General features: G+C 67.9%; 54 protein-coding genes (2 of these 54 running past the window's edge). 24 read left to right on the plus strand and 30 right to left on the minus strand.

Annotated features, from left to right (window positions below; genetic code table 11):
* The 3 genes from AX750_RS17780 to AX750_RS17790 form a co-directional block, all read right to left on the minus strand.
* Positions 1-507, minus strand: partial view of a PAS domain S-box protein gene (locus AX750_RS17780; RefSeq protein ID WP_082735486.1) — the start only. 3036 nt of this gene lie to the left of the window's left edge; the window shows 507 of its 3543 coding nt (coding positions 1-507); the start codon lies at positions 505-507; its stop codon lies beyond the left edge, outside the window.
* A 191-nt stretch (positions 508-698) separates the two neighbouring features.
* Complete coding sequence (locus AX750_RS17785; protein WP_066725496.1) at positions 699-1427, minus strand: hypothetical protein; 729 nt, start codon at positions 1425-1427, stop codon at positions 699-701.
* A gap of 154 nt (positions 1428-1581) precedes the next feature.
* Positions 1582-3915: an EAL domain-containing protein gene (locus tag AX750_RS17790; RefSeq protein WP_197426714.1), complete on the minus strand. Its 2334-nt coding sequence runs from the start codon at positions 3913-3915 to the stop codon at positions 1582-1584.
* Between the two features lie 139 nt (positions 3916-4054).
* Between AX750_RS17790 and AX750_RS17795 the strand changes: the two genes are divergently transcribed.
* A complete protein-coding gene (locus AX750_RS17795) occupies positions 4055-4375 on the plus strand; it encodes a hypothetical protein (protein WP_066725500.1) in 321 nt (106 codons plus the stop codon).
* 9 nt (positions 4376-4384) lie between these two features.
* Here the strand turns inward: AX750_RS17795 and pepT are convergent, their stop codons facing one another.
* Positions 4385-5605, minus strand: a complete 1221-nt coding sequence (gene pepT / locus AX750_RS17800) for a peptidase T (protein WP_066725502.1) — start codon at positions 5603-5605, stop codon at positions 4385-4387.
* Between the two features lie 266 nt (positions 5606-5871).
* On the opposite strand from pepT, the gene AX750_RS17805 reads away from it, so the two are divergent.
* From AX750_RS17805 to AX750_RS17885, 17 genes are all read left to right on the plus strand, one after another.
* Positions 5872-6645, plus strand: a complete 774-nt coding sequence (locus tag AX750_RS17805; protein ID WP_066725504.1) for a ferredoxin--NADP reductase — start codon at positions 5872-5874, stop codon at positions 6643-6645.
* Positions 6646-6761: 116 nt separating this feature from the next.
* Entirely contained in the window at positions 6762-8261 is a 1500-nt protein-coding gene (locus AX750_RS17810) for a M81 family metallopeptidase (RefSeq protein ID WP_066725678.1), read from the plus strand.
* Between the two features lie 31 nt (positions 8262-8292).
* Positions 8293-9453 carry a M20 aminoacylase family protein gene (locus AX750_RS17815; protein ID WP_066725506.1) on the plus strand — a complete coding sequence of 387 codons (1161 nt, stop codon included), beginning with the start codon at positions 8293-8295 and terminating at the stop codon, positions 9451-9453.
* An 11-nt stretch (positions 9454-9464) separates the two neighbouring features.
* Positions 9465-10601, plus strand: a complete 1137-nt coding sequence (locus AX750_RS17820) for a M20/M25/M40 family metallo-hydrolase (RefSeq protein ID WP_066725508.1) — start codon at positions 9465-9467, stop codon at positions 10599-10601.
* 91 nt (positions 10602-10692) lie between these two features.
* Positions 10693-12258, plus strand: coding sequence for an ABC transporter substrate-binding protein (locus tag AX750_RS17825; RefSeq protein WP_066725511.1), 1566 nt, complete (start codon positions 10693-10695; stop codon positions 12256-12258).
* A gap of 33 nt (positions 12259-12291) precedes the next feature.
* On the plus strand, positions 12292-13233 hold the full coding sequence (locus AX750_RS17830) for an ABC transporter permease (protein ID WP_066725514.1): 942 nt from the start codon (positions 12292-12294) through the stop codon (positions 13231-13233).
* 17 nt (positions 13234-13250) lie between these two features.
* Positions 13251-14156 carry an ABC transporter permease gene (locus AX750_RS17835; RefSeq protein WP_066725680.1) on the plus strand — a complete coding sequence of 302 codons (906 nt, stop codon included), beginning with the start codon at positions 13251-13253 and terminating at the stop codon, positions 14154-14156.
* Entirely contained in the window at positions 14153-15793 is a 1641-nt protein-coding gene (locus tag AX750_RS17840; protein WP_066725517.1) for an ABC transporter ATP-binding protein, read from the plus strand. Before AX750_RS17835 ends, AX750_RS17840 begins: the two co-directional genes overlap by 4 nt.
* A 41-nt stretch (positions 15794-15834) precedes the next feature.
* Positions 15835-16617 (plus strand): enoyl-CoA hydratase/isomerase family protein, encoded by a 783-nt coding sequence (locus AX750_RS17845; RefSeq protein ID WP_066725520.1) that lies wholly within the window; start codon positions 15835-15837, stop codon positions 16615-16617.
* Between the two features lie 93 nt (positions 16618-16710).
* Positions 16711-17775 carry a dTDP-glucose 4,6-dehydratase gene (rfbB, locus tag AX750_RS17850; RefSeq protein WP_245282428.1) on the plus strand — a complete coding sequence of 355 codons (1065 nt, stop codon included), beginning with the start codon at positions 16711-16713 and terminating at the stop codon, positions 17773-17775.
* 2 nt (positions 17776-17777) lie between these two features.
* Positions 17778-18335 carry a dTDP-4-dehydrorhamnose 3,5-epimerase gene (gene rfbC / locus AX750_RS17855; protein ID WP_066725523.1) on the plus strand — a complete coding sequence of 186 codons (558 nt, stop codon included), beginning with the start codon at positions 17778-17780 and terminating at the stop codon, positions 18333-18335.
* Positions 18332-19237, plus strand: coding sequence for a dTDP-4-dehydrorhamnose reductase (gene rfbD / locus AX750_RS17860; RefSeq protein WP_066725525.1), 906 nt, complete (start codon positions 18332-18334; stop codon positions 19235-19237). Before rfbC ends, rfbD begins: the two co-directional genes overlap by 4 nt.
* Positions 19234-20133 (plus strand): glucose-1-phosphate thymidylyltransferase RfbA, encoded by a 900-nt coding sequence (gene rfbA / locus AX750_RS17865; RefSeq protein WP_066725528.1) that lies wholly within the window; start codon positions 19234-19236, stop codon positions 20131-20133. The genes rfbD and rfbA overlap by 4 nt, the downstream gene beginning before the upstream one ends.
* Positions 20134-20226: 93 nt before the next feature.
* Complete coding sequence (locus AX750_RS17870; RefSeq protein WP_066725530.1) at positions 20227-20499, plus strand: hypothetical protein; 273 nt, start codon at positions 20227-20229, stop codon at positions 20497-20499.
* Positions 20500-20591: 92 nt separating this feature from the next.
* Positions 20592-21938 carry a UDP-glucose/GDP-mannose dehydrogenase family protein gene (locus tag AX750_RS17875; RefSeq protein WP_066725533.1) on the plus strand — a complete coding sequence of 449 codons (1347 nt, stop codon included), beginning with the start codon at positions 20592-20594 and terminating at the stop codon, positions 21936-21938.
* A gap of 83 nt (positions 21939-22021) precedes the next feature.
* The gene (locus AX750_RS17880; protein ID WP_066725536.1) at positions 22022-22357 is read left to right on the plus strand and encodes a hypothetical protein; all 336 of its coding nucleotides are present in this window, start codon (positions 22022-22024) and stop codon (positions 22355-22357) included.
* A 2-nt stretch (positions 22358-22359) separates the two neighbouring features.
* Positions 22360-23466 (plus strand): hypothetical protein, encoded by a 1107-nt coding sequence (locus AX750_RS17885; RefSeq protein WP_066725539.1) that lies wholly within the window; start codon positions 22360-22362, stop codon positions 23464-23466.
* A 140-nt stretch (positions 23467-23606) separates the two neighbouring features.
* On the opposite strand, the gene AX750_RS26610 is transcribed toward AX750_RS17885, so the two are convergent.
* Complete coding sequence (locus AX750_RS26610) at positions 23607-23912, minus strand: type II toxin-antitoxin system Phd/YefM family antitoxin (RefSeq protein ID WP_066725542.1); 306 nt, start codon at positions 23910-23912, stop codon at positions 23607-23609.
* 106 nt (positions 23913-24018) lie between these two features.
* Positions 24019-25473 (minus strand): undecaprenyl-phosphate glucose phosphotransferase, encoded by a 1455-nt coding sequence (locus tag AX750_RS17895; protein WP_066725544.1) that lies wholly within the window; start codon positions 25471-25473, stop codon positions 24019-24021.
* A gap of 293 nt (positions 25474-25766) precedes the next feature.
* On the opposite strand from AX750_RS17895, the gene AX750_RS17900 reads away from it, so the two are divergent.
* Both AX750_RS17900 and AX750_RS17905 read left to right on the plus strand, forming a co-directional pair.
* Positions 25767-26513, plus strand: a complete 747-nt coding sequence (locus tag AX750_RS17900) for an aspartate/glutamate racemase family protein (RefSeq protein ID WP_066725547.1) — start codon at positions 25767-25769, stop codon at positions 26511-26513.
* A 116-nt stretch (positions 26514-26629) separates the two neighbouring features.
* On the plus strand, positions 26630-28024 hold the full coding sequence (locus AX750_RS17905; RefSeq protein WP_066725550.1) for a DUF2793 domain-containing protein: 1395 nt from the start codon (positions 26630-26632) through the stop codon (positions 28022-28024).
* An 11-nt stretch (positions 28025-28035) separates the two neighbouring features.
* Here the strand turns inward: AX750_RS17905 and AX750_RS17910 are convergent, their stop codons facing one another.
* The 4 genes from AX750_RS17910 to AX750_RS17925 all read right to left on the minus strand — a co-directional run bounded on the left by AX750_RS17910 (position 28036) and on the right by AX750_RS17925 (position 32431).
* Positions 28036-28782: an FkbM family methyltransferase gene (locus AX750_RS17910; RefSeq protein WP_066725553.1), complete on the minus strand. Its 747-nt coding sequence runs from the start codon at positions 28780-28782 to the stop codon at positions 28036-28038.
* A 162-nt stretch (positions 28783-28944) separates the two neighbouring features.
* Complete coding sequence (gene araD, locus AX750_RS17915) at positions 28945-30678, minus strand: L-arabinonate dehydratase (RefSeq protein ID WP_066725556.1); 1734 nt, start codon at positions 30676-30678, stop codon at positions 28945-28947.
* A gap of 141 nt (positions 30679-30819) precedes the next feature.
* A complete protein-coding gene (locus tag AX750_RS17920) occupies positions 30820-31737 on the minus strand; it encodes a dihydrodipicolinate synthase family protein (RefSeq protein WP_066725559.1) in 918 nt (305 codons plus the stop codon).
* Positions 31727-32431 carry a GntR family transcriptional regulator gene (locus tag AX750_RS17925; protein ID WP_245282429.1) on the minus strand — a complete coding sequence of 235 codons (705 nt, stop codon included), beginning with the start codon at positions 32429-32431 and terminating at the stop codon, positions 31727-31729. The genes AX750_RS17920 and AX750_RS17925 overlap by 11 nt, the downstream gene beginning before the upstream one ends.
* Before the next feature lie 219 nt (positions 32432-32650).
* On the opposite strand from AX750_RS17925, the gene AX750_RS17930 reads away from it, so the two are divergent.
* From AX750_RS17930 to AX750_RS17945, 4 genes are all read left to right on the plus strand, one after another.
* On the plus strand, positions 32651-33625 hold the full coding sequence (locus AX750_RS17930) for a tripartite tricarboxylate transporter substrate binding protein (RefSeq protein ID WP_066725562.1): 975 nt from the start codon (positions 32651-32653) through the stop codon (positions 33623-33625).
* 138 nt (positions 33626-33763) lie between these two features.
* Complete coding sequence (locus AX750_RS17935) at positions 33764-34483, plus strand: ribonuclease activity regulator RraA (protein WP_066725566.1); 720 nt, start codon at positions 33764-33766, stop codon at positions 34481-34483.
* 133 nt (positions 34484-34616) lie between these two features.
* Entirely contained in the window at positions 34617-35708 is a 1092-nt protein-coding gene (locus AX750_RS17940) for an SMP-30/gluconolactonase/LRE family protein (RefSeq protein WP_066725568.1), read from the plus strand.
* Positions 35709-35842: 134 nt separating this feature from the next.
* Entirely contained in the window at positions 35843-37396 is a 1554-nt protein-coding gene (locus tag AX750_RS17945) for a methyl-accepting chemotaxis protein (protein ID WP_197426716.1), read from the plus strand.
* Here the strand turns inward: AX750_RS17945 and AX750_RS17950 are convergent, their stop codons facing one another.
* From AX750_RS17950 to AX750_RS18045, 20 genes are all read right to left on the minus strand, one after another.
* Entirely contained in the window at positions 37397-38425 is a 1029-nt protein-coding gene (locus AX750_RS17950; protein ID WP_066725574.1) for an NAD-dependent epimerase, read from the minus strand.
* A 97-nt stretch (positions 38426-38522) separates the two neighbouring features.
* Positions 38523-38738, minus strand: a complete 216-nt coding sequence (gene ccoS, locus AX750_RS17955; RefSeq protein WP_066725577.1) for a cbb3-type cytochrome oxidase assembly protein CcoS — start codon at positions 38736-38738, stop codon at positions 38523-38525.
* Positions 38735-40942 carry a heavy metal translocating P-type ATPase gene (locus AX750_RS17960; protein WP_066725581.1) on the minus strand — a complete coding sequence of 736 codons (2208 nt, stop codon included), beginning with the start codon at positions 40940-40942 and terminating at the stop codon, positions 38735-38737. Before AX750_RS17960 ends, ccoS begins: the two co-directional genes overlap by 4 nt.
* Before the next feature lie 3 nt (positions 40943-40945).
* The gene (locus tag AX750_RS17965) at positions 40946-41470 is read right to left on the minus strand and encodes a FixH family protein (protein WP_066725582.1); all 525 of its coding nucleotides are present in this window, start codon (positions 41468-41470) and stop codon (positions 40946-40948) included.
* A 35-nt stretch (positions 41471-41505) separates the two neighbouring features.
* Positions 41506-42948, minus strand: a complete 1443-nt coding sequence (ccoG, locus tag AX750_RS17970) for a cytochrome c oxidase accessory protein CcoG (protein WP_066725585.1) — start codon at positions 42946-42948, stop codon at positions 41506-41508.
* 2 nt (positions 42949-42950) lie between these two features.
* On the minus strand, positions 42951-43835 hold the full coding sequence (gene ccoP, locus AX750_RS17975) for a cytochrome-c oxidase, cbb3-type subunit III (RefSeq protein WP_066725587.1): 885 nt from the start codon (positions 43833-43835) through the stop codon (positions 42951-42953).
* A 3-nt stretch (positions 43836-43838) separates the two neighbouring features.
* Positions 43839-43994: a cbb3-type cytochrome c oxidase subunit 3 gene (locus tag AX750_RS17980; protein WP_066725588.1), complete on the minus strand. Its 156-nt coding sequence runs from the start codon at positions 43992-43994 to the stop codon at positions 43839-43841.
* Positions 43995-44005: 11 nt separating this feature from the next.
* Positions 44006-44770, minus strand: coding sequence for a cytochrome-c oxidase, cbb3-type subunit II (ccoO, locus tag AX750_RS17985; RefSeq protein WP_066725589.1), 765 nt, complete (start codon positions 44768-44770; stop codon positions 44006-44008).
* Between the two features lie 11 nt (positions 44771-44781).
* Positions 44782-46404 carry a cytochrome-c oxidase, cbb3-type subunit I gene (ccoN, locus tag AX750_RS17990; RefSeq protein ID WP_245282431.1) on the minus strand — a complete coding sequence of 541 codons (1623 nt, stop codon included), beginning with the start codon at positions 46402-46404 and terminating at the stop codon, positions 44782-44784.
* 164 nt (positions 46405-46568) lie between these two features.
* Positions 46569-47534 (minus strand): 2-hydroxyacid dehydrogenase, encoded by a 966-nt coding sequence (locus AX750_RS17995; protein ID WP_066725594.1) that lies wholly within the window; start codon positions 47532-47534, stop codon positions 46569-46571.
* A 15-nt stretch (positions 47535-47549) separates the two neighbouring features.
* Positions 47550-49226: a gamma-glutamyltransferase gene (gene ggt / locus AX750_RS18000; protein ID WP_066725595.1), complete on the minus strand. Its 1677-nt coding sequence runs from the start codon at positions 49224-49226 to the stop codon at positions 47550-47552.
* Between the two features lie 13 nt (positions 49227-49239).
* A complete protein-coding gene (locus AX750_RS18005; protein WP_066725597.1) occupies positions 49240-49920 on the minus strand; it encodes a 4-hydroxy-4-methyl-2-oxoglutarate aldolase in 681 nt (226 codons plus the stop codon).
* A 9-nt stretch (positions 49921-49929) separates the two neighbouring features.
* Positions 49930-50718 carry an ABC transporter permease gene (locus AX750_RS18010; protein ID WP_066725599.1) on the minus strand — a complete coding sequence of 263 codons (789 nt, stop codon included), beginning with the start codon at positions 50716-50718 and terminating at the stop codon, positions 49930-49932.
* Positions 50715-51557 (minus strand): ABC transporter permease, encoded by an 843-nt coding sequence (locus tag AX750_RS18015; RefSeq protein WP_066725600.1) that lies wholly within the window; start codon positions 51555-51557, stop codon positions 50715-50717. Before AX750_RS18015 ends, AX750_RS18010 begins: the two co-directional genes overlap by 4 nt.
* The gene (locus AX750_RS18020; protein ID WP_066725688.1) at positions 51554-52609 is read right to left on the minus strand and encodes an ABC transporter ATP-binding protein; all 1056 of its coding nucleotides are present in this window, start codon (positions 52607-52609) and stop codon (positions 51554-51556) included. The genes AX750_RS18015 and AX750_RS18020 overlap by 4 nt, the downstream gene beginning before the upstream one ends.
* 129 nt (positions 52610-52738) lie before the next feature.
* A complete protein-coding gene (locus AX750_RS18025) occupies positions 52739-53797 on the minus strand; it encodes an extracellular solute-binding protein (protein WP_066725602.1) in 1059 nt (352 codons plus the stop codon).
* A 74-nt stretch (positions 53798-53871) separates the two neighbouring features.
* Complete coding sequence (locus AX750_RS18030; RefSeq protein ID WP_066725610.1) at positions 53872-54699, minus strand: creatininase family protein; 828 nt, start codon at positions 54697-54699, stop codon at positions 53872-53874.
* Positions 54700-54731: 32 nt separating this feature from the next.
* On the minus strand, positions 54732-55553 hold the full coding sequence (locus AX750_RS18035) for an ABC transporter permease (RefSeq protein WP_066725619.1): 822 nt from the start codon (positions 55551-55553) through the stop codon (positions 54732-54734).
* Complete coding sequence (locus AX750_RS18040; RefSeq protein ID WP_066725622.1) at positions 55550-56506, minus strand: ABC transporter permease; 957 nt, start codon at positions 56504-56506, stop codon at positions 55550-55552. Before AX750_RS18040 ends, AX750_RS18035 begins: the two co-directional genes overlap by 4 nt.
* On the minus strand, positions 56503-56883 hold the final stretch of the coding sequence (locus tag AX750_RS18045; protein WP_066725626.1) for an ABC transporter substrate-binding protein. It continues 1152 nt past the right edge of the window; the window shows 381 of its 1533 coding nt (coding positions 1153-1533); its start codon lies beyond the right edge, outside the window — the gene reads right to left on this strand; its stop codon occupies positions 56503-56505. Before AX750_RS18045 ends, AX750_RS18040 begins: the two co-directional genes overlap by 4 nt.

The following is a 56883-nucleotide window of genomic DNA, read 5'->3' on the forward strand; positions in this document are numbered from 1 at the left end:
GCGCAGCTGCCGGTCGGCCGTGACCTTCTCGGTGGTCTCGACGACGATCGCGATGACGCCGAGAGGCACCCCGTCGTCGCCGAGGATCGGCGAATAGTCCAGGTTCATCCAGACCTGGGCCGGGCCGGAGCCGCGGTTCAGGGTCAGCTCCTGATCCTTGTAGGAGAGCGTCCGGCCCTCGCGGAAAACGGTGCGGACGACGTTGTCGTTGAAATCGGCGACCTCGGGCCATCCCTTGCGAACCTCGGAGCCGAGCAGTTGCGGGTGGCGCGCTCCCGCGAAGACGGAATAGGCGTCATTGTAGATCATGATGCCCGGCTCGCCCCAGAGCGTCACGATAGGCAGCGGTGAATGCAGGATCATGCCGACGACGGAGCGGATGGTCGCCGGCCAGCTGTCGACGGGTCCGAGCGTCGTCGCGGACCAGTCGAACCGGGCGATCAGCCCGGCGAGTTCGCTGTCGCCTTTGAGGAAGTGGAAAACACGGGCAGGGTCGGCGTCGGACATGCGGATCCGCCATTCAGGGCCACCGCGCCGGGCGGAATCCGGCGCGAACCCCACCGCGGAAGCGATGTCGGGGCCTGAGACTTCTAGAGCATTGCCGGAACGGGAGGGAATTCGTTTTTTGCAAGCGACGGCAGGGGTTTCACGCCGCGACGCATGGAACCAAATTCGCCTTCAGCCGTTAGGGCGACCCCTCAGGCCCGCAGCGGCCCGGAGAGAGCGGGAGCGCCCAGCGGCAGCCACGGCAGGGCGCTGGTGCCGAAGATCGCCGTGCGCTCGTCGTCGCGGGCCCGGAAGAACGGGTAGAGCTTTTCGACGCGCGGCGCCGCCCGGGCATAGTCGAGCAGCGACAGCATGACCGGCTTCGACAGGCCGGGATAGAGCGTGGCCGGCGCAGCGACGGTGTTGCCCCAGAGGCGGCGATAGAAGGGATAATGTTCCGGCCGCACCGCAGCCAGCATGATGTCCGCGCCGAACTGCTCCATCGCCAGCCAAGGCAGCCGCAGCGTCAGATAGGCCAGTTCCGGCAGGGCCCGTGACCAGTGCGGATCGGCGACGAAACGGGTCGGATCGACCAGCACATGGCCGGCGTCGATCAGGGGCAGGACCGCCTCGGGGAAGACCTGCGCCGTCGGGATCTGCGGCAGGCCCGGCACGGTTATGCTGAGGCGGATGGCTCCCGCCAGATCGCCATCGGCATAGACGCCGAAAATCAGACAGTTCGGATGGTCGTCCACCGGGTCGGTGAAGCGCTCGTCCTCGCTCTCGGCGATCGCACCTTCGCGGAGATAGGCGCGGTAGCGCAGGTTGAAGATGCGTTCGCGGTCAGCGGTGTCGGTCGCGAGACGGTACTCGATGCGCTCCATCGCCCGCAGCACACGGTCGCTCAGGGAGGGCACCTGGAGTGCGGCGGTTTCGACCATGACGCGACCGATGATGGTTAACTGGAATTAACCATCATCGGCCCGCGACGGAGTCGTCAAGCGGCGGTCCGCCCAAGTTTGAGCCTGCCGCAACGTCGCTTGCGAGCGTTTTCCGGGCAGTGCGGCGCGAATGTTACGGTGGCAAGCGAGGGGCTCAGCGAGCCTGGCGGCGCACCGGCAACCGCTCCACGCTCGCCGTCAGCGAGCGCTGGGCGAAGGCGGCGATCAGGTCGCGCAACTGCGACGTCGGCTGCGGCCGGGCGAGGAGATAGCCCTGGACCTCGTCGATCGCTCCCATGCGGGCGAGGGTGTCGAGCTGGCCCACCGTCTCGACGCCTTCGGCCACGACGGTGAGGCCCAGTTCCTTGCAGAGCCGGGCGATGCCGACGAGCAGCGTCTGGTCCTTGCGGGTCTCGCGGCCGCCCGAGACGAAGGAGCGGTCGATCTTGATCTTGTGGAGCGGAAACGACTGGAGATAGCTCAGGCTGGAATAGCCCGTGCCGAAATCATCGAGCGCGATGCGCACGCCGAGGTCGCGCAGGCGCGTCAGCGTCGAGAGCGCCAGCGCATCATCCTGCATCAGCGCGGATTCGGTCAGTTCGACGACGAGGCGGGAGGGCGCGAGGCCCGTGCGCTCCAGCGCTGCCGCGACATCCTCCACGACCGCGTCGCCGCGGAAATGAATCGCCGAGATGTTGACGGCGACCGAGACGCTGTCCGGCCAGTGGGTCGCTTCGCGGCAGGCCTTGTCGAGGACGACGCGACCGATCTGCGCGATCAGCCCGACCTCCTCGGCGATGCCGATGAATTCGCCCGGCGAGACGATGCCACGCTCGGGGTGCCGCCAGCGCAGGAGCGCCTCGCAGCTCGTGATCCGGCCGGTCTGCATGGCCACGATCGGCTGATAGAACAGTTCGAACTGGTCGCTCGCCAAAGCCTCGCGCAGATCGATCTCGACGATCCGACGTGCGCGGGCGACCTCGATCATGCTGCTGTCGTAGAACTGGGCGCAGCCCCGCCCGCTCGACTTGGCCGCGTAGAGCGCGAGATCGGCGTTGCGGATAACGATGTCTGGATCTCGCCCGTCATCCGGGCTGATCGCGATGCCGATGCTGGCGCTGCTGACGATGGCGTTGCCCTCGATCTCATAGGGCTGCAGCAGGCTCGCGCTGACGCGGGCCGTGATCTTCTCCAGCGCCTCGCGCTCGACCATGTCGGGCATGATGGCCACGAATTCGTCGCCGCCGAGCCGCGCGATGAGCGAGGCGGCCGGCAAGGTTGCCGTGAGGCGGCGGGAGACCTCGACGAGCAGCGCGTCGCCGCAGGGGTGGCCCAGCGTGTCGTTGACCTTCTTGAAGTGGTCGAGATCGATGAACAGGATGGCGAAGCTCTTGTCGGCCTCGCCGATCAGGCTCTGGAGATGGGAACGCAGCAGGCTGCGATTGGGCAGACCAGTGAGCGGATCGTAATGGGCGAGCTGGCGGATCATGTCCTCCTGCTGCCGCTGTTCGGTGATGTCCTCGACCACCACGACGGTGCCGGTCACGTCCGATGTGCGAAAGGTGAGTTCGAGGATTCGGCCGTTGACCAGGCTGGTCGTGAGCCGTGCCTCGGCGTGGTCGCGCAACGCCAGACGGGCTGCCAGGACGAGGCTGCGCAACTGGGCGCGGCCGATCACACCGGCGCGCTGCGCGCGGATCAGAAGACGGCCGATGCCGCGGCCGGGCTCCGCCAGGCCGCCCGGCAGGCCGACGATGCCGGGCAGGCGCCGGTTGACCAGCGAGAGCATGCCGGACTGGTCGAACATGCACAGGCCATGGGCCATGTTGTCGAGCGCGGTCTCGAGCCTGGCCGCCAGCAGGCGCTCATGCTTGGCCGAGACGACGGCCGTCGTCAGCGTCGCGCGCAGCTTGTCCGCGATGGTCTTGAAGCTGACGAGGAAAGGCGCGAGCACGCAGGCGACGACCGCATAGTGGCTGTTCCCGGCCAGCGTCAGGCCGGCCAGCAGCGGCACACCGGCGCAGCTGAGCTGGGTCATCACCAGCATCCGGCTGCCGTAATTGCGGCCGGCGACGCCGATCATGTTGGCGAGCGTCATCGAGAAGGCGAGGAGCTGGACCGGCGGACTCGCCTGCAGGGCGAAGGCAAGGAAGGACCAGAGCCCGAGCACGAAAACATAAACCGAGGACAGGGCGGTGTAGCGCAGTTCCCAGCGGGCGGCCTGGCTCGGCCGCCTCAGGGTGCGCGACGCGGCCTTGAACTGCACGGCGTCCACGGCCCGGACCAGCGTCAGCACCAGCATGGCGAGGGCGCAGCCATAAAAGGCGACGTGACCCGTCATTGCCGCCGTGACGAAGGCCGCCAGCACCGAGCCGCTGGACCCGACAACCAGCGTGCGCGGGTCCGCATAGAGCGAGCGGACCAGCGAGATGTAGACCTCGTCGCGCAATCCCTGATCGATGACGCGATGGGAGGAACGAGAGGGCATCGGTAGTCCCTGGGGCCACAACCGGGGGAGCATGGCGAGCGACGGTTAAAATGCCGTTGTGCTTCCGCAGTGGCTGGCTGTCGCTCGATGGCCCCGCCATCTCGGGTCCGGGTTAACGCGTTGGAGAGATCGGCACGCCATGCTCGGCATCCGAGTGCCGCTCGAACCACCGGACCACCTGCCGATGCTGCCCTTTCCGCGTCTCCTCAGCGGTGCGCCGGTGCGCCTGTCGCAGGCGCCCTGCGCGTCATGCCTGCTCGACCTCGCCGAGAGTTCCGGCATGGCGGGGGCGGGGCCCTGTCCGCTCAAGGCCGCGTTACTGCGCCGGCTCGCCGAGGGCCCGATCACGGCGGGCGAAGCCGCGACCGCATCCTGCGGCGCCTTCCTGCCCGGCTTCGCCGATGAGGAGGTGGAGGCGCCGCCGACCGTCGTTCCGCTGGCGGGCCGTCTGCTGAGCTGAGACGTCGCCTCAGACGGGCTCGAGACACACCGCGCGAGCAACTGCATAGGCGGTCTCGAAGGCGGGCAGCGGCAGGAATTCGAAGCGCGAGTGGAAGTTGTAGGCGCCGGTGAAGAAGTTCGGCGTCGGCAGCCCGCGGGCGGAGAGCGCCGCGCCGTCGGTGCCGCCGCGCATCGGGATCAGCTTGGGCTCGACCCCCAGACCTTTCATCGCCGCCAGCAGGCGATCCACCGGGCGGCGATCGTCGCCGAGGCTGTCGGCGATGTTGCCATAGGTGTCGGAGAGGCTGCAGGAGACCCGCCCCGTCGGGTAGCGGTCGGCGATCGCCTCCGCCACCTCCGTCACGCGTCGCTTGCGCCGCGCGAAGCTCTGACGGTCGAAATCGCGGATGGCGAGTTTGAGAATGGCCTGACCGGGATTGGCGGTCATTTCCGTGAACCAGACATAGCCTTCGCGCTGCTCGGTCCGCTCCGGGGTTTCCGCGCGGTCGAAGGCGGCGATGTAGTCATGCGCCATCAGCAGCGGGTTGACCATCACGCCCTTGGCCGACATCGGGTGGGCGGGGACGCCGGTGAAGGCGAGTTCTCCCGCCGCAGCGTTGAAGTTCTCGATGACGACCTCGCCGACCTCGCAGCTGTCGATCGTATAGGCGAAGTCGCAGGGGAAGCGGGCGAGGTCGAGCGCCTTGGCGCCGCGCAGACCGATCTCCTCGTCCGGCACGAAAGCGATCGCGAGGTCGCCATGGGGATCGTCGGAGCCGAGCCGCGCCAGCAGCGTCATGATGATCGCCACCGCAGCCTTGTTGTCGGCCCCGAGCACGCTGGTGCCGTCGCTGAACAGGATGTCTTCGCCGGTCCAACGGCGGATCTCGGGGTGGTTGGCGACGCGCAGCCAGATGTCCTGATCGCGGTTCAGGCAGAGATCCTCGCCCTCGAAGCGCAGGATCTGCGGGCGGATGACGGGCGAGAGGCCAGAATCGACCGTGTCGAGATGAGCGATGAAGCCGATCCGTGGCGCGCCAGGGCGGTTGCCCCGCTTCACCGCCGTGACGGTGGCATGATCGTCGACCACGACGTCCGACAGGCCGAGAGCGCGCAGTTCCCGCGCCAGGAGATCGGCGAGGCTTTGCTGGCCCGGCGTGCTGGGCAGAGCTGTGGCGCGTGCATCGCTCTGGCTCTCGATGGCGACATAGCGCAGGAAGCGCTCGGTCAGTTCGGCGCGGATGGTCATGGCGTCTCCGGTCCCGCCGGCGCTTTGCCGGCGGCGATCACCCGCCATAGCGGATGTCGCGTCTCGCGGCGACCCGCTGGCTGGCACCTGTGGTGCGGCTGTCTGCGTCCGCGCCGGGATTTGCGGCGAATCAAGGCAGATGAGCCGGTCTCGCAGGCAGAGAACGGCTTGCCTTCGGCGCCGGCTTCGCCGAGGAGAGGCCGCGCATCGGCGCGAGGCCCGGCCTCGCGATGCAGAGGGCAGAGGACGGGACGGAAGAGACGAGCATGAGCAACCAGTATGTCGAGAAGGTCCTGTCGGTTCATCACTGGAACGACACGCTGTTCAGCTTCCGCACCACCCGCAATCCCGCCTTCCGCTTCGAGGCCGGCCAGTTCGCGATGATCGGCCTGATGGTCGAGGGGCGCCCCCTGCTGCGCGCCTACAGCATGGCCTGCGCGCCCTATGACGAGGAACTCGAATTCCTCAGCATCAAGGTGCCCGACGGCCCGCTGACCTCTCGCCTGCAGAAGATCGTGCCCGGCGACGAGATCCTGATCGGCCGCAAGGCCACCGGCACGCTGCTGCACGACAATTTGGTGCCAGGCCGCAACCTGTATTTCCTATCGACCGGCACCGGGCTCGCACCCTTCATGAGCCTGATCCGCGATCCGGCCACCTATGAGCGTTTCGAGAAGGTCGTGCTCGTCCATGGCGTGCGACTGGTGTCGGAACTGGCCTATGAGACCTTCATCCGCGAGGAGCTGCCGGCTGACGAGCTGATCGGCGAGATGGTCGCCAGCCAGCTCATCTACCATCCGACCGTGACCCGCGAGGACTACCGCAATCGCGGCCGCGTGACCGAGCTGTTCGCCTCGCCGGACTGGTTCGCCTCGCTCGGGCTGCCCTTCGCCAATGCCGAGAACGACCGGGTCATGCTCTGCGGCAGCCCGGCGATGCTGGCCGACATGAAGGTCCAGCTCGAGGGACGCGGCTTCGTCGAGGGCTCGAGCTCGACGCCGGCGACCTATGTGGTGGAGCGCGCCTTCGTCGAGAAGTGACGGGACGCAGGCCAGCTTTGCCTTTTTGAAAGGCAGCCGGCTCGTTTTCGGCCTTGTGGCCGGTCGTCCGGCGTGATGACCTGCAGCGGTTCGTCGCCGAGCCGGAGCCTACGCCCATGTCGCCACGCATCGCCTTCGGCGGGTTCCTGCACGAGACCAACACCTTCGCGCCGAGCAAGGCGGGACTCGACGCCTTCATCCAGGGTGGCGGCTGGCCGTCGCTGGCGCGGGGCGAGGCCGTGTTCGAGGCGGTGCGCAACGTCAATGTCGGCGCCTGCGGTTTCGTCGAGACGGCGCGCGGGCTGGGCTGGGAGATGGTGCCGACGCTGTGGTGCGCCGCCAGCCCCTCCGCCCATGTCACGGCCGAGGCTTTCGAGACGCTGCTGGGCGAACTGGTCGAACGCACCGCGGCGGCATTGCCGCTGGATGGCGTCTATCTCGATCTGCACGGCGCCATGGTGGCGGAAGGCTTCCCGGACGGGGAGGGCGAAACGCTGCGGCGCGTGCGCGCCGCGATCGGCCCGGACGTACCGCTGGTCGCCAGCCTCGATCTGCATGGCAATGTCACGCAGCTCATGGTCGACAGCGCCGATGCGCTGGTGGCCTATAGGACCTATCCCCATGTCGATATGGCGCTGACGGGCAGCCGCGCGACGACCTATCTCGCGCGGCTGATCGGCACGGCCAAGCGCGACGCCAAGGCCTTCCGGCAGATCCCCTATCTGATCCCGATCGCCTGGCAGGCGACGGCGATGGAGCCGTGCGCGACGATCTATGCCGAACTCGCCGCGCTGGAGGGCGACAGCGTGCCGACGCTCTCCTTCCTGCCGGGCTTCCCGGCCGCCGATTTTCCCGATTGCGGGCCGACTGTCGTCGCCTATGGCGCGACGCAAAGAGATGCCGACCGGGCGGCCGACGCCGTAACGGCGCGCGTGATGGCGAGCGAGGCTGCGTTCAACGGCAAGGTCTTCGCGCCGGACGAGGGCGTGAAGGCTGCGATGGCGCTGGCGCAAGGGGCGACCAAGCCGATCGTCATCTCCGACACGCAGGACAATCCCGGTGCAGGCGGCGATTCCGATACGATGGGTATGGCGCGCGCGCTCGTCCGCAACGGGGCGCAGCGGGCGGCGATCGGGCTGATCGTCGATCCCGAGGTGGCGCGCCAGGCGCATGAGGCGGGCGTCGGTGCGACGATCCGGGCTGCGCTCGGCGCCAAATCCGGCATCCCCGGCGATGTGCCGCTCGAAGGCGAGTTCGTCGTCGAGCAGCTCTCGGACGGGCGCTTCGTGGCGCCCGGCCCCTTCTTCGGGGGATCGCGGATGAATCTCGGTCCCTGCGCGGCGCTGCGGATCGGCGGCGTCCGCATCGTCGTCGCCTCGCGCAAGGCGCAGATGGCGGACCAGGCGATGTACCGGCAGGTCGGCATCGAGCCGACCGAGCAGGCGATCCTCGTCAACAAGAGCTCCGTGCATTTCCGCGCCGATTTCGAACCGATCGCGCATTCCATCCTGGTCTGCGCCGCGCCCGGCCCGATGCCGGTCGATCCCTCCGTGCTGCCCTGGAAGCATCTGCGGCCGGGGCTGCGCACCGCGCCGCTCGGCCCTGTCTTCGGCTGATCGCCCTCAATCCCTCCCGGAGTTTCTGCCCATGCCTGCCCTGACCGCGATCGAGGCCTTCACGGACGAGCTCGTCGCCATTCGCCGCGATCTCCACGCCCATCCCGAGATCGGCTTCGAGGAGGTCCGGACGTCGGGCATCGTCGCCGAGAAGCTGGAAGCCTGGGGCATCGAGGTTCATCGTGGCATCGGCGGCACCGGCGTGGTCGGCGTCCTGCAGGGCACGGGTGGGCCGGGCCGGCGCATTGGCCTGCGTGCCGACATGGACGCGCTGCCGATGGACGAGATCACCAACCTGCCCTGGCGCTCGACCATCCCCGGCCGGATGCATGCCTGCGGCCATGACGGCCACACCACGATGCTGCTGGGGGCGGCGCGTTATCTCGCCGAGAACCGCGGCTTCGCGGGCACGGCGATCTTCGTGTTCCAGCCGGCGGAGGAGGGGCTCGGCGGGGCGCGCGCCATGCTCGCGGACAACCTGTTCGAGCGCTTCCCCTGCGACGAGATCTACGGCATCCACAACGCGCCCAATCTCGACCCCGGCCAGATCGCCGTCTTCCCCGGTCCGGCGATGGCGGGGGCGGATTTCTTCGACATCAAGATCACCGGCAAGGGCAGCCATGGCGCCATGCCCCATGTCGGGCGCGACCCGGTCATCGTCGCGATCTCGCTCGCGGCCGCGCTGCAGACGATCGTCAGCCGCAACGCCGATCCGCGCGAGGCGGCCGTGCTCTCGATCACGCAGATCCATGCCGGCTCGGCCTATAACGTGATCCCGGAGGAGGCGGCGCTGGCCGGCACGGTGCGGACCTTCTCGCCCGAGATCGCCAAGCTGATCCGGGAACGGATGCGCGAGATTTGCGCCGGCATGGCGACGACCTTCGGCGTGCAGGTCGACATCGACATCCGCGGCATCTTCGACGTGCTGGTGAACCATCCCGAGCAGGCGGTCGCCACGGCCGCCGTCGCCGCCGAGATCGTCGGGGCGGGCAATGTCCTGACCGAGACGAAGCCGGTGATGGGCAGCGAGGATTTCGCCGACATGCTGCGCGTAGTGCCCGGTGCCTATGCCTGGGTCGGCCACGCCGGCAGCGTGCCGGTCCACAACCCGGCCTTCGTGCTCGATGACGGCATCCTGCCGATCGGGGCGAGCCTGCTGGCGCGGCTCGTCGAAACGCGCAGCAAAGCCTGAAGGCGTCCCGCATGAACCCCGCCGATCTGCCCCTCGATCTCGATGCCCTGCTCGCGGGCCTTCGGCCCTGGATCGAATGCGAGAGCCCGACCTTCGACGTCGCGGCCGTGAACCGGATGATGGATTTCGCGGCGAGCGAGCTTGTCGCGGCCGGCGCCATCGTCACTCGCTTTCCTGGCCCGCCCGGCCTCGGCGACTGCCTGCGCGGCGACTTTCCGCATCCGCGAAGGGCTGAGCCCGGCATCCTGATGATGTCGCATCTCGACACGGTGCATCCTGTCGGCACGCTGAAGACGCTGCCCTTCCGGCGCGACGGCTGGCGCTGCTACGGGCCGGGAATCCTCGACATGAAGGGCGGCGCCTATGCCGGGCTGCAGGCGATCATCGCGCTGGCCAAGGCGGGGATCGAGACGCCGCTGCCGGTCAGCGTGCTGTTCACCAGCGACGAGGAGATCGGCAGTCCCGGCACACGCGACCTGATCATGGAGCAGGCGCGTCGGCATCGCTTCATCCTCGTTCCCGAGCCGGGGCGGCCGGGCAACGGCGTCGTCACCGGGCGCTATGCGATCGCCCGCTTCAACCTCCTCGCCGAAGGGCGGCCGAGCCATGCCGGCTCCCAGCTCAAGAACGGCCGCTCCGCGATCAGCATGATGGCGCAGCAGCTGCTCGCGATCGAGGCGATGACCGATGACGACTGCACCTTCAGCGTCGGCGTGATCCAGGGCGGGCAATGGGTCAATTGCGTGCCGACGACCTGTCGAGCCGAGGCGCTCAGCATGGCGAAGCGGCAGGCGGATCTCGACCGCGGGGTCGAGCGTATGCTGGCGCTGGGCGTGCAGAATACCGACGGCACGCGCTTCAGCGTGACACGCGGCGTGACCCGGCCCGTCTGGGAACCGGACGCGGCCACGCTCGAACTTTTCGGTCTCGCGCGCGAGGTCGCCGCCGATCTAGGCTGGAGCCTCGAACACGGCTCGGCGGGCGGAGGTTCGGATGCCAATTTTACCGGAGCCGCAGGGCTTCCCTCGCTGGATGGGCTCGGTCTGCTGGGCGCCGGCTACCATACGTTGGAGGAGCATATCGAGGTGGGAAGCCTGCTGCAGCGCACCCGGCTGATGGCCGGGCTGCTGGCGCGGTTGACCGCATGAGGATGCCGGGCGAGCATGCGCCGCCCGGTGGCACAGGGCCTGCATAGATCGCGATGCGCCGAACGCGCACGACAGACCGAGGGAGAGCACCATGGCATGGCGTTTGAAGACTTTGGTGGCCGCCTGCGCGATCATTGCCGGCACCTCGATGGCGCCGGCACAGACCCTCAAGGTCGTGATGCATTCCGACGTGAAGATCGTCGATCCGATCTGGACCACGGCCTATATCGTCCGCAATCACGGCTACATGATCTACGACACGCTGTTCTCGATGGACGAGGCCGGCGCGATCAAGCCGCAGATGGTCGAGACCTTCACCGAATCGCCCGACAAGCTGACCTACAAGTTCACCCTCCGCGACGGTCTGCTCTGGCATGACGGCAAGCCCGTCACCTCGGAGGATTGCATCGCCTCGATCAAGCGCTGGTCGGCCAAGGACCCGGTCGGTCAGAAGCTGATGACCTTCGTCGACACGATCACCGCCGACGATGCCAAGAGCTTCACGGTGAAGCTGAAATCGCCGACCGGCCTGCTGATCTTCGGTCTCGGCAAACCGTCGTCGAACGTGCCGTTCATGATGCCCAAGCGCGTGGCGGACACCGATCCGAACACGCAGATCTCGGAGTTCATCGGCTCCGGCCCCTTCGTGCTGAAGACCGACGAATGGAAGCCGGGTGACAAGATCGTCTATACGAAATTCAAGGACTACAAGCCGCGCGCCGAGCCGGCCTCGGGCCTTGCCGGCGGCAAGGTCGCGAAGCTCGACCGCATCGAGTGGCTGGCGGTGACCGACCAACAGCAGGCGGTGAACGCGCTGCTCGCCGGCGAGATCGACATGATCGAGCAGCCGGCCTTCGACCTGATCCCGCTGCTCGCCGGCGACAAGAACATCAAGCTGTGGAACTACAACCCGCTCGGCCTGCAATACACGATGCGCTTCAACCACACCCAGCCGCCCTTCGACAACCCGAAGGTGCGCCAGGCCGTGACCTATGCGCTGAACCAGAAGGATTTCCTCGAGGCGACGGTCGGCAATCCTGATTACTACCAGCCCTGCAAGGCGATGTTCGTCTGCGGCACGCCGCTCGCCTCCGAGAAGGGGATGGAGGGGCTGCTGGAATCGAACTTCCGGAAGTCTCAGGAGCTGCTCAAGGAAGCCGGCTATGACGGCAAGCCGATCGTGCTGCTGCACTCCACCGACCTGCAGTCGCTGACCAATCTCGGCCCCGTCGCCAAGCAGCTGCTGGAGCGCGGCGGCTTCAAGGTCGACATGCAATCCTCCGACTGGCAGACCGTGGTCTCCCGCCGCGTCCGCAAGGATCCGATCGACAAGGGCGGCTGGAACGTGATGCAGACCTCCTGGGTTTCGGCCGACATCCTCAACCCGGTGATGGCGGGCTTCTTCAATGCCAGCTGCGACAAGGCGGCGTTCGGTTGGCCCTGCGACGAGCAGATGGAGAAGCTGCGCGACGATTTCGCCCGCGAACCCGATCCGGCGAAGCAGAAGGCGATCGCGGAAGCCGTGCAGATGCGCTGGCGCGAAGTCGTCACCCATGTCCATCTCGGCCAGTACAATGTGCCGATCGCGGCCCGTAAGAGCGTCAGCGGCATCCTGACGGCGCCGGCCCCGGTGTTCTGGAACGTCGAGAAGAAGTGAGGTGGCGACGCTGACCCTGCGGATCCGGCGCTGATGCTCGGCTACATCCTGCGGCGCCTGCTCGCGACGGTCCCCGTGCTGGTGATCGTCGCGGTCCTGGTCTTCCTGATGCTGCGGCTGACGCCCGGCGACCCCGCTGCGGTGATCGCGGGCGACAATGCGACGACCGAGCAGATCGCACTGATCCGCAACCGGCTCGGGCTCGACAAGCCGATCCCGACGCAGTTCGCGATCTGGGCCGGCAATCTGCTGCGCGGCGACCTCGGCGAGAGCTTCTTCTTCAAGAAGCCGATCGGCGAACTCATCGCCGGGCGGATCGAGCCGACCCTGTCGCTCGCCTTCGCGACGATGCTGATCGCGATCTGCGTGGCGATCCCGCTCGGCGTGCTCGCCGCTTACAAGCACGGCTCCTGGATCGACCGGATCGTGATGGGCTTCTCGGTGCTGGGCTTCTCGGTGCCGGTCTTCGTGATCGGCTATGCGCTGATCTATGTCTTCGCGATCACGCTGGGCTGGTTCCCGGTCCAAGGCTACCAGCCGCTCTCGGGCGGGTTCGGGGGCTTCCTGCAGCGGCTGGTGCTGCCGGCGGTGACGCTGTCGGTGATCTATATCGCGCTGATCGCGCGGATGACGCGGGCCAGCGTGCTCGAGGTGCTGAACGAGGACTATATCCGCACCGCCCGCGCCAAGGGGCAGGTCGAGCGCAAGATCCTGTTCCGCCATGCGCTCAAGAACGCGGCGGTGCCGATCGTCACCGTCGTCGGGATCGGCATTGCGCTGCTCATCGGCGGCGTCGTGGTCACCGAAAGTGTCTATGCGATCCCCGGGCTCGGCCGACTGACCGTCGATGCGGTGCTGGCGCGCGACTACCCGACCATTCAGGCGGTGATCCTGCTGTTCTCGGGGGTCTATGTCGGCATCAACCTGCTGATCGACCTCGCCTACAGCCTGTTCGACCCGAGGATCCGCTATTGAGCGCCGAGCCGACCCTCCTGGCGCCGGCTCCGGCCGAACCGGCCGCACCGGCCCGCACCATCCTGAGGCGGCTGCTGCGCAATCCCGTGGTGCTGATCGGCGGAACGGTGCTGCTGCTGATGGCGCTGATCGGGCTGTTGGCGCCCTATCTCGGCACGATCGATCCGACCGCGATCAACCCGAGCACGCGCAACCGTGTGCCGGGTTTTGAGCGGACGATCCGCGCCGATGACGGCACGACGACCGTGTTCAAGCATCGGATGGGGACGGATTCGCTCGGCCGCGACGTCTATAGCCGCGTCGTCTACGGAGCCCGCGTCTCGCTGCTGATCGCGGTCTCCGTCGCCTCGATCGCCATCGCCATCGGGCTCGTGATCGGGCTGATCGCCGGCTATGTCCGCGCGCTCGACGGGGTGATCATGCGCTTCATGGACGGGCTGATGGCGATACCCGGCATCCTGCTCGCCATCGCGGTCGTCTCGCTGTTCCGCAGCGGTCTCGTTTCGGTGATCATCGCGATCATCGTGCCGGAGATCCCGCGCGTCGTACGGGTCGTGCGGTCGATCGTGCTGTCGGTGCGCGAGGAGCCCTATGTCGAGGCGGCGATCATGGCCGGCACGCGACTGCCGAAGCTGATGGTCCGCCACATCCTGCCCAATACCATCGCGCCCCTGATCGTGCAGGGCACCTTCATCGCGGCCTCTGCGATCCTGGTCGAGGCGATCCTGTCCTTCCTCGGCATCGGCATCCCTCCGGAGATCCCGACCTGGGGCAACATCATGGCAGAGGGGCGCAATCTCTTCCGCGTCTTCCCGCACAACATCCTCTATCCCGGCATCTTCCTCGGCCTCACGGTGTTGGCGGTGAACATGCTCGGCGACGGGCTGCGCGACACCCTCGATCCCAAGATGGCCGGCCGATGAGCGAGGGACAGACACCCGTCCTGGAGATCGCGGGGCTGAGCATCGCTTTGCCCGGCGGCGGCGACCGCGCCTTCGCTGTCGATGACGTCTCGCTCAGCGTCGGCGCGGGCGAAATCGTCTGCGTCGTCGGGGAATCGGGCTCGGGCAAATCCGTCACCGCCTTCTCGGTCCTGGGCCTGCTCGCCAGGGCGCTGAAGCCCGTCGCGGGCGCGATCCGCCTGGAGGGCGAGGATGTTCTGGTGGCGACGCCGCAGCGGCTGCGGGCGCTGCGCGGCGACCGGATGGCGATGATCTTCCAGGAGCCGATGACGGCGCTGAACCCGGTGCTGACGATCGGCGACCAGATCGAGGAGGTTCTGCGCATCCACACCGATCTCGGCCCCGCCGAGCGGCGCAGCCGCGTGCTGGCGATGCTGGAGGCGATGCGCCTGCCCGATCCGGAGCGGATGCACGCCTCCTATCCGCATCAGATCTCCGGCGGGCAGCGCCAGCGCGTGATGATCGCGGCCGCGCTGATCCTCGATCCGGCGCTCCTGATCGCCGACGAGCCGACGACCGCGCTCGATGTCACGACGCAGGCGCAGATCCTGAAGCTGATCAAGGACATGCAGAGCCGCCGTGGCACCGGCGTGCTGTTCATCACGCATGATTTCGGCGTCGTCGCCGAGATCGCCGACCGGGTCGTGGTGATGGAGAAGGGGCGCGTGGTCGAGCAGGGCGCCGCCGCGGACATCCTGACGCGGCCACAACACCCCTACACGCAGATGCTGATCGCCGCCGTGCCGAGTCTGAAGCCGGCGCAGCGGAAGCCGGTTCTCGGTCCGCTCGCGCTGGAAGCGGCCGGGCTCGGCAAGACCTACAGCTCGAAAGCGCTGTTCCGGAAGGAGCGGGTCGTGCATGCGGCGAAGGATGTCGCGATCCGCGTGCGGCGCGGTGAGACCGTCGGCATTGTCGGCGAATCCGGCTCCGGCAAGACCACGGTGGCGCGCTGCATCGCGCGGCTGATGCCGCCCAGCGTCGGCTCCATTCTCGTGCCCGACATCGACATCGCCCAACTGCCCGAGCGGCGCCTGCGGCCCTATCGCCGCAAGATCCAGGTGGTCTTCCAGGACCCATTCCGCTCGCTCAACCCCCGCCGCACCGTTGGGGCCTCGATCATCGAGGGGCCGATGAATTTCGGACTAAGCGAGGAGGAGGCGCTGCAGCGGGCGCGCGACCTGATGGCGCTGGTCGGGCTGCAGCCGACCGCGCTCGAACGCTATCCGCACCAGTTCTCGGGAGGGCAGCGCCAGCGCATCGCGATCGCCCGCGCGCTGGCGATGGAGCCGGAGATTCTGATCGCGGACGAGGCCGTTTCGGCGCTGGACGTGTCGGTCCAGAAACAGGTGCTGGCCCTGCTCGCCGATGTGCAGGCGCGTTTCAACCTGGCGATCCTGTTCATCACCCATGACCTGCGGGTGGCCGCGCAAATCTGCGACCGCATCGTGGTGATGGAAAAAGGCCTGGTCGTCGAGCAGGGCGCGACCTCGCAGGTCTTCGCCGCCCCCGCGCATCCCTACACCCGCGCCCTGATCGAGGCGGCGCCGGGGCGGGATTTCGCGACCGGGACGCCCGCCGTTGACGCGGTAGAGGCCTGACCGGATAGTCCGCCTCCTCGGCAACCGACGGAAGCGGGCGCATGGACGACGAGATTCTCTACACGGTCGAAGCCGGGATCGGCACGATCACGCTGAACCGCCCCCAGGCCCGCAATGCGCTGACCTTTGCGATGTATGAGCGGCTGGCGGCGATCTGCAGCGACCCGGCCGCCCATGGCGCGCCCAAGGTGCTGATCGTCACCGGTGCGGGCGACAAGGCGTTCGCGGCCGGAACGGACATCGCGCAGTTCCGCAGCTTCGCCTCGCCTCAGGATGCGCTGGACTATGAGGAAAAGATCGACCGCGTCATCACCGCGATCGAGCGTTGTCCGGTCCCGATGATCGCGGCGATCTCGGGGGCGGTGACCGGCGGAGGGGCCAGCATCGCCTGCGCCTGCGACATCCGCATCGCCACGCCGACGGCGCGCTTCGGCTTTCCGATCGCGCGCACGCTGGGCAATTGCCTGTCGATGGCGAACCATGCCCGGCTCGCGGCGCTGCTCGGGCCGGCGCGGGTCAAGGACATCGTCTTCACGGCCCGGCTGATGGAGGCGGAGGAGGGGCATCGCGTCGGCCTCTACAGCGAGATCGTCGCCGATCACGCGGCGCTGATGAGCCGGGCCCGCGAACTGGCAACGACCATCGCCGGGCATGCGCCGCTGACGATGCGGGCGACGAAAGAAGCGCTTCGCCGGCTGACCGCCGCCACGATGCCGGCCGATGGCGGCGATGATCTGGTGGTGATGTGCTATGACAGCGCCGATTTCCGCGAAGGCATGGAGGCCTTTCTCGGCAAGCGCACGCCGAACTGGCAGGGCCGTTGAGACAAGCGGCGGGTTTACGCGGGACGTGTCCATCGCCTAGATGCGCCCGTAGCGGGAGCGGGGGCGGTTTTGACGGCGGGTCTGAGGTATCTCGTGACGGGCGGAGCGGGCTTCATCGGCTCGGCCGTGGTGCGCCGGCTGATCGCGCAGACGGAGGCCGCGGTCTGCGTCGTCGACAAGCTGACCTATGCCGGCAATCTGGCCTCGCTGGCGCCGGTTTCCGCCGATCCGCGCTATCGCTTCGAGAAGGCGGACATCGCCGATGGCGAGCGGATGCGGGCGATCTTCGCCGATTTCGACCCCGACATCGTGCTGCATCTCGCCGCCGAGAGCCATGTCGACCGCTCCATCGACGGGCCCGGAGCCTTCATCGAGACCAATATCGTCGGCTCCTATGTGCTGCTGCAGGAGGCGCTGCGGCACTGGCGCGGGCTCGAGGGGGGGCGTCGCGAGCGCTTTCGCTTCCACCACATCTCGACCGACGAGGTCTTCGGCTCGCTGGGGCCGGACGGCCTGTTCGACGAGGCGACAGCCTATGCGCCGAACTCGCCCTATTCGGCCTCGAAGGCGGCTTCCGATCATCTCGTGCGGGCCTGGCACCACACCTACGGCCTGCCGACGCTCGTCACCAACTGCTCGAACAATTACGGGCCCTATCATTTCCCGGAGAAGCTGATCCCGCTGATGATCATCAACGGGATCGAGGGCAAGCCGCTGCCGATCTATGGCAACGGTCTGAACGTGCGCGACTGGCTCTATGTCGAGGACCATGCCGAGGCGCTGCTGCTGGTGGCGCAGAATGGGCGGTCCGGCGAGACCTATGCGATCGGGGGCTCGGCCGAGATGTCGAACCGCCAAGTGGTCGAGGCGATCTGCGCGCTGCTCGACGAACTGCGGCCCGATCCGGCCGGGCCGCATGCCCGGTTGATCACCTATGTCGCCGACCGGCCGGGGCATGATGCGCGCTATGCGATCGACGCCGGCAAGATCCGTCGCGAACTCGGCTGGGCCCCGCGGCAGAGCTTCGAAAGCGGCCTTCGCCGCACGGTCGAGTGGTATCTCGCGCATCAGGATTGGTGGAACGACATCCGCTCCGGGGTCTATCGCGGCGAGCGGCTGGGCACCGGTGCGGCCCCGGCCGCCGAGGGAGGGCGCTGACCATGCTGCAGGTCGAAGCGACCGCGCTGCCGGAGGTCAGGATCATCACGCCGAAGCGGTTCGGCGACCATCGCGGCTTCTTCTCGGAGACCTATAGCCGCCAGGCCTTCGCCGAGGCCGGGATCACGCTCGATTTCGTGCAGGACAACCACTCACTCTCGGCGGCGGTCGGCACGCTGCGCGGCCTGCATTTCCAGGCGCCGCCCTTCGCGCAGGACAAGCTGATCCGCGTGCCGCGCGGCCGCATCCTCGACGTCGCTGTCGACATCCGAGCCTCCTCGCCGCATTTCGGCAAATTCGTTGCGGTCGAGCTCTCGGCGGAGAACTGGCGGCAGATGCTGGTGCCCGTCGGCTTCGCCCATGGCTTCGTCACGCTCGAGCCCGACACCGAGGTGATCTACAAGGTCAGCGCGCCCTATGCGCCTGAGCATGATCGCGGGCTCGCCTACGACGATCCGGCCATCGGCATCGACTGGGGCCTGCCGGCGGAGTGGCTGACCCTTTCCGACAAGGACCGTCGGCATCCACGCCTCGCCGAGCTGCCGCGGTATTTCGCGTGAGGGTCGTCGTCACCGGACGCGAGGGCCAGGTCGCGCGGGCGCTGGCCGAGCGCGCGAGCAGCGCGGGCGCGACGCTGATCGCGCTTGGGCGTCCCGAACTCGATCTCGAACGCCCGCAGTCGATCGCTCCGGCCCTGGCGGCGGCGCGGCCGGACATCGTCGTCAATGCCGCGGCCTACACCGCGGTCGATCATGCCGAGAGCGAGGAGGCGCAGGCCTTCGCTGTCAACGCCGCCGGTGCAGGCGCAGTCGCCGCCGCGGCGCGCGCGCTCGGCGTACCCGTGATCCAGATCTCGACCGATTATGTCTTCGACGGCTCCTCACTGCTGCCGTATCGCGAGGAGGACGCGACGGGCCCGGTATCCGCCTATGGCCGCAGCAAGCTCGCCGGCGAGCAGGCCGTGGCGGCTGCGACGCCCGACCATGCCATCCTGCGTACCGCCTGGGTCTATGCGCCCTTCGGCAAGAACTTCGTGCGCACCATGCTGCGCCTGGGCGAGGAGCGGAGCGAGGTCGCCGTCGTCGGCGACCAGACCGGCTGCCCGACCTCGGCCCTCGACATCGCTGACGCCGTGCTGTCTGTGGCCCGCAACCTCGTCGCGGGGCCGGGCGATCCAGCCCTGCGCGGTGTTTTCCACATGGCGGCACAGGGGGAGGCCGACTGGGCTTCCTTCGCGGAGGCGATCTTCGCCGAGGCGGCCGCCCATGGACGCGCGCCCGTCGCGGTGCGTCGCATCGCCACCAGCGATTATCCGACGCCGGCGCGACGGCCGGCCAACTCCCGGCTCGACGGGACGAAGCTCGCCGCGATCCATGGCGTCAGGCTGCCGCCCTGGCGCGGTTCGCTCGCCGCCTGCGTCGCGCGGCTGCTGCAGCAGGAAGCATTGGAACGGCAGCCATGAAGGGCATCATTCTCGCCGGCGGATCCGGCACGCGGCTGCACCCGATGACGCTGGCGATGTCGAAGCAGCTGCTGCCGGTCTACGACAAGCCGATGATCTACTACCCCCTGACCACGCTGATGCTGGCGGAGATCCGGGACATCCTGATCATCTCCACCCCGCACGACCTGCCGCATTTCAGGCGCCTGCTCGGGGACGGCGCGGAGTGGGGCCTGAACCTCTGCTATGCCGAGCAGCCCCATCCCGGCGGACTGGCGCAGGCCTATCAGATCGGGGCGGATTTCGTCGCAGGCCAACCCTCGGCGCTGATCCTCGGCGACAACCTGTTCTACGGGCACAACCTCACCGCGATGATGCGCGCGGCGCGCCAACGCCGGAGCGGGGCGAGCGTCTTCGCCTATCAGGTCCGCGATCCGGAACGCTACGGCGTCGTGAGCTTCGACGCCGCGGGCAAGGCCCTCTCGATCGAAGAGAAACCCAAGGCGCCGCGCTCCAACTGGGCCGTGACGGGGCTCTATTTCTACGACGCGCAGGTGGTCGAGATCGCCGCCTCGCTCGCCCCCTCGCCGCGGGGCGAACTCGAGATCACCGACGTCAACCGCGCCTATTTGGCGCGCGGCGAACTCGCCGTCGAGCGCATGGGACGCGGCTTCGCCTGGCTCGACACCGGCACGCCCGACAGCCTGCTGCAGGCGAGCGAGTTCGTCCGCACGCTCGAAAGCCGCCAGGATCTGCGCATCGCCTGCCCTGAGGAAATCGCCTGTCGCCAGGGATGGATCGATACCGCTCAGCTCGAAGTGCTGGGCTCAAGGCTCGCCAAAAGCGACTATGGACAGTATCTGCTGCGCATGGCCGCCGAGATCGCAGCTGCTCCGGGCGAGCACACCGAGATCTGACGCAGAGCGACGGCAGTACCGTTTCGAAACAGGCCAGATCATGCTGGCCTCGATCTTGCAAAACTCGCCGCTGAAGCGTGGCGGGAGGTTGCTGTGGCCGGTGGCAAGACGATCCAGGGCTTCAATTCCTGCGTGTGCGGAGCGGTGTCTGTCGTGGCGCCAACGATCATCGCGGATGATGCGCCGGTTAGCTGCGGAGGCTGTTCGCGCGTCATCGGCTCCTGGCTCGGATACAAGACGTTCGTGAGCCGGGCGATCGGGCGGGAGGCCGAGCGGCTCGACCGGCCGGCCCGGATCTGCGTCGATCCGATGCCGAGGAGCGGGATTGCAGTCACATCGCTGAGATCGGCAGCGTCTATCGGCTGACCACCGCGCGTCTCGGGTGACTTTGGCGAACCGGCTCCGCATGATAAGCGCGCGTTCCGGGACTGGTGTTTGACGGTTTGGGGGAGTGTCCGATGAAGATCGTGATGGTCGGGTCAGGTTATGTCGGGCTCGTGTCCGGCGCCTGCTTTGCGGATTTCGGCCATGAGGTCGTCTGCGTCGACAAGATGGAAAGCAAGATCGCGGCGCTGAAGCAGGGCGAAATCCCGATCTTCGAACCCGGCCTGTCGGAGCTCGTGCGCAGCAATACCGAGGCGAAGCGGCTCTCCTTTACGACCGATCTCGCGGGGCCCGTCGCCCAGGCCGATGCGGTCTTCATCGCCGTCGGTACCCCATCCCGGCGCGGCGACGGTTTCGCGGACCTGTCCTATGTCTATGCCGCGGCGCGCGAGATCGCCCATGCGCTCGACGGCTATACGGTCATCGTCACGAAATCGACGGTGCCGGTCGGCACCGGCGACGAGGTCGAGCGGATCATCCGCGAGCTGCGCCCGGACGCCGATTTCGCCGTCGTCTCCAATCCCGAGTTCCTGCGCGAGGGCGCGGCGATCGACGACTTCAAGCGCCCGGACCGGATCGTCATCGGTACCGATGATCCGCGCGCCCAGACGCTGATGGCCGATGTCTACCGGCCACTCTACCTCAACAGTGCGCCGATCCTGAACACCAGCCGCCGCACGGCCGAGCTGACCAAATACGCCGCCAACGCTTTCCTCGCGACGAAGATCACCTTCATCAACGAAATGGCGGATCTGTGCGAGCAGGTCGGCGCCAATGTGCAGGACGTGGCGCGCGGCATGGGCCTCGACAACCGCATCGGGAGCAAGTTCCTGCATGCCGGGCCGGGCTATGGCGGCTCCTGCTTCCCGAAGGACACGCTGGCGCTGATCAAAACGGCGCAGGATTACGGCACGCCCTCGCGCATCGTCGAGGCTGTCGCCTCCGTCAACGATCTGCGCAAGCGGGCGATGGCGAAGAAGGTCGTCGCGGCCTGCGGCGGCTCGGTGCGCGGCAAGACCATCGCCGTGCTCGGCCTGACCTTCAAGCCGAACACCGACGACATGCGCGATGCGCCTTCGCTGTCGATCGTCACCGCGCTGCAGGATGGCGGCGCGACCATCCGCGCCTTTGATCCGGAGGGCATGGAGCAGGCCAAGGGCATGCTGCCGGGCGGCGTCGTCTACTGCAACGACGCCTATGAATGCGTCGAGGGTGCGCATGCGGCCGTGATCGTCACCGAGTGGAACATCTTCCGCGCGCTGGATTTCCAGCGGCTCAAGGCCACCATGGCGGCGCCGGTCCTCATCGATCTGCGCAATGTCTACCGGGCCGAACAGGTCCGCGCCAAGGGTTTCACCTATGTCGATGTCGGGCGTGGTGTCCTCGCGCCCGAGGCAAGGAAGAAATATAACGCAGCCTAACTCCTATACGGTTTGCCTGAGACTTATCCCCGGCACCTCGGGGCATGCCTAGACTTCCCCTCCATCCAGCGAGGGGATCGATCATGCTTGCCTTCCATGAGGAGTATCCGCTGAATTCGGGGCGCCTGGCCCAGGCGCCGCAATTCTCCGACACCATCTATGACATCGTGCTGGCCGCCGACACGCTGCTGCGCGTGGCCATTCCCGCCGGGGCGCGCTTCGTCTCGCTCTCCTTCGACGGCGATGTCCGGGGCAAGGCGGGGCTCGTCGACACCGCGCTGACCCTGCCCGCGGCGACGGTGACCGACGGCAGCGGCAGCGCCCTCAATCCCGGGGTCAGGCGGCTGCCGGCGGCGGCGACGCATCTGTGCCTGCGGGCGGCGACCGCCTGCAAGGGCTCGCTCGAATACTGGGGCTGACCATGGTCGCACAGCCCGTCACCCTGACGCGCCGCCGGCGCGACCCGCTCGATCTGGCGCGCCTGACGCCCGCGGGCAAGCGCGCCTGGTTCGAGGCGCCGGCCTATGCCGACTTCGCGGCCATCGCCGATTTTTCGGCCGACCGCTACGCCATCACCACCGTGCCGCTCGCCGGCATTGCCGGGGCGAGCGCGGCGGCGCTGCGCGTCAAGCGGGCGGCGAGCTTCGCTGAGCTGATCGCCTTCACCTGCAACTCGGGCCCGGCGCGCTCCTATCTCGACGCGCAAGGCGTGATGCGGGCCGATCTCGCCTTGGACCAGCCGCGCTTCGACTGGACGAACGGGCGCCGGCAGCTCGCGCTCAACGGCGCCTCCGCCAATCTGCTGCTGAACAGCGCCGCTCCGGCCAGCCAGAGCCTAGCGGTGACGGCGCAGAGCTATGCGCTCTCCTTCACCGGCACGGGCAGCATCGCGCTGTCCGGCGCGTCGAGCGCCGGGCCGCTGGCGGGGGTGGGCGCCGCGAGCCGCGTCTCACTCGTCTTCACTCCGGCGGCCGGCACGCTGACGCTGACGATGAGCGGCGATGTCCGCCTCGCCCAGCTCGAGGCCAACAGCTTCGCCTCGCCCTACATCGCGACAGTCGGCGCGGCGGTGAGCCGGGCGGCGGAGACGGCCGAACTCTCGCCCGTGCTGGAGGCGCTGCTTCAACGCAGCGCCGCGACGCTCGCGGTGCGCGGCCAGAGGCTGGAGCGGAATGCAGCCCGCATTGTCGGCGTCAACGGAACCTCCTCGTTGCTGCGCGCCCAGTCGAACCGCTTGTCCGTGCTGATGGACGGTTCGGCGCAACTTGCCACAGCGGCGGGGGCCGATCTGCGCATGAGCAGCTACGCCGCCGCCTGCGCCTTCGACGGAACCGGTCGCTCCGTGGCCCGCAACGGCGTCGCGGTCGTCACCGACACGGGTTCTCCGCCGTCGAGCCGCGGCAGCGTCTATCTCGGGCGGGACGCGGCTAGCACTGCAACAGCTTATGGTGATGGCTGGTATGAATATTTGGGTATCGCGCCGACGCGGCTTTCAGAGGGTAAGATTCAAGAAATTATTTTATACTGATAGATTAATTCCCCGTAAATATTCTGTTGTTTCATAACAATTTTTATCTAATCACGGCGGCTGCACGGAGGCTGAAATCGAATTTTATCAAGACTGATGAAATGACCGCTTCGTGCTTGGCATTGCGGCAATGCCGCGCCTCATGCGGGGTTCAGCAGGGCATTGTGATAATCATGCTCGGGCGCCATCCGGCATTGTGCGATCAAACTGATCAGATCGAATGACAAATCTTTGGTAGCAAAACTCTGTTGCCCATCCTGCCTGTAGCGCTGCAGTTCCTCGTAAGCAGTCGCCGACACCAAATAGGTGCTAACTCGGCCATGGCTCTTCACGGCTATAGGTTCGCGCTGTGCTATGTCCATGTAGCGGCTGAAATTCTTGATGAGTTCGGCAGCCGTCGCTTTTGCCATTGTAAGCTCCCAAAGCTGTTCGGCAACCGACAACACCGGGTAAGCTCCGGCGTGCACCCAACCGGCCGCTGAAATAGCGCTCTTTACGATATTGTTGCCAGTCAACCTTAGCAACTGAGGTGTCGACGCCCAGCCGCTGCGTTTACCGCGCGTTCTGGAAGGCCTTCGGGCTGAAGACGGTGCGCAGCAGGATCGCGAGGTCGAGCCAGAACGACCAGTTGTCGACATACCAGTGGTCATAGGCGATGCGCCGCGCCATCTTCTCGTCGGTATCGGTTTCGCCGCGCAACCCGTTCACTTGTGCCCAGCCGGTGATCCCCGGGCGGACGTTGTGACGCCGGGCATAGAGCGCGATCTTGCGCTCGAAGGCCTGATCATGGGCGAGCGCATGCGGGCGCGGCCCGACCAGCGACATCTGCCCGGCGAGGACGTTCAGCAACTGCGGCAGCTCGTCGAGATTGGTGCGGCGCAGCATCCGGCCGACGCGGGTGACGCGCGGGTCGTCGCGCCGCGCCTGGACGATGACGCTGCCGTCGTCGGTGGTCGTCATGGTGCGGAACTTGAAGATGCGGAAGGCCTCTTGGTTGAAGCCGTAGCGCCGCTGCCGGAACAGGACCGGTCCCGGCGAATCCAGCCGGATCGCCAGTGCGATCAGCAGCAGCAATGGGGCAGACAGCAGAAGGATGGTGCCGGCGGCGACGAGATCGAAGGCGCGTTTCAGCGCAATCTCGGCCAGCGAGAGCGGGGGCCTCGTCAGGCGCAGGCTCGTGAGGCTTCCGGTGCGGACGATATGGGGCCGCTCGAAGCGGTCCATGATCTTTTCGGGCGTCAGATGGATGGCGACCGGGAGCGTCATGAACGCCGCGAGACAGGCGTCGATCGTCTCCTGGTCCGACCAGGGCAGGGCGATGAACACCGAGTCGGGGCGCTTGGCACGGCAGGTGGCGACCGCGCTGGCGAGATCGGCCGCGAGGGCGGCGGCGGGGTCGTTGATCCGCCGCGCATCGTTGCTGCGCAGGAAGGCGACGTCGATGATGGCGTAGCCGACATTCCAGGGCTGGTGGCGCGAGACGAAGGACATCACATCCGCTTCCCGCCCGATGAGGAAGACGCGCTCGCTGGTGATGCGGCCGGTCTTGCTGCCCATCGAGATGGTCCGGACCATGGCGGAGCGTGACAATGCGATGACCGGGATGCCGGCCAGATAGCTCGCGAGCACGACGCCGCGGGAATAGTGGTCGGCGATCTTCGCCAGAAACAGGATGGCGATGAAGGCGACCAGGGTGAGGTTCCAGACCGTGAAAGCCGAGGCGATCTGCCCCTTGGTCGAAAGATAGTTGGCGAGTTGGTAGCGCCCTTGCGTCGCGTTGATGAAGACGAAGATGCCGGCCAGCATCAGGGCGAGTTCGAGCGTCGCCTGATCGGCGCGGAGATCGCCATAGACCGGCAGGTGGTAGGCCAGCGAGACCAGGCCGACCATGGCCGCAATCACCGCCGCATCGGCCGCCGCCGTGATCAGCCAGAGCCAGTGGCGCAGCATGTTGGCGCGGGCGTCGCGCGCCGCAAAGGCCGTCGGTGCGATGTCGTTGACGCTCATGGGCTCGCTCACTCCGCGATGCACCGTGGCGCGCTGTGCCGCTCCGGCACAGGCTTCGCGTTTGGTGCTGTCGGAGCGCAGGGATCGCAATCGACGTACCGATGGAGGCTGGCTCAGATCAGGTCGGAATGCAGACAAATCACTGACAAACCGTCCTTTTCTCCCGCGCGGCCGCGACTTGGGCGGCGCGCGGCGGGAAGGGATGTGCCAATCCGGAACGGCACTGCATTCTGTCTTGGCGGGTCCGCTTCGGCGGGTTAGGTCTGGCGTCGACGCTTTGCAGGACCAAGCCCATGACCACCGCCGCCGCCCCATCGCAGGCTCCGCGCATCGCCCGCGGCGGCAAGGCCATCTATGGCGCGCCGCTCGGCATCCTCATGCTGGAAGCGCGCTTCCCGCGCATTCTCGGCGACATGGGCAATGGCGGGACCTGGCCGTTTCCGGTGCTCTACCGCGTCGTCGGCGGGGCGAGCCCCGACAAGGTCGTGCTGCGCGGTGCCGACGGGCTGCTGCCGGATTTCATCGCCGCGGCGCAGGATCTGGTGCGGCTCGGGGCCGAGGCGATCACCACCAATTGCGGCTTCCTCTCCCTGTTCCAGCGCGAGCTTGCGGCGGCCGTCGGCGTGCCGGTGGCGACCTCGTCGCTGATGCAGGTTCCCTGGGTGCAGGCGACGCTGCCGCCGGGCCAGCGGGTCGGCGTCGTCACCGTCTCCGCGGGGAGCCTGACGCCGGCGCATCTGGAGAAGGTCGGCGTGCCGGTCGATACGCCGGTTGCCGGGACGGAAGGCGGTCGCGAGTTCTTCCGCGTCCTGATCAAGGCCGAGAAGGACGACATGGATGTCGATCTCGCCCGGCAGGACGTTGTCAATGCGGCGCTGGATCTGGTGGCGCGGCATCCGGAGGTGGGCGCCATCGTGCTCGAATGCACGAACATGCCGCCCTATGCCGCGGCCGTGCAGGCGGCGACGGGACGGCCGGTCCACGACATCTACTCGATGATCAGCTGGTTCCATGCCGGCTTGCGGCCGCGGGTGTTCTGACGGGGGCTGCCGCACGCGGGGATAGCGGAGCGGGTTATCCCCGGTGGCTGTGTGGGGAGCAATGCTGGGCGTCGCATCCCCCGGCGCCGAGGCGGCGCCCGACCTCGCGAGGCCCCATGACCGCAACGCCGCGGCTTTCCCTGCCCCTGCTCGCCGCCGGGCAGGCGCAGAAGCACGTCACCCATAACGATGCCCTGACGCGGCTCGACGCGCTGGTGCATCTCACCGTCGACAGCCGCTCGCAGACCGTGCCGCCGGCGGTGCCGACCGAGCTCTCCGCCTGCATCATCCCGCCCGGCGCGACGGGCGTGTTCTCCGGCCGCACCGACCAGATCGCGCTGTTCGAGAATGGCGGCTGGCTCTTCCTGACGCCGCGCCCCGGCTGGCAGGCCTGGGTCGTCGATGAGGCCGAGCATAACCTCTGGACCGGCACGGAATGGCGCCGCGACAGCCCGCTCAGCAGCCTCGGCGCCAGCCTCTGGGGCGTGAACGGCACCGCCGACGTCACGACCCGCTTCGTGGTGCAGGCGCCGGCGAGCCTTTTCAACCATGACGGCGCCGGCCATCAGCTCAAGCTCAACAAGGCGGCGGCCGGCGAGACGGCGAGCCTGCTCTTCCAGGACGGCTATTCCGGCCGCGCCGAGATCGGCCTCGCCGGCGACGACGACCTGCATTGCAAGGTCAGCGCGGATGGCTCGGCCTGGGCCGAGGCGCTCACCGTCGAGCGGTCGACGGGCGAGGTCTCGCTGCCGGCGACGCCCTGGGCGAGCGGCGGCAATCTCCTGCTCAATGGCGATCTCCAGATCAATCAGCGCGGCTTCGCTGGCGGCGCTCTGGCGGCCGGCATCTATGGCTTCGACCGCTGGAAGGCGGGTCCGGCGGGCGCGACGCTTTCCGTTGCGGGTTACGACCTCACCCTCAGTGCCGGGGCGCTCGTGCAGCCGGTTGAGCCGGCGCTGTGGGGGCTCTCGTCCTTCGCCGGCCAGGCACTGACGCTGTCGGTCGAGGGGCTGTCGGGCGGGGCGCTCTCGGTCTCCGTCGGCAGCGTCTCGGGTTCGATTGCCGCGGGGGCGGGCCGGCGCAGCGTGACGCTGACGCCCGCGGCGGGCGATACCGGCGCGCTCTTGGTCAGTCTGGCGCCGGTGGGGCCTGCCGTGAGCCTGCGCCGCGTGAAGCTGGAGATCGGGCGCCGCGCCAGCACTTGGGCGGCGCGGCCGGCGACGCTCGAAGAACTGCTCTGCGCCCGCTATTTCTGGCGGCCCGAGAGTTCGCTTGCGCTCGACGCCTATCAGGCCGCGGGCGGCGCCGTGGCACAGACTCTGATCCTGCCGACGAGGATGCGCGCGACGCCGAGCGCCGCCTTCGCCGTTTCGGGCACGGTGAACGTCGCGGGTGGAAGTCCGGCGCTGACGGTGCTGTCGCGGCGGGAGGCACGCGTCTCGGTGGCGGCCTCTGCCGTCGGCCGCGTCGAGGCCACGTTCGGCAGCATCGCCTTCGACGCCGAGCTCTGAGCAGGCTCGCCTCAGTCGAGATAGATGCTTTTCACATGGGCGTTGATGGCGGCGATGTCCGGCAGCATCCCACCATTGCGCGTCCGCAGATGGCCCTCGTGCCAGTACCAGTCGTCAAAGCCGACATTCAGCCGCTGATAGCCGGCTTCCGCGAGCAGGGTGCGCATCGTCTCGCGGCGCGGCTCGACGAAATTGTGCTCGATGGTGAAGAGCGCGATGGCGTGGCGGGAGAGGTCGATCGTCCGGAGGATGTCGAGTTCCGAGCCTTCCGTGTCGAGCGAGACATAATCGAAGCCCGAGCCCGCCTGCCCATCGGCTTCGTCCATCTGGTCGAAGGTCACGGTCTCGACCGTGATCAGCCCGTTCTCGCTGATCGCCTGGCGCCGGTGCTCGGCATAGCCGTCCGACTCGGCGTATTCGGCGAGCGTGCCGATCTCCTGCGAGGGGACGAAGGACAGGAACTGGCCGCCCTCGCGATGGACGGCCCGCTCGAGGCAGGCGGCCTTGCGGCTCGCAGCGAGCCTGGCGAAGAGGATCGGGTTGGGCTCGACGAGCACACCGTTCCAGCCATGGTCGGCTTCGAGGAAGCAGGTGTTGCTATGCAGCACGCCGTCGAAGGCGCCGATCTCGGCGAAGCGCCCGCCGCGCCTTCCGCCGCACATCGCCAGCACCCAGCGCTCCTGCTCGATCTGCGAGTTCGTCGGCGTCTCGAAGGCGTCCTGCCAGGAGAGGCGGGGGGCGGGCGTCGGATCTGGCACGGTCTGTCGTCTCGCGGGGGCGGGACGGCAGCCTAGGGCAACGCGGTTGCGGATGAAACGTCTGGGCCTCGTCGTCATTGCGAGCGAAGCGAAGCAATCCAGGAAGCGTGGCGCCGGAGCTTCTGGATTGCGTCGTCGCTGCGCTCCTCGCAATGACGGCTTTCAGTGAATCTCAGGCTCGGGAATCTTCGCCGTGCCCTCGAGGTAATCGAAGTCGCAGCCCTTGTCGGCCTGGCGGATATGGGCCGCCGACATCTTGCCCCAGCCGCGGGGATAGTCGCGGTCGGGCGGCGTCCAGGCCGCGAGGCGGGCGGCGATCTCGGCATCCGTCAGGGCGACCGAGATGCTGCGCGCCTCGACATCGACGCTGATGACGTCGCCGGTCTGCACCGCGGCGAGCGGCCCCCGGATATAGGCCTCGGGCGCGACATGCAGCACGCAGGCGCCGTAGCTGGTGCCGGACATGCGGGCATCCGAGATGCGCAGCATGTCGCGTACGCCCTGCTTCAGCAGCTTCTTCGGGATCGGCATCATGCCCCATTCCGGCATGCCGGGCCCGCCGACCGGGCCGCAGTTCTTCAGCACCATGATGTGGTCGGGCGTGACGTCGAGCGCCTCGTCGTTCACCGCCTTCATCATCGCGTCGTAGTCCTCGAAAACCAGCGCGGGGCCTGAATGCTTCAGCAGGCGCGGCTCGGCGGCGGAGGGTTTGATGACGCAGCCATCGGGGGCGATGTTGCCCTTCAGCACCGCGAGACCGTTGGCGGTCGTCACCGCATTGTCGAGCGGGCGGATGACGTTGTCGTCATAGACGGTCGCGAGCGCGATGGTCTCCGAGATCGGCTTGCCGGTGACCGTCATCGCGTCGGTGTGGAGCTTGCTCTCGAGCTGTTTCAGAAGGGCCGGGAGCCCGCCGGCATAGAAGAAATCCTCCATCAGGAATTCGCCGGACGGGCGCAGGTTCGCGATCACGGGGACCTTGCGCGAGAAGGCGTCAAAATCGTCCGGTGTCAGCGAGACGCCGGCGCGCCCGGCCATGGCGATGAGGTGGATGATGGCATTGGTCGATCCGGCGACCGCCATGTGGACAGTCAGCGCGTTTTCGAAGCTCTTGCGGGTGAGGATACGGTCGGGCGTCAGATCCTCCCAGACCATCTCGACGATGCGCTTGCCGGCGGCCGCGGCCATGCGGGGATGGGCGGCGTCGGCGGCGGGAATGGCGGAGGCGCCCGGCAGCGTCAGGCCCAGCACCTCGGCATGGCTCATCATGGTGGCGGCGGTGCCCATCACCATGCAGGTGCCATGCGAACGGGCGATGCCGCTTTCCATGTCTTTCCACTGGTCGTCAGTGATGTTGCCGGCTTCCTTCTCGGCCCAGTATTTCCAGACATCGGCGCCCGAGCCCAGCACCTTGCCGGCCCAGTTGCCGCGCAGCATCGGCCCCGCCGGGACATAGATGAAGGGCAGCCCGGCGCTGCAGGCGCCCATGATCAGGGCCGGCGTGGACTTGTCGCAGCCCCCTAGCAGCACCGCGCCATCGAGCGGGTGGGAGCGGATCGATTCCTCCGTCTCCATCGCCAGGAAGTTGCGATAGAGCATAGTGGTGGGCTTCTGGTACTGCTCCGAGACCGACATCACGGGGATCTCGACCGGGAAGCCGCCCGCCGCCCAGACCGCCCGCTTCACCGCATCCGCGCGGTCGCGCAGATGGGTGTGGCAGGGGTTGATCTCCGACCAGGTGTTGATGATGCCGATGACCGGCTTTCCCATGAACTCCTCATGGGCAAACCCCATCTGCAGCGCGCGCGAGCGATGCCCGAAAGAGCGCAGATCGCTGGCGCCGAACCAGCGCTTCGAGCGCAGGGTTTCGGGCGTCTTGCGGGGATGGGTGGTCATGGCGTGTCCTCGGGTGGTTTCTTGTGTTGGCCACGTTCACCGTCATGCTCGGGCTTGTCCCGAGCATCCACGTCTTGACCGCGGGCCTCGACGCGCGAAGACGTGGATGGTCGCCACAAGGGCGACCATGACGAGGGAGTCCTACTCTGCCGCCGCGCGCTGAGTGCTCCAGCCGGAGACGATGGCGCGCAGTTGCGCCTTTTCCTCGGCGTTCAGATCCGGCAGACCGGGCAGGCGGACAGGGCCGACATTGGTGCCGAGCAGGCCGAGGGCTTCCTTGACGACGGTGACGTTGGCGCCGTTGCCGTATCTCGTGCGCAGCGTCTCGAAACCGGCGATGGCATCGACCTCGCTGCGGGCGGCGGTGTAGTCGCCCTTTTCCAGCGCATGCCAGACGGCGAGCGAGCGGTCGGGGGCGACATTGATCAGGCCAGAGGTGAAGCCGCGGGCGCCTAGCGCGTAGAAGGGCGCCGCCCATCCCTCGGCGAGGCCGCAGATCCAGTTGGCGCGCGTTCCCTGCGTAGCCCGGACGCATTCGGACAACAGCATCATGTTGGTCGAGGCGAACTTCACGCCGGCGACATTGGGATGGGTCGCCACGCGCACCAGATCCTTCACGCCGATCGCGTCGGAGCGGATATAGGCCACCAGCGGCAGCGTCAGCGCCTCGGCGATGGCGAGGATGTAGTCCGCCTGCGACTGCGGCGCGGCGAAGGGGTCGAGCGGGTGATGCACCATGACCGCATCGCAACCGGCTTTCGCTGCAAGCTTGCCGGTCGAGACGGCTTCGCGCAGCGACCGGCCGATGCCGGCGGTGACCAGCGCCTTGCCGGCGGCGGCTTCGGCCGCGACGGCATGGCTGCGCACGACCTCGTCCGTCGTCATCGGGTAAAACTCGCCGGTGTTGCCGGCAGAAACGATGTTGTGGATGCCGGCTGCGGCGATGCGCGCGACGATCTGGCCCGTCACGGCCCAATCGGCCTCGCCATCGGCGCCCCAGGCGGTGACATGCACGCCCGAAATGCCGCGCAGCGCACTGCGGACTTTATCACTCGTCATAGTCCAACCCTTCCGCGTCGGCGCCGAACACCTGCCGCACATGGGCTTTCGCCGAACGGACGATGTGGCGGCGCATTCTCTGTTCGGCGAGCGCGGGATCGCGCGCCCGCAGCGCCTCGTAAATGGAGCGATGTTCCTCGAAGCCCTGGCCGCGCTCGGACGGCTCCGAGAGCAGGGCGATGCGCTGGGCATGGTCGTACATGCGCTGCCCGTCGAGCCGGCGCTCGAGATAGCCGCAGCCGGAAATGCGGTGAATCGCGCCGTGATAGGCCTCGTTCAGGGTAACGAGGTCTTCCAGCGCGCTGTGCTGCGTCGCATGGGCCATTTCCTCGATCAGCCGCGCGATCTCCGTGAGATCGCCCTCGCTCAGGCGGTTGGCGGCGATATGGGTCATGACGCTTTCCAGCGCCGCGCGCCCCAGCGCCATCTCCAGCGCCTGGCGGGCGGAGAACTCGACGAAGACGCCGCGGCGCGCCTCGGTGCGCACCAGCCCCTCGCTCTCCAGCTTGCGGATCGCGTCCTTCACCGGCGTGGTGCTGACGCCCAGCATCTCGGCCAGATGCCGCTCGTTCAGGCGCTCGCCATTGCGGAAGCGGCCTGCGACGATCGCCCTGCGCAGCCGCTCATGCACATGCTCGCGCAGGGAGCGCAGCAGATGCGGGGCGACGGGTTCGATGGTCAGGGTCTGGGGCATCTTAAGTCCGGAGCGGGCACCAGCCCCGCGAATCCGCCGGGCGGCCCGCGGAGCCATGCTCCATCTCCGCATCACTCACCACAAAGGACAAGCGGCGACAAGTCTGAAATTTCAGATTTCAAATCTGGAATCCTGTGCTATCGGAGTCGGTAAGGATCCGATAACGGACCGCGCCGGCATCGACGTGCCGGCACCGCGACAGTCATGGGAGGACGACGGATGACGATGACACGCAGGGCCGCACTGGCCGCCGCAATTTGCCTGATGGCCGCCCCGGCCGCGCAGGCGCAAAGCGACTATCCCGGCAGCAAGGTGGTGACGATCGTGGTGCCCTTCGCGGCGGGCGGCACCACCGACCTGCTCGGGCGTGTGCTCGCCGACAGGCTGGGCGCGCGTCTCGGCGGCAAGTTCATCGTCGAGAATCGGCCGGGTGCCGGCGGCAACACCGGCGTGGCCGCGGTCGCGCGGTCGACGCCCGACGGCTACACCCTGACCATGGGCACGGTCTCGACCCATGCGATCAATCCGGCCGTCTATGCCAAGATGCCTTTCGACCACATCAAGGATTTCGCGCCGATCTCGCAGGTGGCGAGCGTGCCCAACATCCTGATGGTCAATGTCGATCTGCCGGTGAAGACGGTGCCGGAGCTGATCGATCTGCTGAAGAAGAACCCTGGCAAGTATTCCTTCGGCTCGTCCGGCGCCGGCACCTCGACCCATATGGCGGCCGAGCTCTTCAAGGTCTCGACCGGCACCGACATGGTGCATGTGCCCTATCGCTCGAGCGGGCAGGTGACGCAGGACCTTCTCTCCGGCCAGATCCAGATCACCTTCGACAATATCACCATCGCCTGGCCGCATGTCGAAGCCGGCAAGATCCGCGCGCTCGCCACCGCGACGCCTGAACGCCTCGCCGTTGCCAAGGACCTGCCGGCGCTGGCCGAGTTCATCCCGGGCTATGCCGCCGCCTCCTGGCACGGCTTCTTCGCGCCGTCGGGCGTGCCGAAGGAGATCGTCGCCAAGCTGTCCACCGAGGTCCAGGCGATCATGCGCGAGCCTGCGGTCATCGATCAGATGAAGAAGCTCGGCGTCGATCCGGTCGGCTCGACCCAGGAGCAGTTCACCGCCCATATCGCCGCCGAGACCAAGCGCTGGGCCGATGTGGCGCAGAAGGCGAATGTCCGGATCGAGTGATCGAATGAGCCAGCGTCATGGTCGGGCTTGACCCGACCATCTCGGAAACCAGCGATCTGGTCCTGAGATTCTCGGGTCAAGCCCGAGAATGACGCCCGTCCCACATCCACTGCGTCACGAGAACCGGATAGCGCCGCGATGACATCGACCACCCTCACCGACGAAAACCGCAAGAAGCTGAAGCGCGTTTCGACCGCGACGCTGACGACGGCGCTGTTCAAGCGCGGCTTCCGGAATGTCTTCATCCAGGACGTGCGGCCGCTGAGTCAGAAGGGCGAGAGCATGGTCGGGGAGGCGTTCACGCTGCGCTACATCCCGGCGCGGGAGGATCTCGATCATCTCGGCACCTTCGAGGGGACGCAGCATCCGCAGCGCCGCGCGGTCGAGGACTGCCCGCCTGGCCATGTCATGGTGATCGACTCGCGCAAGGATCCGCGCGCGGCCTCGGCCGGTGGCATCCTCGTGTCGCGGCTGATGCAACGCGGCGTCGCCGGCATCGTGACCGATGGCGGCTTCCGGGACTCGCCCGAGATCGCGGCGATGGCGATCCCGGCCTATCACAACCGCCCGAGCGCGCCGACCAACCTGATCCGTCACCACGCGCTCGACATCAACGCGCCGATCGCCTGCGGCGACGTCGCCGTCTATCCGGGAGACATCATCGTCGGCGACGGCGAGGGAGTCTGCGTCATCCCCGCCCATCTCGCCAACGAGATCGCGCCCGAGGTCTATGAGCAGACGGCTTACGAGGATTTCGTTGCGGAACGCGTGCGCGGCGGGCAGGGCATCTTCGGGCTCTATCCCGCGAACGAGCAGACCAAGAGCGAGTTCGCCGCGTGGCGGCCCGGCTGGTCCTGACCGCCGCAGCGCCGCTCCGCCGGCACATCACCAGACAAGACGGCGAAGCCGGCCGTGACACGGGCTGAATCGGGACGGTGCCGAGCGGCGCGTCCCGCCACGACCATCATTGCCAAAAATCTGGGGGGACATCATGGTTGAAGCGTCGCGTCGTCAATGGCTTGCGGGCGGCCTCGCCGCTGCCGGCTCCGCACTGGCCGGACCGGCACTCGGACAGGCCTTTCCGTTCAAGCCGAACCAGCGCTACCCCGATCCGTCGGTCGAGATCCTCGATCCGAGTTTCGCGAAGTATCGCATCTATTCGAGCACGATCGAGCAGGTCGCGACCGGCATGCGCTGGGCCGAGGGACCGGTTTATTTCCCGGCAGGGCGTTATGTCCTCGTCAGCGACATCCCCAACAACCGGATCATGAAGTACGACGAGGTGAAGAACAGCTTCACCGTCTTCCGCGAGAACGCCAATTTCGCCAACGGCAATGCGCGCGACCGGCAGGGCCGGCTCGTCACCTGCGAGCACTCCGTCACGCGCCGGGTCACCCGCACCGAGACGAACGGCAAGATCACCGTTCTGGCCGACCGCTTCGAGGGCAAGCGGCTGAACGCGCCCAACGACGTCGTCGTGAAGTCCGACCACACGATCTGGTTTACCGATCCGCTCTTCGGCATCAATGGCGAGTGGGAAGGGTCGCGCGCCAAGCCCGAGCAGGCTACCACCAATGTCTACCGCATCGGCACGGACGGGAAACTGACGGCGGTCGTCACCGATCTGCTCAATCCCAACGGTCTGGCCTTCTCGCCCGACGAGAAGAAGCTCTACGTGGTGGAGTGGCGCGGCACGCCCAACCGCAGCATCTGGAGCTTCGACATCGACGCGCAGGGCAAGGCCTCGAACAAGACAAAGGTCGTCGACGCGGCCGATTTCGGGGCGCTCGACGGCTTCAGGGTCGATCGCGACGGCAATCTCTGGTGCGGCTATGGCAGCAACGGCGCCCTCAATGCGGAACCGACCGATATGGGCGGGCGCAAGGTCTTCACGCTGCGCGGGAAGCCCGAGGATCTCGACGGCGTCATGGTGTTCAGCCCGGCCGGCAAGCCGCTCGCCTTCATCCGCCTGCCCGAACGCTGCGCCAATCTCTGCTTCGGCGGCCCCAAGGGCAACCGCCTCTATATGGCGAGCAGCCATTCGCTCTATGCGCTCTACGTCGAAGCGCACGGAGCCGTCTGACAGACGAGAGCGGTGCAACTTGAGCGATTGACGCAGCGTCATCGTTAACCGCTGCTTGAGATGTCTTTTCTAATGTCGCCTCCCGGATGCGCGCTGGAGGCGAGCGTGGACGCGACGAAATGGGCCTGCCGGTCATGACAGCGCAAGCGACATGGCCGGCACGCTACAATGACTGGGTGAACCGCCGGCTCGGCATCGTCCCGCTCGACGAGGCCGATGCCGCGGCGCTGCGCCGCGCGCAGGGCGAGCAATTCGCCCGGGTGCTTCCGGCCATCCTGTTGTCCAACCTGCTGTCGGCCGTACTGGTCGCGATCACGGCCATGGTGCATGGCTGGCTCTGGTTTCCCCTGTTCTGGAGCGCCTCCGTCGTCGCTATCGGCGTGCTCGGTATCCTGCGGATCACGCGGATCCGCGAGCGGGCGCGAGAAGAAAGTCCGTCCGCCAAGTTCAACGACCGGATCCTGATCGACTCAGCCCTGATGGCCGCGCCCTGGCTGGTGATGGCGATCGTCTTCAATCCGACCCGCGTTCCCGAAATGGAGGTGCTGACCGCGACGCTGCTGGCGGGGCTGGTCTGCGCCGGCACCTTCACCATGGCGAGCATGCCGTCGGCCGCGCTGCTCTTCGCAGGCCTGATCCTGGGCGCGCGCATCCTCCATATCGCCCTGTCGCCGCTCGACCATGCGGTCGAGAACCTGACCTTCCAGTGGATCTATGGTTCGGTGATGCTGGTTTCGCTGCGCAGCATGGCACAGCTCTTCATCGACCGGGTTCGCGCTATCGGCAGCGCGCAGGCTCTGGGGCTCGACGCGCAGGCCCAGGCGCGCTTCGAGGAGGCGCGGCGCGAGGATGTCGAACGCCAGGCCGACGCCTTCCGGCGCGAGATCGGGGCGATTCTCAAGCCGGTGTTCCAGTCGGTGGTCCACATGAACAGCGCCGCCGAGCAGCTCGTCGCCATCTCCCAGCGTTCGCAGGAGAAGCTCGGCGGCATGCTGAAGCAGGTGGGCGAGGCCAGCGACGACATCTCATCGGTCGAGGCCTGCTCGCGACGGCTGACCGACACCATCGCGCTGATTCGCACCGAAGCCGACCGGACGACGCAGCTGGTGCGGACCGCAGCGTCGGACGTGGCAGCGTCGGTCGCGATCAAGGAGCAGCTGACGCGATCGGTGCGGGATATCGGCGAGGTCTCGGAGCTGATCCGCGAGATTGCCGCCCAGACCAACCTGCTCGCGCTGAACGCAACCATCGAGGCCGCGCGCGCCGGCGTCGCGGGGCGCGGCTTCGCCGTGGTCGCGACCGAGGTGAAGAGCCTGGCCGAGCGCACGGAGGCGGCGACGCAGGAGATCTCGGAGCGGATCGAAGAGGTGCGCGCCTCGACCGAGCGTTCGCTGGCGGCGGTGATGAACATCAGCGTCTCCACCGATGCCATTGTCGGGGCCACTGGCGGGATCGTGCTCGCCGTCGACCAGCAGGCCGAGGCCATCCGCACCATGGTCGATCTGCTCAGCCGGGCGGTCAAGGAAACCCAGCGCGCCGCGAACGCGATCGATCTCGTCGCGGCCGATGCCGCCCTGACGATGGACAATGGCCGGCAGGTCTCGGAAGCCGCAGCCGGGGTCGACGGCTCGGCCCGTCGGCTGGATGATTCGGTGGCGCGTTTCTCGCGACAGGTCGTCGGCGGCTGATCAGCTCCCGCTGACGCCGTAGAAGTCGCGGTACCAGGCAACGAAGCGCGCGATGCCGGTCTCGATCGGTGTGTCGGGTCGGAAGTCGACCCGCGCCATCAGGTCGGAAACGTCGGCATAGGTCGCCCGCACGTCGCCCGGCTGCATCGGCAGATGTGTCTTGATCGCGGCCTTGCCGCAGGCGGCCTCGATCACCGCGATGAAGCGGTCGAGGCGGACGGGCGTGTGGTTGCCGATGTTGTAGATCCGCCAGGGCGCTGCGGCGGTTGCGGGGTCCGCCGTCGCGCCCGCTTCATCGGGAGCGGGCGGCAGCGCCGTCAGCCGGACGATCGCCTCGCTGATGTCGTCGACATAGGTGAAGTCGCGGCTCATCTCGGCCTCGGCATAGACCTCGATCGGCCGGCCTTCGAGGATCGCCTTGGTGAACTTGAAATAGGCCATGTCCGGCCGGCCCCAGGGGCCGTAGACAGTGAAGAACCGCAGGCCAGTGGCCGGAATGCCGTAGAGCTGGGCGTAGCTGTGGGCCATCAGCTCGTTGGCGCGCTTGGTCGCAGCGTAGAGCGACACCGGGTGGTCGGCCCCGTCATGCTCGCTGAACGGCACCTTGGCGTTTGCGCCATAGACGGAACTCGACGAGGCATAGACCAGATGCGCGACGGGGTGAGCCCGGCAGGCCTCCAGGACCGAGAGAAACCCGTCCAGATTGGAGTGGGCATAGGCGCGCGGGTTGTCGAGCGAGTAGCGCACCCCCGCCTGGGCCGCGAGATGGATCACCGCCTCCGGGCGGAAGGCAGCGAAGGCTGCCAGCAGCCCGTCATAGTCTGCGATGTCGAGCGGCTGGAAGGAAAAGCCGGCACGCGGCAGCAGGCGGTCGAGCCGCGCCTGCTTGAGGGCTGGGTCGTAATAGGGCGTCAGATTGTCGATGCCGAGAACCTCGACGCCGCGGGCGACCAGAGCCTGCGTGACGTGGAAGCCGACGAAACCGGCCGCGCCGGTCAACAGGACGCGCCGGGGTGAAGCCGTGGTCATCGTGCCCGTTCCGCCCTGTCGGGGAGTGAACGGGAGCGCCGCAATCGCCGCTCCCACTCTGGGCGAACCCAATGTTTCAGATCGCCCGACCTGTCAATCAGGCGTGCTGACGCTTGCCGCGGGGCGGCGTCGTCGCGTCTTCGTCCAGCAGATCCTCGACGGGGTCGAGCCCGAGATCGTCGTCCTGCAGGACGCGCCAGCCCGAGCCCTCGAGATCGGCATACTGGCCGTTGCGCATGCACCAGAAGAAGGCCCCGAGTCCGGCAAGACCGAGCCCCAGCGCCAGGGGAAAGAGGATGACGAGGATGTTCATGATCCGGCCTGTGCGAGGGGCGCCGCCGGCTGACGTGCGGCGCGCAGGGCATTGAGCGTGACGACAAGCGAGGAGCCGGACATGGCTGCGGCGGCGACGAGCGGCGTCGCGAAGCCGGCGACAGCGATGGGGACGGCAACGGCGTTGTAGAGAACGGCGAACCAGAGGTTCTCCATCATCAGCGTGCGGGCCTTGCGGGCGATGGCGATGGTCTCGGCGACCGGCGCGAGGCTGTCGCCGAGGAAAACGATGTCGGCGGCCGCCTGGGCGAGGTGGGTCGCGCTGATCGGCGAGATCGAGACATGGGCCTTGGCAAGCGCGGGTGCATCGTTGAGCCCGTCACCGACCATCAGCACCTTGCGGCCCTGTGCCGCGAGGTCGTCGAGGACATGCAGCTTCTCGTCCGGTCGCAGACCTGAGCGCCATTGCGTGATGCCCAGTTCGCGGGCGACGGCTGCGACGGCACTGTCACGATCGCCGGAGAGGATCATCGGCGCGAGGCCGAGGCGGGCGAGCGCTTCGACACAGGCCTGCGCCTCGGGGCGCAGCTTCTGGCCGACGGCGAAGACGATCGCCCGGTCGCCATGGCGCCAGGCGATCAGCGAAGCCGTCGGATGCTCGGTCGAGACCCGCTCGGCCAGCGCCTGCGCCTCGCAGAAGGCGGGGCTGCCGAGACGCATCTCGATGCCGTCGACCAGGGCCGAGAGGCCGAGGCCGCGTCGCTCCTGCGCGCCGGGCAACGGGGCAGGGAGCCCGGCCGCACGGCTGATCGCCTGGGCGAGGGGGTGACGGCTTGCGGCGGCGAGCGCCCCGGCGGCCGCAAGACTGCTGGCGTCGATGGTTTCGACATTCAGCAGGTCGGGCTCGGGCAGGGTCAGGGTCCCCGTCTTGTCGAAGACGACGACATCCGCCTCCGCCAACCGCTCCAACGCATCGCCCTCCTTCAGCATGACCTGGCGGCGAAATAGCGCCGAGGCGGTCACGACCTGCACGGCGGGGATGGCGAGGCCGAGCGCGCAGGGGCAGGTGATGATCAGGACCGTGATTGCGATGATCAGGGCTTCCTGCCAGGCGAGACCGAAGGCGATCCAGCCGACCAGCGTCGCTAGCGCCGTGGCATGGACGAGGGGGGCGTAGAGGCGGGCGGCCCGGTCCGAGAGGCGGACATAGCGCGAGCGGCTCTCCACCGCCTGGCTCATCAGTCGCTCGATCTCATCGAGAAGGGTACCGGCGCCGGCCGCGACGACGCGGACGCCGAGCGCGCCGGTGAGGTTCATCGTCCCGGCATGGACCTGGGCGCCGGCGCCGATCGGCGCCGGATCGGTTTCGCCAGTGACGAGGCTGCGGTCGATCTCGGAATGCCCGGTCTCGACGATGCCATCGACGCAGACGCGCTCGCCCGGCTGCACCAGAACGAGATCGCCGGGCGCGATCGCGGCGATCGGCAGCGTCACCGTGGTGCCATCCGGCATCAGACGGGTCGCCGTCTCGGCCTTGAGTGCGGCGAGATTGCCGGCGAGGTCCCGGGTGCGCCGCCGCATCATCTGGTCGAGATAGCGGCCGATCAGCAAGAAAAAGATCAGCATGACCGCGCCGTCGAAATAGGCGTGGTCGGAGTGATTGGCGGTCTCGACCACCGACATGCCCAGCGCCAGCACGATGCCGAGCGTGATCGGCACGTCCATGTTGACCGCGCCGGCGCGCAGGGCCCGCAACGCGCTCTCGAAGAAGGGCCGCCCGGCATAGGCCGCCGTCGGCAAGGCGATCAGGGCCGAGAGCCAGTGGAAGAAGTCGCGCGTGACGGGGCTGATATCGCCATTGGCACCCGACCACACCGAGACCGAGAGCAGCATGATGTTCATCGCGGCGAAGCCCGCGACGGCGAGGTAGCGCAGCAGCCGCCGCTCCTCGACCGTGACGCTGTCGCGCTCGGCCGAGGGCAGGAAGGGGTAGGCCTTGAAGCCGAGCGCGCCGAGGCGCTCGATCACCGCCTCCGGACGCAGCGCCCCTTCGCGCCACTCGACGGTGACGCGCTTCAGGGCAAGGTTCACCCGCGCCTTCAGGATGGCGGCGTCCTTGGAGAGGCCGTTTTCGATCGCGTGCATGCAGCCGGCGCAGCGGATGCCCTCGACGGCGAGTTCCATGCCCGCGACACCGCCTTCGCCATGGCGCACGAAGACGGAGAGATCCTGCTGCGCGGCCATGCTTCAGTCCTCCAGCACGATCCGGCTGCGCGAGACGAAGACTGTCTCGCTGCCGCGTCGCGCCGAGATGGCGAGGGTCCAACCTCCGCCATGAACGGCCAGGAAGCGGGTGCCGTAGGTGCCTGCCACGGCCTCGGAGAGCGCGGCGTCCCGGTCCTCGCGCCGGGTGGCCGGGTGTTCGAGCCGCGCCGTCACCGACAGCCCCGTCACGGGCGCGCCGGCGCGGTCGCGCAGGGACAGGGTCAAGATGGCGTCGGCGCCGCTGCGGCGCAGCCCGGCCTCTGCGGTCCAGCCGCGCGCCGCCTGCTCCTGCATCCGCGCGATCTCGCCGTTGTAGTGCTGGCTGGTCTCGTAGGCGCTCTTCACATCGACGCCGGGCATGGTGCTGATCGCGATCGTCATCATCACGGCGTTCATGCCGGCGACGACGAGGAAGAAGCCGATCAAGGTGGCCAGCACCATCCGGCCGCTGAGGCGGAAGGGCTCCGCGGTGCGGGGACGAACCGGTGCGGTCAGATCCACGGGCATGATGAAGGCTCCACAACAGGACATGGCGTGCCCCCTCAGGGCGCGATGAAATGGTCGGTGGCGGTCACCATCTCGCCGGCGAAGAGATCGGCGGCGGTGAAGGTGATGGGCTGCGTCTTCTCGGGGCGGACATCCGGCGGCAGTGTCACCAGCACGCGAACCTCGCGCGACGAGTCCGGGCCGACGGTGACGACCGGACGCAGATCCGCCGTTGGCGTGACGCCCACCGCCTCGATCCGGATGCCGGGAAGGCCGTGGACCGTCAGCGCGACCGGGCGTTCGTCGGGCCGCTTGTTCAGGATGCGGATGGTGAAGGCGTTGCGGATCGAGCCGTCGCTGAGACGCACGAAGAGCGGGGAACGGTCGTGCAGCACCGAAAGTTCAACCGTGCGGCGGGTGGCGAGCTGGAAGACCATGGCGCCGCCGACCACGAGGATCAGCGCGGCATAGATCATCGTGCGCAGGCGCAGCGGGTTGTAGACGGGCTTCTCGCCGGCGATGCGCCGCTTGACGTTATCGTCGGTGTCGTAGCCGATCAGCCCCTTGGGACGGCTGATCTTCTCCATGACGTTGTCGCACGCGTCGATGCACAGCCCGCACTGAATGCAGTCGAGCTGGGCTCCGTCGCGGATGTCGATGCCGGTCGGGCAGACGGCGACGCATTGCCGGCAGTCGATGCAGTCGCCCGCGGGCTGGCCTTCCTTGCGCAGGCGCTCGGCCTGCTTCACCGAGACGCGCGGATCGCCGCGGTCGTAGCGATAGGTGACGTTGAGGGCTTCGTCGTCGGTGAGCGCGGCCTGGATGCGGGGCCAGGGGCACATGAACTTGCAAACCTGCTCGCGCATGATTCCGGCGAGGGCATAGGTCGTGAAGGTCAGGATCGCGATGAAGGCATAGGCCGTCAGCGGGGCCTGGAAGGTGGCGAGATCGCGCACCAGGGTCGGCGCATCGGCGAAGTAGAGGACCCAGGCGCCGCCGGTCCACCAGGCGATGAGCAGCCAGACCGCGTGCTTGCCGGTCTTGCGCAGCACCTTGCCGGCGGTCCAGGGGCCCTCGTCGAGCTTGATGCGCTCGCGCCGATCGCCTTCGAAAAACCGTTCCACCGCGAGGAAAAGGTCGGTCCAGACGGTCTGGGGGCAGAGATAGCCACACCAGACGCGCCCGGCGACGGCGTTCATCACGAACAGCACGAAGGCGGCCATGATCAACAGGCCGGTGAAGTAATAGACCTCCTGCGGCCAGATCTCGATGAAGAAGAAGTAGAAGCGGGCGTTGGCAAGGTCGGCCAGAACCGCCTGGTTGGGCAGGTTCGGGCCGCGTTCCCAGCGCAGGAAGGGCAGCAGATAGTACACGCCGAGACAGAGCCCGAGGATGATCCACTTGGCGCGCCGGTAGGGGCCGGACACGCTTTGCGGATAGACCTTCTTCGTGGGGGCGAAGAGCGGCAGATCCCCGAGATCGGTCTCCTGGAGAGCCATGGCTACTGGCCCCCTCCGAGCGAATGGACATAGATCGTCAGGGCCTTGACCGTGGTCGGATCGAGGCGCTGGCCCCAGGCCGGCATCACGCCGGCGCGGCTGTTGGTGATCGTCTCGGTCAGCGAGGCCAGATCCATGCCATAGAGCGAGATCGCGTCGGTGAGGTTCGGCGCGCCGAGCTCCTTGTTGCCCTTGCCGGCGTCGCCATGGCAGGCGGCGCAGTTGGTGGCGAAGAGCTCGCGTCCCTTGGCAAGATCGGCATTCGCCTCGGTCGGCAGACCGGCGATTTCGCGGACATGGTTGGCGACGGCGCGGATCTCGGCCGGCTTCAGTACGCCGTCCTTGCCGAAGGCAGGCATCTGGCTGATGCGCGTCTCGGCATTACCGGCGACGCGGATGCCGTTCTGCAGTGTCTGGTGGATCTCGGCGAGCGAGCCGCCCCAGAGCCAGTCGTCGTCGTTGAGGTTGGGATAGCCCTTGGACCCGGCGCCGCCGACGCCGTGGCATGCTGCGCAGTTGTCGCCGAAGGCGGCCTTGCCCTGGGCCATGGCGATGCGGAAGAGCGAGGGGTCGGCCTTGATCTGCTCGAGCGAGGCTTCGGCCAGCCCACTGGACTGGGACGCCCGGTGCTGCTGCAGCAAAGCGAGATCCTTGGCGATCTCGATGCGAGAGGCATAGCCGATGACGCCCTGGGTCGCGCCGGTGATCAGAGGCCAGGCCGGATAGACGACCCAGTAGCCGACCGACCAGACGATCGTCGCGTAGAAGATGCCGAGCCACCAGCGCGGCAGCGGCGTGTTGAGTTCGCGGATCCCGTCCCACTCATGGCCGGTCGTGGACACGCCGGTATTGGCGTCCACCTCGTGATGGTCCTGATGCTGAGCCATGGTTCAGTCGTCCTGCAACGGGGTGCGGGCGGCCTCCTCGAACCGGGCGCGATTGGCCGGCCAGAAGGCGTAGACGCAGACGGAAAGAAAGATGCCGACGAAGTAGAGGAGGCCGGCGGACTGCGCGAAGCGCGCGAGCCACTGATAGGTCATGTCCATGATGCCCTCCGTCAGCGGATGTTGGCTTTGTTGTCGTAGAGCTTGAAGTCGACGAGCGTGCCGAGCACCTGCAGATAGGCGATCAGTGCGTCGGCCTCGGTGATGCGGCTCGGGTCGCCGTCGAAGTCGCGCGCCTGGACCTTGGGATAGCGCGCCTCGAGCTCGCCCTGCTTGGGATGGTCGGGCGTCGCCTGGGCACGCAGGTCGCTGGCGGCCTGGGCGATCATCTCGTCGGTGTAGGGCACGCCGCTGCCGCGGTTCGCACGCAGCTCGTCGGCGATGTCGTCGAATTTCAGTTCGGTCTTCGTCAGGAAGGGATAGCCGGGCATGATCGACTGCGGCACGAGGGCGCGCGGATTGGCCAGGTGGTCGCGCTGCCATTCGTCCGAATACTTGCCGCCGACGCGGGCGAGGTCCGGCCCCGTGCGCTTCGAGCCCCACTGGAAGGGCTTATCGTACATGCTCTCCGCCGCGAGCGAGTAATGGCCGTAGCGCTCGATCTCGTCGCGCAGCGGGCGGATCATCTGGCTGTGGCAGTTGTAGCAGCCCTCGCGGACATAGATGGCGCGGCCGGCCAGCTCGAGCGGGGTATAGGGGCGCATGCCCTCGACCTTCTCGATCGTGTTCTTCAGGTAGAAGAGCGGCGCGATCTCGACCAGGCCACCGACCGAGATCACCAGCAGGACGCCGATGATCAGGATGATGGAGTTGGTCTCGAAGATCTTGTGCTTGGACCAGAGCGACTTGCGCGGGGCGTTGTGTTCGATGCTCGTCATGGAAGCGGTCCTTACTCGGCCGGCACGAGGGCGGGCTGAAGCGGGGCGTTGTCCTGGGCGCTCTCCGGCTCGCCGCTGCGGATGGTCATCCAGACGTTGAAGACCATGATCAGCGCGCCGGTGAGGAAGAGTGCGCCGCCGAGTGCCCGGATGACGTAGAAGGGGTGCATCGCCGCGACGGTCTCGATGAAGGAGTATTCGAGGAAGCCCAGCGAGGTGTAGGCGCGCCACATCAGTCCCTGCAGGATGCCGGAGACCCACATTGCCGAGATGTAGAGGACGATGCCGAGGGTCGAGATCCAGAAGTGCCAGTTCACCAGCTTGAGCGAATACAGTTCCTTGCGGTTCCAGAGCCAGGGAACGAGGCAGTAGATCGCGCCGAAGGAGATGTAGGCGACCCAGCCGAGCGCGCCGGAATGGACATGGCCGATGGTCCAGTCGGTGTAGTGCGACAGCGAGTTGACCGCCTTGATCGACATCAGCGGGCCCTCGAAGGTCGACATGCCGTAGAAGGCGAGCGAGACCACCATCAGGCGCAGTACGGGGTCGGTGCGCAGCTTGTCCCAGGCACCCGAGAGGGTCATGATTCCGTTGATCATGCCGCCCCAGGAGGGCATCCAGAGCATGATCGAGAAGGTCATGCCCAGTGTCTGCGCCCAGTCGGGCAGGGCGGTGTAGTGCAGGTGGTGCGGCCCGGCCCAGATGTAGATGAAGATCAGCGCCCAGAAGTGGATGATCGAGAGGCGATAGCTGTAGACCGGGCGGTTCGCGCGCTTGGGCACGAAGTAATACATGATCGCGAGGAAGCCGGCGGTCAGAAAGAAGCCGACGGCGTTATGGCCGTACCACCACTGGAACATCGCATCCTGCACGCCCGACCAGACGATGTAGGACTTGGGCGAGAGGATCGAGACCGGCAGCGTCAGGTTGTTGCCGAGATGCAGGACCGCGATGGTGACGATGAAGCCGAGATAGAACCAGTTGGCCACATAGATGTGGGGTTCCTTGCGCTTGGCGAGCGTCAGCAGGAAGACCAGCAGATAGGCGACCCAGACGATGGTCAGCCAGAGATCGGCATACCATTCCGGCTCGGCGTATTCCTTGCCCTGGGTGATGCCGAGCAGATAGCCGGTGCCGGCGATGACGATGAAGAGGTTGTAGCCCAGGACCACGAACCAGGGTGACAGATCGCCCGCCAGCCTGGCGCGGGAGGTGCGCTGGACGACGTAGAAGGAGGTCGCGATCAACACGTTGCCGCCGAAGGCGAAGATCACCGCCGAGGTGTGCAACGGGCGCAGGCGGCCGAAATTGATCCAGGGCAGATCGAAGTTCAGGACCGGGAAGGCGAGCTGAAGCGCGATGATCAGCCCGACAGTGAAGCCGGCGATGCCCCAGAAGAGCGCCGCGAGCGTCGCGAACTTGACCGGCTCCATATTGTAATTGGGCCGACCATCGATTTCCTGCGGCGCCGGGCCGGTGCCCGGCTTGAAGCAGCGGTTGCCGATCAGGAAGATGGTCGCCAGGGCCGCGGCCATGCCGACGGCGGCATGAAAGGCATAGGCGCCGTGGTCGGTCTTGGCGGCGATCAGCAGCAAGCCCAGGAAGCTCACCGCGGCAAGCGCGATGCCCACCATCTCGCCTGTCGTCGCTTGTCGGATCGGATTGCCCGTGGTCGCCATGCCCAGCCCCTGCTCACCCTGCGGCGCTCTACGCGCACGCTGTCATGGGCGAGGCTTAGCGGCGGCGGTGCCGGCGAGCCTTGATTCAGGTCAAGGCGCCGCCGGGGCGGGCCCGGGTTTCAGACGACGAGATCCTTTGCCGGGACCGGCTCGCCGCGCGACACATGGGCGATGTTGGCGAACATCCGCGAAACGGTGGGGGCGAAATTGTCCGCGGCCATCGCCGCGAGATGCGGCGTCACGACGAGATTGTCGAGGGTCAGCAGTTCGCTGTCGGCCGGCAGCGGCTCGATCGCATAGACGTCCATCGCCGCGCCCGCGATCTCGCGGTCGCGCAGCGCGGTGACCAGCGCCGATTCGTCGATGACCCCGCCGCGCGCCACATTGATCAGCACGGCGGTCTTCTTCATCTTCGCGAAAGCCTCGCGACCGATCAGGTTGGTGGTCTCGGGCGTCAGCGGACAGTGCAGCGAAACGACGTCCGCCTGCGCGAGAATCGCGTCCAGGCTGGCGTGGCGGACGCCGAGCGCCGCCTCTTCCTCTGCCGTGAGGGGCTGGCGCTTGCTGTAGAGGATGGTGCAGCCGAAGCCCCGCAGCAGCTTCGCGACGTTCTGGCCGATCGCGCCGAAGCCGATGATGCCGACGGTCTTGCCCGAGAGCATGAAGGTTTCGCCCGGCAGGCTGCCGGTGCTCCAGTGGCCCTTCTTCAGCTCGGCATGGCCGTAGCCGATATAGCGCAGGGCCGAGATCATGAGGCCCAGCGCGAATTCGGCGACGGGCAGCGCGTTGCTGCCCGTCGTCCGGGCGACCTTGATGCCCAGTTCCTTGGCGGTGGCGATGTCGATGTTGTCGTAACCGACGCCCCATTTGTGCAGCAGTTTCAGCTTCTTGCCGGCGCGCAAGACGTCGCCGGAGACGGCGACCTGGCCGGAGATGGCGTAGTCGGCCTCGGCGATGATCTCCTTCATGTGCTCGTCGCCGCGGGCGGTGCCATGGGTCAGCACGAAGCCGGGCGGCAGCAGGGCGCGCAGCTTCTCGGCGCGGGCCGGCGTGGTCATGTCGAGGAGGCAGATGGTCTCGGTCATCGTCGGGTTCCGTTGTCAGATCGTGAAGCGGGCGCCGGCGCGGGCGAGGCCGCCCGAGACCGCGACGGGCGTGCCGTCGGCGCGCCAGCAGGCGGCGCCGGTCAGTGTGCCGTCGGTGCCGAAGGAAATGGCGTTCATGCCGCCGGCGATGCGGGGCATCCGGACGATGCGGTGACCGCGCGCGCGCAGCGCCTCCGCCACCGTCTCGGGGAAGGCCTCCTCGAGTTCGAGCACGCCGCCTTCGGTCCAGACACGCGGCGCCTCGACCGCCTCCTGCAGGCTCATGCCGTGGTCGATCAGGTTGACGATCGCCTGCAGGGCCGAGGGGAAGATGCGCAGCGCGCCGGGCAGCCCGAGCGCGAAGGCGAGCTTGCCCTCCTTCAGCACGATCATCGGGGCCATCGAGGTGAAGACGCGCTTGCCGGGTGCGATCGAGAGCGCGCGGCCGGGATGCGGGTCGAAATTGAACATGTAGTTGTTCGTCAGCATCCCCGTGCCGGGGATCTGGGTGCAGGCGCCGAACAGGCCGTTGATGGTCTGCGTCGCGGTGACGACGTTGCCGTCGGCATCGGCGACCGTGACATGGGTGGTGTCGTTCGATTCGCCCGGCGCTAGTCCCGCAGACCATGCCTTGGCCTCGTCCATCGCGATGAGCGCGCGGCGTTCGTCGGCATAAGCCTTGTCGATCAGCCGAGCGACCGGGACTTTGACGAAGGCGGGATCGGCGGTCGCCACGGCGCGGTCGGCGAAGGCGATCTTGAGGGCCTCGGCCAGGAGATGGACCGCGTCCGGCGAGCCGAAGCCGAGCGCGCCGATGTCGTAGCCCTCGAGGATGTTGAGCATCTGCGCGATGTGGACGCCCGAGGAGGCCGGCGGCGGGGGGCCCAGGATCTCGTGGCCGCGATAGCTTCCGCGGATCGGCTCGCGCGTCTCGACCCGGTAGGCGGTGAGATCGTCGGGGCCGATCAGGCCCCCCTTCGCCGCCATGAAATCGGTCAGCGCCTGGCCGAGCGGGCCGCCATAGAGCGCGGCCGGGCCGGTCTCGGCGATCAGGCTCAGGCTTTTGGCATAGTCGCTCTGGACCAGCCTCGTACCCGCAGGCAGGGCTTGACCATCGCGCAGGAACAGCGCCGAGAGGCCCGGATCGCGCGCGAGATCGGCGATGTTGTCGGCGATGCAGTTGGAGAGATAGGGCGTGACCGTGAAGCCGCGCTCGGCCAGCGCGATGGCGGGCTGGAGCACCTCGGCGAGCGGCAGCGTGCCGAAGCGGGCGAGCGCCTCGCACCAGCCGGCCAGTGCGCCTGGCACGGCGACGGCCCTGGGGCCGACCACGTTCTCCCGGTCGCGGACGTCGCGCTGCTTGCCGATCTCGTCGGAGAGGCAGTCATACATGTCGGGCGTGGCGCGCCGCGGCGCGGTCGAGAGCCCGTCCAGCACGACATGGCGGCCATCGGCCATGCGGATATGGGCGAGCCCGCCGCCGAGGATGCCGACCATCATCGGCTCGACGACGGTCAGCGCGAAGAGCGCGGCCACAGCCGCATCGACCGCGTTGCCCCCCGCCAGCAGCATCTGCGAACCTGCGGCCGAGGCGAGGGGGTGGTTGGTGACGACCATGCCGCGCGAGCCCGTCGCCGGCCTCTTGTCGCAGGTGAAGGGGGTGATGCGGGGCGCGCGGGCGGTGGCGGTCATGATGTGAGCTTCCTCAGCCGGCCTGCTGCGCCAGCGCGTCGAGCACCATCTTCGTCGCGCCCGAGATGTCACCCAGTTTCTCGCCCTTGCGGACGCGATCCTGCGTGCGCTCGCCGCGCTCCTGTCTGGCGATGGCCGCGTCGGCGATCGCCTCCGCCTCGTCGCGCGGCAGCACGAGCACGCCGGACTCGTCGGCCAGGATGACGTCGCCGGCCTTGACCGGCACGTTGCCGCAGGAGATCGGCAGGTTCAGCGTGCCGCCGAGATTGTAGAGCCGCGTCGTGATCGGGGACATGCCGCGGCACCACATCGGGAAGTCGCTGTCCTGGATCTCGGTGAGGTCCGTGCAGGGCCCGTCGACGATGCCGCCGACCGCGCCGGCCGCCTTGGCCGCGACCGTGACGCCGCCGCCCCAGCAGGCGTGCTTGTCGTCGCCGAGCCGGTCGACGACGAGGATGTCGCCGGGCCGCAGCAGGCCGAGCGTGTGGTGCAGCAGCGTCGAGTCCTGGCCGGGGATGGCGAGCGTCACCGCCGCGGCGGCGATCCGCTTGGTGCGCAGCAGCGGCTGGATACCGCGATCCATAAAGCCCCAGTGCTGCGAGTGCCCGACGGTCGCGGTCTCGACCTTGAGCAGCTTCGCGACGAGGGCGGCCGGGAGCTGATCCGGCATCGGGGCGATACGGTAGTCGGGCATGATGGTCTCCTATTTGCCGACGGCGCGGGCGACGCCGACGAGGCGTTCCACCGCGACCACGATGATCAGCGTGGCGATGATGAGGACGACGGAGAGGGCGGCGATCAGCGGGTCGGTCCGGCCCTCGACATAACGCACCATCTCGACAGGCAGCGTCGAGGCGCGCGGGCCGGAGATGAAGAGCGAGATCACCGTCTCGTCGAAGGACAGCAGGAAGGAGAGGCAGGCGCAGGCGATCAGGCCCGGCGTCGCCAGCGGCAGCGTCACGCGCCGCACGACGCGCCAGGGCGTGGCGCCGAGCGTCGCGGCTGCGGCCTCAATGTCATGAGGCAGGTTCGAGAGCGCCGTCGTCATCATCCGGATGACGAAGGGCACCGTCACCGTCATGTGGCCGAGAACCAGCCCCGGCAGCGTCGCGGTGAGCCGCAGCGGCGTGAAGAACAGGAGCAAAGCGAGCCCGGTGATCAGCGTCGGCAGCAGCAGCGGCGCCAGGAAGAAGCCGGTCAGCGCCTCCTTGCCGCGGAACGTGCCTTTGGCCAGCGCCAGGGCGGCAGGCACGCCGAGCGCGAGCGAGAGCAGCGTGACGACGCTGGCGACCTGGACGCTCAGCCCCAGCGCCGAGAGCAGCGGCGCATGCGCGCTCAGGGCCTCGAACCAGCGCAGGGAATAGCCCGAGGGCGGGAACAGGATGAAGTTGTCAGCCGAGAAGGCGAGCATCACGACGACGATGATCGGCGCCAGGATCAGCGCGTAGACGATGCCTGCGAGGGTGGAGAGCACGGGACCGGCGCCGTTCATCGCCGCAGCCCCCGCGCCAGCAGGTTGGATAGGACCAGCAGCAGCAGGAGCAGGCCGAGCGTGTAGATCGCCAGTACGGCCGCGACCGGCCAGTTGGTGTTGGTCGTCGCCTGCTCGAAGATTTCGGTCGCCAGCACGAAGACGCGTCCGCCGCCCAGGAGCTTCGGTGTGATGTAGGCCGACATGGAGAGGATGAAGCCGAGTCCCGCGGCGAGCGCGAGCGCGGGCAGGCTGAGCGGCAGCGTCACGCGCCAGAAGGTGCGCAACGGCGACGCCCCGAGCGAGCGGGCCGCCTCCTCGAGCGTGCGGTCGAGCTGGCCGAAGCCGGCGAGCAGCGCCAGGATCATGTAGGGCATGATGCTCTCGGCCAGGCCGATGGTGACGCCGGTCCAGTTGAAGACGAGCCGCAGCGGCGCGGAGATCAGTCCCAGCGATTGCAGCAGGCCGTTGACGAGGCCGCGGTCGCCGAGGATGGCGAGCCAGCCGAAGACGCGCACCACGCCCGAGATCAGCATGGGCATGATCGCGATGACGGCGAGCAGGCCGCGGAAGCGGGACTCGGTGCGGAAGAGGAACAGCGAGAGCGGATAGGACAAAGCGAGCGCGATCGCGGTGGCGCTGAGCGAGAGCTGCAGCGAGTTCAGCGTCAGCTCGAAGGTGAAGCCGTCCGCGAAGGTGTCGGCCGCCGTCTTCAGCGACCAGGCCTCGACCATCGCGCCGGTCGGCCCGACCTCGTTGAAGCCGTTGCGCAGCAGCAGCAGCGTCGGCCAGGCGTAGATCGCCAGGACGAAGAGGCCCGCTGGGACCAGCAGCAGCGGCAGGCGGAGCGCGCCGGTCATGCCGCCTCGCGGGCAAAGGCGAGGCTGTCGGCGGTCGGCCAGATCACCGCGACCTCGTCGCCCTCCGCCGGGAGCGCGGTGCCCGACGGCATCTCGACGGTGAGCTGCCCGCCTGCGCCCTCGACCAGGACCTCGACATGGTCGCCGACGAAGACGCTGCGCAGGACGCGGCCTGCGACGCGCAGGTTCGTCTCGCCGACGGTCTCCGAGGGCGCGACGATCCGCATGCGCTGCGGCCGCACGAAGAGGTCGAACGCGCCCTCGAGCGGGGCTGCGAGCTGCTGACGCCCGCCCCAGAGCAGGACCTTGCCGTCGCCGTCGCGCGTGGCGGGGAGCGCGTTCATCCGGCCGACGAACTCGGCGACAAAGCGTGTCGCGGGGCGCTCGTAGATGTCCTCGGCGGTGCCGATCTGGGCGATGCGGCCGCGGTTCATCACCGCGATGCGGTCGCACATCGTCAGCGCCTCGACCTGATCATGGGTGACGAAGAGGGTGGTGATGCCGAGCGAGCGCTGGATCGAGCGGATCTCGTGGCGCATCGCGTCGCGCAGCTTGGCGTCGAGATTGGAGAGGGATTCGTCTAGCAGCAGGACGGAGGGGCGGATCACCAGCGCGCGGGCGAGAGCGACGCGCTGCTGCTGGCCGCCGGAGAGCTCGCGCGGGCGCCGCTCGCCGAGATGGCCGAGCTGGACCATGGCGAGCCCCTCCGCGACCTGCCGTGCGATCTCGGCCCTGGCGACGCCGCGCTCCTCCAGCCCGAAGGCGACGTTGCGGGCGACGGAGAGATGCGGAAACAGCGCGTAGGACTGGAAGACGTAGCCCATGTTGCGCTTATGCGCCGGCAGCCTGGTGATCTCGGTGCCGTCGACGCGGATCGTGCCGCGGTCGGGAGCGATCAGCCCGGCCAGCATGCGCAGGGTCGTGGTCTTGCCGCATCCGGAGGGGCCGAGCAGGGCGACGGATTCGCCCTTCGCGACCGACAGCGAGACTTCGTCGACCGCGATGGAGGCGCCGTAGCGCTTCTGCAGGCCGGCCAGTTCGAGATAGCTCATGATCCAGACATTCCGGGCTGATCCGTCATGGTCGGGCTTGTCCCGACCATCCACGTCTTTCTCCATCCGGCGCGGTGTCCAAGACGTGGATGCTCGCCACAAGGGCGAGCATGACGCCGCGCACCGGGCTCACCGGGCGGCCGAAATCACTTCGCGGCGCCAGCGGTTGTTCCACTGGTCGCGGACTTTCAGGATGTCGTTCCAGTCCACGGGGATCATGTTCGCGCGGCTTTCCGGCGCTGCGGCGGTGCGGGCGACCGCCTTGGGGTCGATCTGCGCCCTGGCATTGGTGGGGGCGTAGAACATCCGCTCGGTGAAGGCCTTCTGCGCCGATTGGGACAGGGCGTGTTTCACGAAGGCGGCTGCGGCCGCGCGGTTCTTCGAGCCGGCCGTGAGATTGATCGTGTTGATCTGGAAGACCGAGCCCTCGGGCGGCAGCAGCGTGCCGATCCGGCCGTTGGACTGGTCGCCATAGAGCTGCGAGCGGGCGTTCCAGCCGGTCGCGACCTTCACCACCCCGTTCAGGATCAGCGAATACCCGTCCGGGTTCGGCTCGAAGGTGTTCACTGAGGGGGCGAGCTCCTTGAGCTTCCGCATCGCGGCGTCGATCGACTTGCGATGGTCGCCGCCCTCCATCTTCTCGACCATCGCGGTCAGGGCGAGGCCCTGGATGTTCGGCGGGGCCGAGAGCGCGAGCTGGCCCTTCAGATCCGGGCGCCAGAGATCCGCCAGCTTCGTGATCGGGGGCTTCAGGTTCTGCGTGTCGTAGACCAGCACGAGATGATCGAAGGTGACGGCCGGGCCGAACTCGCCGCCGGCTGCGCGCGCCTCGGGGGCCAGCTCCTCGAGCACCGGAAATTCCGCCGGAGTCAGTTTCTCGAACAGGCCCTCGATGTTGCCGATGCTCGAGGTCGTGACGTCCATGATGACGACGTCGATCTGAGGATCGGCCTTCTGGGCCCTGACCGAGCCGACCATCTGCGCCGAGGTGCCGCCCGGCGCGTAGTTCACCTTTACGCCCGGGTTGGCGGCGAGGAAGGGCTCGACCACCGCCTTAGTGTAGTTGTCCTGGAAGATGCCGCTGTAGGACATCAGCGTGATCTGACCGCTCAGGCTCTGGGCCCGCAGCACGGAGGGCATGGCGATGGTGGCGAGGCCGGTCTGGAGCAGGCGGCGGCGAGTCGGCATGGGAACCTCCCGGAATGAGGATGAGCGGCTGGGCGTGGCGAGCCGCCGCGCGGGCTGCGCGGCGGCCGGCCGGATCAGGCTGCGACCTTGCTGGCGAAATGCGCGATGAAGCGGGCGCAGATGTCGGTCAGCTTCTCGGTGAGCGCGGCGCCGGTCTCGGCGGAGCAGAGACGCGGATCGCCCTTGGCGACGCCGAGATTGTAGGTCTCGTCATACTCGTTGGGCATCGCGACCTCGTGGCCCTCGAAGCTCGCGAGGCCCAAGCCCGTGAAGGGCAGATCGAGGACCGGATCGCGCTTCAGCGGCTTCGCCTCGGGGATCAGGTCCTTGCGGATCAGCTCGGGGAAGAGATGCAGGCCGATCGAGGTCAGCGGATCGGCACCGTGGCCGGCGACGGCGGCCGCCTTGTCGGCCCCGCCGAGGATGCCCGGCAGCAGGCCGTAGCCGATGCGCCAGAGATATAGGCTCGGCAGCACGATCTGCTCGCGCAGGTAGAGTTCGCGGGCGACCTCCGAGATCGGGCCGACATTGCCGCCATGGCCGTTGATCACGATGATACGGGTCAGGCCGTTGCGATGCAGCGAATCCACCATCTCGGCGATGACGGTGGTCAGCGTCGCCTGCGAGATCGCGATGCCGCCGGTCATCGAGCCGAACCAGTCGGCCCCGCCGAAAGGCAGGACCGGCGCCACCAGCGTGCGCGTGCCGGCCTTGCTGGCGCGGATGGCGGCGAGCTCGGCGATTTTCTCGGCCAGGAGGTAGTCGCCCATCGGGGCGTGCGGGCCCTGGTCCTCATGGCTGCCCATGGGGAGCAGGATCACCGGGTTTTCTTTCAGGATCTCGCGGGCCTCGCCCCCGGTGATCGTGCCCATATGGACGAGGGGGTCGGTCTTGGCAGCCATGGGACTATGTCCTTGCAGGTTTCGGTGGTGGTTCAACGGCCGCCCGTGCGCGGGTCGAGCGCGTCGCGCAGGCCGTCGCAGAGCAGGTTCATGGCGAGAATGGTGAGCGTCAGCGCCGCGCAGGGCCAGACCAGCAGCAGCGGGGCCTGCTCCATGGTGGCGCGCGCGCCGCGGATCATCAGCCCCCAGGACGGGGCGGGCGGGACGACGCCGAGACCGAGGAAGGAGAGCCCGCTCTCCAGCACGACGGCGGCGGCGACCGCGAGCGAGAGCTGGACCAGAATCGGCCCGGCGATGTTGGGCAGCACGGTGCGCAGCAGGAGATAGGCGGGGCGGGCGCCGAGCGCGCGCGTCGCCTCGACATAGTCGCGGTGCTTGACCGCGCGGACCTCGGCATGGGTGACGCGGGCGAAGCCCGGCAGATAGAGCACCGAGAGCACGAGGATCAGCGTCGCGGCGCCGGGGCCGAGCAGCGTCACCACCAGCAAAGCGAGCAGCACGGGCGGGAAGCACAGCACCACGTCCATGCTGCGCACGGAGAGGAAGGCCGCGGCGCCCTTGCCCCAGCCACCGATCAGCCCGAGCAGGACGCCGATGGCGCCGGCCGTCAGGGCGGAGGCGAAGGCGACGCTCAGGCTGGTGCGCGCGCCCCAGAGCAGGCGCGAGAGCACGTCCCGCCCGAACTCGTCGCGGCCGAGCCAGGAGCCCGCCATCGGGCCGACGAGGCGGTTGGCGACGTCCTGGCGGATCGGGTCGGGCAGGGGGAAGAGCGGCGCGCAGAGCGCCGCCAGCGCGATCAGGGCGACGAAGCCACCGGGCAGCCAGAGGCGCTTGAAATGCCGGTTGCCGCTCATGAATGCGCCACCCGCGGGTCGAGCAGGGCATGGACGAGCTCGACCACGAGGTTGAGCAGCAGGAACAGCACCGAGATCGTCAGCACGATGCCAACCACCATGGGGTAGTCGCGGCCCTCGACGGCGCGCAGCAGCGGCGTCGACATGCCCGGCCAGTTGAAGACGTATTCGACCAGCACCGTGCCGCCGAGCAGCGTGCCCATCTGCAGGCCGAGCACGGTGACGACCGGGTTCAGCGCATTGCGCAGAACATGGACGACGATGACGCGGGTGGGCGAGAGGCCCTTGGCGCGGGCGGTGCGGACATAGTCGTTGGCGAGCGCGTCCAGCATCGCCGCGCGCGTCATCCGGAACAGTACGGCGGCCAGCCCCTTGGCGATGGCGATGGCGGGCAGGGTCAGGAGCTTCAGGTGCTGCACGGGATCCTGTGAAAAGGGCACGAAGCCGCCGGCCGGCATGATCCGCAGTGTCTGCGCGAAGAGCAGCACGAGCAGCGTGCCCAGCACGAAGACGGGTACGGCCAGCAGCAGCGCCGTGACGGCGGAGGCGGCGCGGTCGAAGGCGCCGCCGCGGTCGAGCGCGGCAAAGACGCCCGCCGGCACGCCGACCAGAATCGCGATGACGCTGCCGGCGGCGATCAGTTCCAGCGTGCGCGGCAGGCGCAGAGCGATCTCGCTGATCACCGGATACTCATCGACCAGCGAAGTGCCGAGATCACCGCGCAGCAGCCCGCCCAGGAAGGCGGCGTATTGCACGAAGAGCGGGCGCTCTAGCCCGAGCTTCTCGCGCAGCTCGGCGACGGAGGCCGGGTCCGGCGAGACGCCGCCGGTCGAGAGCAGGAGCTCGGCGGGGTCGCCAGGCACCATGTGCAGCGCCAGGAAGACGATCGTCGCGACGAGCCAGGCAAGGCCCGCGACGACCGTCAGCTTGCGCGCGAGCCAGGTCGCGCTCATCCGAAATAGGTCTCTTCGAGCATGTTGCCGGAGGAGTTGGAGAGCGCGCCGGGCAGGTTGGTGAAGCCCATCACGCCCTTGTCCATGCCGTAGCCCTGGCTGCGCCAGGCGAGGCCGACCATCGGCACCTCCTCCAGCGCGGCCCGCTGCATCTCCTTGTAGATCTCGACGCGCTTGGCCTGGTCGAACTCGGCGCGGCCCCTGGCGAGGGCTGCGATGGTGCGCGGGGCGTCGACGCGGAAGGAGCGGCCATGGCTGGGGGAGAGCGTCGTGTCGAGCACGACCGTCAGCCCGTCGGGATCGTTGTTGTCCGAGGAGACGCCGTGGATCGCCATGTCGTACTGGCCCTTCGAGCCGCGGGCGACGCGGGTCGACCA

Source organism: Methylobacterium sp. CCH7-A2 (assembly GCF_001557075.1).
GTDB classification, from domain to species: Bacteria; Pseudomonadota; Alphaproteobacteria; order Rhizobiales; family Beijerinckiaceae; genus Allobosea; species Allobosea massiliensis.

Excerpts from the sequence above, each read along its gene's own strand:
- AX750_RS17785 (WP_066725496.1), bottom strand. The coding sequence starts at position 1,427 with ATGGTCGAAACCGCCGCACTCCAGGTGCCCTCCCTGAGCGACCGTGTG.
- AX750_RS17790 (WP_197426714.1), bottom strand. The coding sequence starts at position 3,915 with ATGCCCTCTCGTTCCTCCCATCGCGTCATCGATCAGGGATTGCGCGAC.
- AX750_RS17795 (WP_066725500.1), top strand. The coding sequence starts at position 4,055 with ATGCTCGGCATCCGAGTGCCGCTCGAACCACCGGACCACCTGCCGATG.
- pepT (WP_066725502.1), bottom strand. The coding sequence starts at position 5,605 with ATGACCATCCGCGCCGAACTGACCGAGCGCTTCCTGCGCTATGTCGCC.
- AX750_RS17805 (WP_066725504.1), top strand. The coding sequence starts at position 5,872 with ATGAGCAACCAGTATGTCGAGAAGGTCCTGTCGGTTCATCACTGGAAC.
- AX750_RS17810 (WP_066725678.1), top strand. The coding sequence starts at position 6,762 with ATGTCGCCACGCATCGCCTTCGGCGGGTTCCTGCACGAGACCAACACC.
- AX750_RS17815 (WP_066725506.1), top strand. The coding sequence starts at position 8,293 with ATGCCTGCCCTGACCGCGATCGAGGCCTTCACGGACGAGCTCGTCGCC.
- AX750_RS17820 (WP_066725508.1), top strand. The coding sequence starts at position 9,465 with ATGAACCCCGCCGATCTGCCCCTCGATCTCGATGCCCTGCTCGCGGGC.
- AX750_RS17825 (WP_066725511.1), top strand. The coding sequence starts at position 10,693 with ATGGCATGGCGTTTGAAGACTTTGGTGGCCGCCTGCGCGATCATTGCC.
- AX750_RS17830 (WP_066725514.1), top strand. The coding sequence starts at position 12,292 with ATGCTCGGCTACATCCTGCGGCGCCTGCTCGCGACGGTCCCCGTGCTG.
- AX750_RS17840 (WP_066725517.1), top strand. The coding sequence starts at position 14,153 with ATGAGCGAGGGACAGACACCCGTCCTGGAGATCGCGGGGCTGAGCATC.
- AX750_RS17845 (WP_066725520.1), top strand. The coding sequence starts at position 15,835 with ATGGACGACGAGATTCTCTACACGGTCGAAGCCGGGATCGGCACGATC.
- rfbC (WP_066725523.1), top strand. The coding sequence starts at position 17,778 with ATGCTGCAGGTCGAAGCGACCGCGCTGCCGGAGGTCAGGATCATCACG.
- rfbA (WP_066725528.1), top strand. The coding sequence starts at position 19,234 with ATGAAGGGCATCATTCTCGCCGGCGGATCCGGCACGCGGCTGCACCCG.
- AX750_RS17875 (WP_066725533.1), top strand. The coding sequence starts at position 20,592 with ATGAAGATCGTGATGGTCGGGTCAGGTTATGTCGGGCTCGTGTCCGGC.
- AX750_RS17880 (WP_066725536.1), top strand. The coding sequence starts at position 22,022 with ATGCTTGCCTTCCATGAGGAGTATCCGCTGAATTCGGGGCGCCTGGCC.
- AX750_RS17885 (WP_066725539.1), top strand. The coding sequence starts at position 22,360 with ATGGTCGCACAGCCCGTCACCCTGACGCGCCGCCGGCGCGACCCGCTC.
- AX750_RS17895 (WP_066725544.1), bottom strand. The coding sequence starts at position 25,473 with ATGAGCGTCAACGACATCGCACCGACGGCCTTTGCGGCGCGCGACGCC.
- AX750_RS17900 (WP_066725547.1), top strand. The coding sequence starts at position 25,767 with ATGACCACCGCCGCCGCCCCATCGCAGGCTCCGCGCATCGCCCGCGGC.
- AX750_RS17905 (WP_066725550.1), top strand. The coding sequence starts at position 26,630 with ATGACCGCAACGCCGCGGCTTTCCCTGCCCCTGCTCGCCGCCGGGCAG.
- araD (WP_066725556.1), bottom strand. The coding sequence starts at position 30,678 with ATGACCACCCATCCCCGCAAGACGCCCGAAACCCTGCGCTCGAAGCGC.
- AX750_RS17920 (WP_066725559.1), bottom strand. The coding sequence starts at position 31,737 with ATGACGAGTGATAAAGTCCGCAGTGCGCTGCGCGGCATTTCGGGCGTG.
- AX750_RS17925 (WP_245282429.1), bottom strand. The coding sequence starts at position 32,431 with ATGCCCCAGACCCTGACCATCGAACCCGTCGCCCCGCATCTGCTGCGC.
- AX750_RS17930 (WP_066725562.1), top strand. The coding sequence starts at position 32,651 with ATGACGATGACACGCAGGGCCGCACTGGCCGCCGCAATTTGCCTGATG.
- AX750_RS17935 (WP_066725566.1), top strand. The coding sequence starts at position 33,764 with ATGACATCGACCACCCTCACCGACGAAAACCGCAAGAAGCTGAAGCGC.
- AX750_RS17940 (WP_066725568.1), top strand. The coding sequence starts at position 34,617 with ATGGTTGAAGCGTCGCGTCGTCAATGGCTTGCGGGCGGCCTCGCCGCT.
- AX750_RS17945 (WP_197426716.1), top strand. The coding sequence starts at position 35,843 with ATGACAGCGCAAGCGACATGGCCGGCACGCTACAATGACTGGGTGAAC.
- AX750_RS17950 (WP_066725574.1), bottom strand. The coding sequence starts at position 38,425 with ATGACCACGGCTTCACCCCGGCGCGTCCTGTTGACCGGCGCGGCCGGT.
- ccoS (WP_066725577.1), bottom strand. The coding sequence starts at position 38,738 with ATGAACATCCTCGTCATCCTCTTTCCCCTGGCGCTGGGGCTCGGTCTT.
- AX750_RS17960 (WP_066725581.1), bottom strand. The coding sequence starts at position 40,942 with ATGGCCGCGCAGCAGGATCTCTCCGTCTTCGTGCGCCATGGCGAAGGC.
- AX750_RS17965 (WP_066725582.1), bottom strand. The coding sequence starts at position 41,470 with ATGCCCGTGGATCTGACCGCACCGGTTCGTCCCCGCACCGCGGAGCCC.
- ccoG (WP_066725585.1), bottom strand. The coding sequence starts at position 42,948 with ATGGCTCTCCAGGAGACCGATCTCGGGGATCTGCCGCTCTTCGCCCCC.
- ccoP (WP_066725587.1), bottom strand. The coding sequence starts at position 43,835 with ATGGCTCAGCATCAGGACCATCACGAGGTGGACGCCAATACCGGCGTG.
- AX750_RS17980 (WP_066725588.1), bottom strand. The coding sequence starts at position 43,994 with ATGGACATGACCTATCAGTGGCTCGCGCGCTTCGCGCAGTCCGCCGGC.
- ccoO (WP_066725589.1), bottom strand. The coding sequence starts at position 44,770 with ATGACGAGCATCGAACACAACGCCCCGCGCAAGTCGCTCTGGTCCAAG.
- ccoN (WP_245282431.1), bottom strand. The coding sequence starts at position 46,404 with ATGGTGGGCATCGCGCTTGCCGCGGTGAGCTTCCTGGGCTTGCTGCTG.
- AX750_RS17995 (WP_066725594.1), bottom strand. The coding sequence starts at position 47,534 with ATGACCGAGACCATCTGCCTCCTCGACATGACCACGCCGGCCCGCGCC.
- ggt (WP_066725595.1), bottom strand. The coding sequence starts at position 49,226 with ATGACCGCCACCGCCCGCGCGCCCCGCATCACCCCCTTCACCTGCGAC.
- AX750_RS18005 (WP_066725597.1), bottom strand. The coding sequence starts at position 49,920 with ATGCCCGACTACCGTATCGCCCCGATGCCGGATCAGCTCCCGGCCGCC.
- AX750_RS18010 (WP_066725599.1), bottom strand. The coding sequence starts at position 50,718 with ATGAACGGCGCCGGTCCCGTGCTCTCCACCCTCGCAGGCATCGTCTAC.
- AX750_RS18015 (WP_066725600.1), bottom strand. The coding sequence starts at position 51,557 with ATGACCGGCGCGCTCCGCCTGCCGCTGCTGCTGGTCCCAGCGGGCCTC.
- AX750_RS18020 (WP_066725688.1), bottom strand. The coding sequence starts at position 52,609 with ATGAGCTATCTCGAACTGGCCGGCCTGCAGAAGCGCTACGGCGCCTCC.
- AX750_RS18025 (WP_066725602.1), bottom strand. The coding sequence starts at position 53,797 with ATGCCGACTCGCCGCCGCCTGCTCCAGACCGGCCTCGCCACCATCGCC.
- AX750_RS18030 (WP_066725610.1), bottom strand. The coding sequence starts at position 54,699 with ATGGCTGCCAAGACCGACCCCCTCGTCCATATGGGCACGATCACCGGG.
- AX750_RS18035 (WP_066725619.1), bottom strand. The coding sequence starts at position 55,553 with ATGAGCGGCAACCGGCATTTCAAGCGCCTCTGGCTGCCCGGTGGCTTC.
- AX750_RS18040 (WP_066725622.1), bottom strand. The coding sequence starts at position 56,506 with ATGAGCGCGACCTGGCTCGCGCGCAAGCTGACGGTCGTCGCGGGCCTT.